The organism is Serratia sp. 506_PEND, assembly GCF_001076875.1.
In the GTDB taxonomy this organism is placed as follows: Bacteria; Pseudomonadota; Gammaproteobacteria; order Enterobacterales; family Enterobacteriaceae; genus Serratia; species Serratia marcescens.
The window spans coordinates 1-42425 of the sequence record NZ_JVEL01000616.1; the positions used below are offsets into that span (position 1 = coordinate 1).

Genomic DNA, 42425 nt, shown 5'->3' on the forward strand with positions numbered 1-42425 from the left:
CTGGATACCCTGTTCGATACCCTTCTCGATACCTTTTTGTTCTAGCTGTTGTGCGATGGTCATCAGTTCCTCCTCGTGTTGCGGAACCCGCAGGGCCAGTTCGCGAACAAATGCCTGCGCATTCGCCGATTCACCGGCCTGGATAATATAGTGTATCAGCGAAATCACCTGCGGCGAAGAGAGATAGCCGGTCAGCAGAATGGCGGACAGCCTGTCGGTCAGTTCGGCCAGGTCGCGCCGGCGAATATGTTTCTGCAGCAGGGTCAGTGCGGCCATGCTGCGGTGACCCATAATCTCTTCGTCGGGAATGACCGTCACATCAACCAGCGGAAAATCGCCGGTGTACAGTTTTTCCGCCAGTGTGGGGTCATCAAACTCCTGCAGCCAGTTGGTGGAGTAAGGGTACGGGCTGCGTTTGCCGGTATAGAACAGGACAGGGATGACCAGCGGCAGGGTTTTGTGCCCGGCGTCCAGGTGCCGCTGCATGGCGGCCACGGCGTATCGTAACATTCTGAAGGCCATGTTTTTTTCAGGGGAACTCTGGTGTTCTTATGAAAAGCGAATGATTATGTGAAGTTCACAACATCCCTCATATAAGTTAACGAAGTTTTTGGTTTCAAATACTCCGCATAAAAAAACATCGCAAAGTAGAGCAAGGGGTTTGGGGAGTAACAAAACCCAAATGAAGGTCAAGAGGCTAATATTTGCGCTCAACCAACCAAATGGTTATACTAAAATCTCCAAATGGAGGAGTTATGAAAACATTTAGCTTATCCACAACTCAGGTCAGACCACCCCGTTTATGGCAGGTGGCAGGGTTAAACAATTCAGATGGTGTGGCGCTGCTGGGGCAGATTAGCGAAGGTCTTGATGGCAAGGTTGCTAACCTGATCGTTGACTGGGCGAAGATAACACAAAACGATCTGCGCAAAATGTCCGGCATTCCGTCAACGACGTTTAGTCGCAGTGTGAAAGCGCGATTCAATTCCGAGCAAAGCGAACGACTGGTTCGCATTATCCGCGTTATTGATCGGGCGGTAGAGTTGTTTGAAGGTGATAAGGAAGAGGCTCAAAAATGGTTGAATGAGCCAAACAGGGCGCTAAGTTGGAAAGTCCCGGCAGAACTGATGGCATCAGAAACTGGGGCTTATGAGGTCATTAAATTGATCACACGTCTGGAGCATGGGGTGTACTCTTGATCCTCTATCGGCTGACAAAGACAAAATATCTTTCTACAGCCTGGACGGGATACGGAGCAAAGGAAGCTGGAGGTCGATGGAATAGTGTTGGCGTCCCGATGGTTTATGTATCAGAAACAGCATCGCTTACCATGCTGGAGACACTGGTTCATCTGCATGCGGCTCAGATTCTGGAGTATTTCACTTTATTGCGCATTAATGTGCCAGATGACCAGATTCAGAGCGCTGATAAGGATGAGCTGCCTGATAACTGGGCTGATGAAGACGCTCCGCCAGAACTGACCGTATACGGGGATGCTTGGTGCTTTTCCAAAGATTCGATAGCACTGCGTGTCCCTAGTGCTCTATCGCCAGTGGAATATAACTACCTGTTAAATCCTGAACACCCGGATTTTTACGGGGTCATTCAGAAGGCTGAGGCTATTCCGTTCCAGTTTGATAGTCGGCTAAAATCTGATCGTAAATAACGTATATGAATGGTTATGGGGTGTAGGCCAATGACACATACTGAGACCCGCGATCGCTATGATGGATGACGCCACTGCTCGGTCTTCTGGCCCACAGAGCTTGTTCTAGTGCATCCAGAACCAGCGAGGTTTCCATTGTTGATGACACCCGCCACCCTACAATAACGCCCGCGAACACATCAATAATGAACGCGACATAAGCGAAGCCCTGCCAGGTGCTGACATAAGTAAAATCGGCCACCCACAGCTGGTTTGGCCGCTCTGCAACGAACTGACGGTTTACCAGATCGTCTGTTGTGCACCGCACTTCGCCGCTACGGGCCGTTTTCACGCCTTTTCCACGAGTAACCCCTCTAAGCCCAACGTTTTCATGAGACGCTCTACGGTGCACCTTGCAACCTTGATACTATCTCGTGTTAACTGGCGCCAGACCTTCCGCACGCCGTAGACCTGCTTGTTCTCCACGTAAATACGCTGTATTTCTACACAGAGCTCATTGTCCCGTTTATCACGATCACATCGCGTTTCTGGACGCTGGAGCCGCTACCTGTGCCAGTAAAATGTTGATGTGGCAATAGCCAACTCCTGGCATACCGACTCGACCCCGTGCCGGTTACTCAGACTGTCTATAGCAGTCCTCGCTTATAAAGGTTGCGCCAGTTAAACAACAGGTTGTCGTTAATGCCGTGTTCCCGCGCCAGTTGTGCCACATTGGCGCCAGGTTGCAGTGATTTTTCGGCCAGAGTGATTTTAAACTCATGTGGAAAATTAGGGCGGCGCGGCCGCTTGCGCGCAACGGGCTCTTCCACCAAAGCTGGCTCTGGGATGTCAGTGATCTCGATTATGTCTGCCGTGATACGTGCAGGATAGAGCAGTGATTCAAGCTTATCGGAGGTCATGCGGTCAGGCAGCGGCCAGCTAACTCCCTGCTTGTTGAAGCGAACAAAGAGATCGCAGATGGTGCTTTTGGGGATCCCAAGCCGCCGACCGACGTCGAGTCTGGACAGGTGTTCATCAAAATGTAAGCGCAGTGCGTCGAAGAGCAGGGTCCGATATTTCATGGCGATAATGTCCATTATAAATGATGGACATTATTTTCCCTGAACCGGAGGAATAGCGACAGACGGTCTAAATGAGCCGCTTACACTCAGACTGTCTATTAACGGCATTATCTTTTCCAGTAGCGGTCGAACTCCGCCAGCGCAAAATAGGCTGACGCCTGACGCAGAATATCGTTGCTGCGTCGCAATTCCTTGTTCTCACGTTCCAACTCTTTCAATCGTTGGCGTTCAGGGGTTGTCAGGCTGTTCTCACTGACTTTGGAGCCAGAGTCACATTCAAGCTGGCGGACCCAGGCCTTTAGTGTGTCGGGGTTACACCCAATTTTAGGGGCGATGGAGTTGAAAGCTGCGTGTTCAGATTTATATTGGGCACGCTGCTCCAGAAGCATTCTTACTGCGCGCTCACGCAGTTCGGCTGGATAACGGTTTGCTGATTTTGATGTCATCTTGGATCTCCTTTCACTAAGAGTTTAGTCTCCAAGATTCCCGGTGCGGTTCATTTACCCAGCCGAGGGTTCTTGCTGGTACACCTCTGTGTGACTGTCTCGAAGGTTTATTTCCAAACCAATTTACCCTCGGACGTCAATACTGGCCGGTAGGTCGCGTACTCTCGCGGGCCATCAAACAGTTGGCGGGCTGCCGATCAAGAATCCCATTTCGCAGTTCAGGGGCGCCGAGCATGGAGCGAAATTGAACGAGCCGATAAACTACCCGTTTGTCGTCGATGGAGAAGGTTTTCGCATGCAGCGACGCGCCGGACAGCCCCAACAGCTTGAGCTCCGTCGGTTGTCCGGCGCGCAGCTTCAGCTCGAACAGTTCGACGCCTGCCTGCAGCAGCTCACGCTGGTATGTGAATAGTATTTAGAGATGCACCGGGCTGGCCATCCTGGCGATAACTCACCTCACCTTCAATCCTTACCGGTCTTTTCATCAATACCATCTGGGTCGTCCAGCATATGGATCATCATTGCTGGGTCGGGATACCGAGTTATCCCCAATTTCTGTGGATAACTCGGACAGATCTCCCTGCCCAGACAGCCCCGCTTTCCCCGTTCAATGCAGGAACCCGCGCGCTGCTGCATTATGAGCAAAACTGGCACCGGCATACCCTGTTCAATCTGCTGTGGAATACCCGGCACGTATCAATGTAGCCCCGGCGCTGCGGCGGCGCGATTTTCGTCTGCACGTCGCGGTGCCTTACATGGTATTGCGCGCAGCCAAACAGCGACGTGTGGGTACCGGTCGTCCAGATAACGTCCGCCCCTCTCCTCCCGGGACGGTCAGGTGATTACGGCGCACGCGTGACCGTCCAGTAGGGAGCTGTAGCGTCGGACCGGAGGCCGGCACGGCGGTGTCACCGACGTGATGACGCCCAGGCTTTGGGGTTACATACCTCAACATTCGGTAAACAACCCAAAATTAAATATGGCGGTTTAATTAAACCAATACTAAGATAACGGCCTCATTGACGAACAGATACAAACGCAGCGGCACAGTAATATTTATTCAGGCACACGGCTATTTTCACCCAACATGCGGGGCAGCTAATTGCCTCCACTTTCCGACTAAAAAAAATGAAAATAACATTATCTTTTACAAGGAACCGCTATGCCCAACAACTTTCATATACTGATCGACAGGCATGTGCTTGGAAACAAAGCATACAACCTCACTAAAATGAAAATTGCAGGCCTTCCGATCCCGGAGGGATTCGTCATTCTTTTCAATGAAACCCCGTCAATAAAAGAGATCATCAATTGGTACAATACATATATCGTTAAAGGCAGTGTTTCTGTCCGGTCAAGTTCAAACAAAGAGGATGGGGAAACAAAATCAGGGGCGGGGTTTTATAAGACCAAGTTGAACATCCCATTGCAAAGAATACAGATTGCAATAAAAATTGTCAGGCAACAGGCAGACAAAGAGGGGAAAATACCCGTAATCATACAGCAATACATTCACGCAATGTTATCTGGCGTAGCTTATTCAATCAATCCAAAAAACGGAATGGACGATATTTACATGGAGTATGGACATGGTCCTTGTGACGATGTTGTTGCTGGGCGTATAATACCAAAAAGTTTGGTTGTCAAGAAAAACGAAGTTTGTCACCATAAAGAAATCCCTCACAAACTCGTGGAATACATTATTCAGCTTGAACTTCTTTTTGGGATGCCTGTTGACGTTGAGTGGTGCATAGATCACTCTGGCAAGATTTGGATATTACAGTGCCGTCCCATTACCGTCATTCCCTCACAATGTTATCAATATGCCTAGTCGACACGCGAACCTCTTTGGGCAATGGCGTTGGCCTTTGGCGCTCGTTGCCACGATCAAAAGAACAAAAATGAAGGGATCTATACTCATCAGGAAATTATTTACTCTCGAGATAAAAAAGGCGTTTTTCACTGCTACATTGGTTTGAAAGATCATGTTTCCGCTTTAAAATATGTTTCTCAGAAAATCGGCACCCTACCCCAGCCTCAAGCTCTAGAAGATATTTCCCCTATGGATTCCCCCATATCTTCAAACGTTGATGCCATTGCGTATTTACGTTATCTGTCAGAACGATATTGTCATTTCATACACTGTTATATGCGTTCTGAACCCATCGTCACCGATATCATTGAAAGGCAACTGGCGTTGTTACTATCAACGGACAGGTTAAACACATTATTAAATTGTCATGATCTGATGCATCAGGAGCAAGATGATTTGATGAAGGTAAATCAGGACAATGAAGAACACATCATCAGGCACATAGAGAAATACCCTTATCTCGCCATAAACCATGTGACAAGAAAGGACTTATTAAGAAGCGTTAAAGTTATGCTTGCCAACCGAGTGAACACAAAGATAAAAAAAGTCAAGTCCAGTCCTGCGTCACTTCCCGAAGGACAAGCTGCTCCCCTCATTAATTACTTACTGACACTATCGACCGAACGAATGGAGGTTAAAAAAAGATGGGCAGGAACTTACTATTATATGATGGGTATTATGGAGTGGATTTCTGATGAGTTTGCAGAGAAACAGGAAGACTTATATAACTACTACTTACTAGAAGATATCATAGCATTAATAGAAAATGGGGTAACATTAACAAAAGAAGAGAAAACAAAGCGAAAGAATGGTGTCCTCATGAAACGAAAAAAAGATGTAAACTTAACACCAGAAATATCGTTTGGTCATTTTTTTACTGAGCACACACCTGAGCCGCTCTACCCAGATGAGGCAGTATTACGTGGTACAACAACAATACAACAAAAAGTCTGCGGTACAGTAAAAAAAATCGACTATACCGAACTAACTGATGTTTCTTGTTATCAAAATAAAATCATTGTCACTGAAATGACCCAACCCAACATGATCACATTGCTACGAAAAGGAAAGGGAATTATAACGAACGAAGGTGGAATATTATCACACGCCTGCATTATCGCCAGGGAATATGACATCCCCTGTATTGTTGGCACCAAAGTCGCTACGGACACGCTTCAAGACGGGGACCGCATCATTATGTGGCCCGATGGTCGAGTCAGTTATGACAAATCAACACCTGAGGGGTAACATGACACCATGGCAGTATAAATACACTGCATAAATAATTACAGACATATTCCATTGCGACCAGTCAGACACGATGGAGAGCATTACTTACCCATAATCAATACACTACTGCAGAGCACAAATAACACAATAAAAACCGGGTTGAAAACCACTAACACCGAGGTTTACCATGAGCGAAAACCCAAGCATTGACAACAATGCAAAAAAAGAAAACGAAACAAAAAACTCGGCAGAAGAAATGTATAAAAAATACTGCCCAACATTATTTAATGCTATTAAGGAAAACAAAAGCGACAACATTGGCAGTTACTCTCACCTCTTTTCCGAATTAGCAGAGAATGCACTCAGTGCCGAAGTGCTGGGTAAGCCGGGTGCGGAAATAAATTACATTACAACTGAAATAAACGAAACATTAACAACCGCTGACTCTATAAAAAGTCTAAAACGGGCCGAGTTACACTATCTTGAAACAAGAGAGACCATAAAAAAGTTTCAGAGCATAAAGTCCGTAGAGGAATTAACTGATAACAGTGAAATAATAAAGTCGATAAAGCTTGGCATTTCTCGATATAATATACTTTTTGTACTCTTGCTAATTGGTGGGTTGACATGGGGAGCTATTAACCTTCCGAAAGATGCACTGGCGTTGGTCTCTGCGGCCATTGGGGGCGCGATCACGCATTTGTTATCTGAGCGACAATCCGTACTTTCAATCAAAAGTGAAAAAAACGGGAATAATTGTGAGTGTGCATCAAGAGATGAGCACTAATCATTATAAAATCGCGCCACTGACGTGAAACCTGCGGACCGCTATCCCGGCCAATGCGATGTTCGCTTTGCCGCGCCTGCTGTTTCAGCAGGCGCGCGGAGGTCAGATCCGATAGCGAAAATGAATAAGCGCCGATCGGAGCGGGTTACCGTCCCTAACCTGGCTGCGCTGCACAATCCGGTGACACTACGGCCTTCCGTCTGGAGGGCCTGGCCTCTGCTCAGATCCAAACAAGGCAGGACGCATGGGGGATCTCCATTGATAGCCACGGTGTACGGGTAAATAAGATGCAAAACCCAAAATACGTAAACGGACAAATAAGCAAAATATCAAATTATTATTGTGACACCGTCAATTATTAAACCTGTTGTCGTGATGTCCTTGCCGATTGGGCTTTACCACCAGACTCCCCAACCGCTCTGTCCGGGCGGTGCTCGTCCGATTTACCCTGTGATAACAGAGGGTTGGTGCTTACCTTCGGTTTTTTTCCGCCGAGCCAGTGTAAACAGGCGTCGGTAGAGGATGCGTTTTTTACGCAGATTTCGTTTTTTCCCCAATTTTTATGCGATGCTGTCCTGACCGATCACCGATTTATTCGGCTTCACGGCGCCGGGGCTGACGCGGCACAATAGTGATCTGAGGGCCGAACCCTGGCCCGATTCGGGCAGAGGATGGCCTTTGAAGGCCGAAAAGTGCACAGCGTGCGGAGAATGAAAAATTGAGTATCATCCCCCTCGAGATGGAACAGATTTCACGTAGCGCGATCGGTTTGCCCGGCGGCTTCGCGCGCGCCGTCCGGCTGCGCGAAATGGCCCTTGCCGCTTCACTGGATGTGCCCCGCTACCTGCTGGCGCCCGAAATTGCGGTGCTGCTCGACTACCTGCCCGATCTGCGCCAGCGCATGCTGATCGAAACCCTGTGGAACACCGGCGCCCGCATCAATGAAGCCCTGGCGCTGACGCCGGGGGATGTGTTCTTCAACGGCGACCTGCCGTTTGTCCGGCTGCGCACCCTGAAGCAACGCGCCCCTCGCCCGCGCCGGCGGCCAACCAAGGAAGAGCAGCAGCGGTGGGAGGCCCCGTTTCGGGCGGTGCCGCTGCCGGATGCGGGGTATGTGCGCCGGCTGCAGGGTTATTTTGCGACGTTCAAACTGCTGACCCGCCGGGCGACACCGATGTGGGATGTGGCCAGCCCGGAAACCCCACGCAACTGGTTGCGGGCGGCGGTCGGCCGGGCCGCCCAGGACGGCGTGACTTTTTCGGTGCGGCCGATAACGCCACACACGTTTCGGCACAGCTACGCGGTACACCTGCTGATGAACGGTGTGCACATTAAGCAGGTGCAGGCGCTGATGGGCCACAAGCGGCTGGAAAATACCGAGGTATATACGAAGATCTTTGCACTGGACGTCACGCCGGATCTGGCGTTCTCCCTGCCGGTTGAGGAGGCACGACGGTTACTGTCGCGCCCCTCCATAATATAACCTTTTTGGTTTTACACTACATCTAAAATACGATTTTACGGAAAAGCGTATTTGATGATTTCAGTATTGACCGTATCCTTGCTTATGCATACACTGCATTTGGATCGTAGTTGTTAGTTTGCAGAAATGCGATTTTACTGAAAATCGTAACAACCTTTACCAGGAGAGCCTGATGATCATCTCTGTACTGAACCAGAAAGGGGGCGTCGGCAAAACCACGCTCAGCGTCAATATTGCCGCCCGCCTGGCCGCGGATGGCGCGCGCGTATTGCTGTTGGATGCAGATCCTCAGGGCAGCGCCCTGGACTGGGCGGCAGCACGGGAAGCGGCGTCCGCGTTCCCGGTGCTGGGATTGCCGCGCGCCACACTGCACAAAGAGATCGGCACGTTCATCCAGGATTATGACCACATCATCATCGATGGCCCGCCCCGCGTCACGGATCTGGCCCGTTCCGCCATTATGGCGGCAGACCTGGTCGTGATCCCCGTACAACCCAGTCCGTATGACGTCTGGGCGGCACAAGACGTGGTCACGCTGATCCAGGAAGCCAAAATTTATAAAGAAAACCTCAAATCTGTATTTGCGGTTAATCGTAAAATCGTAAATACTGCGATAGGCCGCGATGTCGGCGAGGCGCTGTCGACGTATGACACACCGGTGCTACGAGCCACGGTGTCACAGCGCGTGATATTCGCTGAAGCGGCGGCCGTTGGTAAAGCCGTGTTCGAGCTGGAGCCGGATTCGGCGGCGGCCAAAGAAATCGGCGCCCTGGTTAACGAGATGTTGGAGCTACGAGTATGAGTGGGAAAAAAGTGACTTTCGGGGCCAGGCCAACAAAACCTGCCCCCAGCGCGGATGCCTGGGTGGAAAGTCGCACAGTCGAAGACGCGCACCTGCAGCCGCGCGAGAAAATGAAGCGACTCACGATTGATATCCCGGAAAGTCTGCATAAAGCCATCAAGTCTGCCTGTGCCCTGAGAGGGAGCAAGATCGCCGATGAGGTGCGCGAGCTGTTGTATAACAAATACGGAAAAGAGTAATTCTGTATTTAATGTTTTACGATTATGCAACGCTGTCCCGCCTGGTCGAAGCCGGTGCCGTCCGGGGGGCACACATCGTCGGTCAGCCGGGCGGATGGGCCATCATGGTCCAGTACGGGATGCTGGAGCGTTCGCTGGCCGCACAGCGCAGTCGCAATGTGCGGCTCTTCCGCCGTTTTGAAACACGGGTGTCGTACCTGAAGGACATTGGCATTGCCCGTTCCGATGTGGATTCGTCGAACTATACCCCCGACGCCATCACTACCGCCCGGCGTCCCGATCGCGCCGAAGCCCTGAAACGAGCACATGAAGCCGCCGCCTATGATGCCTGGTTCCGTGAACAGATCCAGGCCAGCATCGATGATCCGCGCCCTGACATTCCCCATGAGGACGTGGAAGCCCGGGTTGCCGAAAAACGTGAAGCCTTGCGCAAATGCCTGGGAAGCAGATGAAAATTGTCTGGCGCCCGATGGCCGAAGCTGACCGGGAAAACATCGTTGAATACATTGCGCAGGCCCCCCGTGCGGCACTTAAGCTGGATGAGGATTTCAAAGCCAAGATTGAGATCGCAGCACGAAACCCGCAACGCTACAAAGCAGGCCGCGTGCGGGGCACCCGCGAAATCGTCGTACGTCCGAACTATGTGATGGTTTTTCACATTGACGATGAGAGCGATACATTGGTCGTACTGCGTGTACTTCATGCCGCTCAGCCATGGCCGCCAACCAAGTGACACCTTTCGGTTCCGGCGAGAGAACCCTCCACGCGTCATTTTCGAGGGTTCTTCACCTGGCCCTCTGAAAAGCTATCATTACGATTATCTGTATTTAATGAAAATCATATTTCATTAAATACAGCAGCAGAGTCCGTATAACCCGGGCGGCCCGCCAGGGGCTGCACATCGCCATGGACCGCCCTGAGGTGTGCCGCTTTGCGCCGGCGCTCAATGTTGAAAACCGCCTCACCCTTGCCGATGTTACGCCTAGCGTTCGCGGCAAGGAGCGTACAGGGATGCGGCTGGGGACAGGATCCGCCCGGGCCGTTAAATGGGGTTTTCCTCTGTTTGTCCCCCAGAATGGGTGGTTATCGACTTGCGGTTATCGCTGATGACGTGACATGCTGTCCGGTTATGAGTCAAGCGTCATTCCCCCCTCGTTAAGGAGGCTACCCATTGGCAACACCGGCCTATCAAAAACGCCCGACGGCGGAACTCGCTCATCTGGCATGGTGCCTGCTGGTCGCTTTACGTTTGGCGCAGCATGACGGGCGGGCCACGTCCGCGCTGCAACAACACCTGTTCATCATGCGTTGGCTGGCCACCGCCCAAAAGCGCAAACTGTTCCCACGCGCGGTGGCGCCGGACATGCTCTGGCTGCAGGCGCAGGGCAACCTTTACGGGATGCGTGCCAATCTGCGGGGCAAGGTTGACTATATCTACCGCTCCAGTGCAGGCACGCTGGCATCGCAGAGCGATCTGTTCCGCTTCACCTATGCGATTGAAACCCTGAAAAACGGGGGCTGGGAAGATAACCTGGTGTCTGAGCATGAATGGAACACGGCGCAGGCCGGGGGCGGACAGGTGGCGGCGGTGTATACCCGTAAACAGGCCCTGTCATCCTGTTTTGACGACAAGCAAACGCTGATCCGTCCGCTTTTCTTACGATTCACCGGCGATGTGAGCAGCGTGCCGGCATTGTTCGCTCAATGCGCATTACCGGTGGTACAACAAACGGGTGAGCGAGGGTTTTCTGTCTTTGCGGTGCCATGTCTGCGGCATGATCATGAGTGTCTTCAGGGGCGGGGGGAGATTGACGATGAACCGGGGGATGGGTAAAAAGGAGGAGGCACCCGCTGGCTGCTCCGCGTCACAGGCGAGGTTGCACGGCATGAAAAATGGCAAGAGGCCCCCGGGCGATATTCCCCTCCCCGTTCACTCTCATCAGGATAAGCTATGCGTATACCCGAAAACACGCTTTTTTCGGCCCTGCAAAACGGCGGGCGTATTAAAAGTTTTTACCGGCGTGCGGCGCGGAGCCTCCGTCAGGACACCTCCGTGCTGGCTGACGGCTATGTGCTGGAAACCCCGGGTGATACGGGGGAGACCATACTGAGTCACACCGATTTCTTGTCAGTCAGGGCGAAGCTGGTCGAAACAGAAACCTGGGAGCAGACGGTGGGAAGTGTACGTTTCGGCGGAAGCACCTGGGTATGGCGACCTGAGCCCGATGCCTGAGCAGTGCGCACAGCTCCCTGCCCGGCCTGAGGCGTTGGACGACTCCCTTTTTTAATTCCTTTCACCTTGCCTTCGCCGTTAACTTCAGTCTGCCCGGCCGGCTCCAGCACCTCGGCAGTGTTGTCTTTTACCATCGTGTTATCTCCTCGTGTTGCGGCAGCCCGGCGGCATACCACGCCGAATGCCACCCCGTCGGTAAAGCCGCCAAACAGCGGTACTGGGTTGTCGTCTCCTTTCTCGATAATTTTAATAGGGTAAGTTATTACAACCTTTGCACCGACCTGAACAGGGGGATGTTATCGAAAATGAACTCGCGGCGGCGGTGGCAAACCGCAGATATTGAGGAAGGGAGATGGGCCCAAAACCATGCCGGAGAACTCTGTGCGGCTCCGCAAGTCAGGTAATGCATTGTTTTTATAATTAATGTGTCACGCATCGGCTCGTGTGCAGTTTTATTAAAAGCTAACATTTCAGATGACGTATCCGATTCTACTGACCGCCGTTTGGTCTTCTATAGCCGAGAATTTCGTTTGAGCAATACCCAAAGTGATGCTTCTTTAGCGTTAAGCATGATGTCTGAAAGTGACATAAATTAATCTCTGGGAATATAACCACTCAAAAAAATCAATCACCTGGACATTCGCATAGGTTCCCTTTATTAATTTTCACGCTAATTACATTCGTGCTAATTAATAATAATTTCGTGGGGGTATTGCTAATTTTAAAGCAACAACTATTTTAAAATATCCAACCCGGCGAATGGACCCATTAATTTTAAATGGGTATTTAATTAAATGGTAAGCGTAGAAACGATTTTATTAATAAGGCAATCCTGGCGCATCGTTCTGCCATAAGCAATAGCCTAATGGAGGCTGTAATGACTTTCGAAAAAATACCGCAAAAAATCCTGTTGGAGTTCAAAGAGAGGAGAATAGGCACTCCTACTCTGGTGGATATCCTTGATGGCTTGGGTACAGGGAGTGTATTGACATCCAGAGTGCAAACAATTAACTGCACTGATCCCTACTTTGTCGCGCAAGCTTACACTGTGAGTTGGAAAAAAGTACGAAAAGGCAAGGACATTCAGCAATCCCAACCCTCAACCTGGGCTCAGGTTGGGGCATTCCTGGTGCCTGAACTGGAGAATGCAGATGGGCTGGTTTATGTGGCGGGAGGAGGGGAACTTATCACTGAAGCCGCGTTAGCGGGGGGGATGAGTTGTACCTATTTTGAGAAAATGGGGTTTGCAGGCGTCATTTTAGGCGGCGCGGTTCGTGATATGAGGGAGTTGAAAATGCTGAAAATGCCGGTATTGGCGACTAACCCGATACCGACAGATACTCAGGGCACTTACCTGGTGCAAGAAACCGGCACACAGTGCCTGATCGATCACGTTACCGTGTACACCGGAGATTTGATTGTCGCCGATAACAACGGGGTTGCGATCATTCCAGTTGCGGTCATCAGTCAGGTGATGCAACAAGCATTAGCCATTGACAACACGGAACATTGCATGCTTGAAAAAATAAAAGCTGGAGAGCGACTGCCGGCATTGATTGATGTTACCGGGCGTATCTAACGCGTATCTGTTATTGAGGTCAACAATGATCACTGTTCACACTCTGGGTCCTGCGGGAACAAACTGCGAAAAAGCCGCGCATTTCTGGCTGCATCAAAATCATCAGGAAGTGTAGCGCGGCGGAATTTTCTGCACTGTTTTACAGAGAATTCCGCACTGCGTAGAGACCCGAAAAACTGCGATTTTGCACTGTGCGAAATCAATCGCAAATGTTGCTAACGATCAATTCACTAGCCCGCTGTCGATTGTCACCGAGACTGTAAGTCACCCCCGCAGTGGTAATCTGCAACCCCTCAAACGCTTTACGCATCTCCGGGATGTCGTTTACTGAGATGATCATCTTGCCTTTTATGGACATGGCCAGTTCGGCCATCAGGCTGTATTGCTCCAGACCGAACTCGACACCATAGCCCTGCGTACCCCAATACGGCGGATCAAGGTAAAACAGCGTGTGTGGGCGATCGTACTTCCTGATACAGCTCATCCAGTCCAGATGTTCAATCAATGTGCCGGAGAGGCGCAGGTGAGCCGCTGATAAGGATTCCTCCAGGCGCAGCAGGTTGAGGCGCGGTGCGTTAGTCGTGGATGTGCCAAACGTCTGCCTATCGACTTTGGCACCAAAGGCCATGTTCTGCAGGTAATAGAAGCGTGCTGCGCGTTGAATATCGGTCAAGGTTTCCGACACGGTCATCTTTTCCCATTCAAATATCTGACGGCTGCTTAACGCCCATTTAAACTGCCGAACAAACTCCTCCAGGTGATGTTTAACAACGCGATACAGGTTAATCAGTTCGCCGTTGATGTCGTTAATCACCTCGACCTTTGATGGGTCCTTGCTGAAGAAAAGCGCCGCACCACCGCAAAATGGCTCAACGTAGCAGGTATGTTTGGGGAATAACGGAAGAATTTGACGGGCCAGCTTACGCTTGCCGCCCACCCATGGAACTAATGTGCCAGCCATAAAATCACCTCTGTTAACTTGAATAACAGTAGCCAATAATGCTCACAGGGCGGAACGCCGTGTTATCGTCTCAAGGGATAGTGTTAGTTAACATCGATTCTGATGCTATCCCCTAACTCATCACGACCATTTACCCCCAAAACAAACTCAACACTGAGTTTTGCCGGTTCGCTAGGTGTCGTCGATAACATTGCCGCAGTAGAGCCATCAAGTAATACGCCATCTACCGCTACACCAAGTCCAATGAAATGACCGTTATCGTAGACGCGCGCAATCTGAAATTGTTTTACCTGCATAATTTATTCTCCGAAATGTTCGTTATTGACAATGAAACCAGTAACGATCGTTTAAAACGATCAATAAGACATAATTGATCGTCACTAACAATTTGAAAGGCGACACCACCCTTCGGTACGGTCATGCAACATCAATAACCCCAAGGATAACCAGCGTGAATATGGTGTTTTGTAAAACATGCGGACTCTGGATTGATGATAAATCCGCATGGTCAAATGGCGAGCCTGGGTATTGTGATAAATGCAAACCTGCATCACCGTTGAAAAAAACAATAAGCAGTATTTTTAAATTCTCCCGCGCCATATTCATTGGACGGAAAAAGAAAGCATAAACGCTCACCAACACCAGGGAGCCTAAAATCACCCGCGAATAATCGCGGGTTTTTTATTATTCTGGAAAATCAGGCCAGTCAATGCTCGGTGCATCTCCCGTATTTATACGTTGCAACAGAACGCTATAGCGCTCCCAGGACTCAAGCTGGGCTTTCTCTTCGTCGGTGGCCATGTTGTACTTCACTGCACGCGTCAGGCGCATAATCACGTCGTCTGCCTCATCGAGCAGTTGAGACAGTTTTGCTTCAGCTGCCGCGACCTCTGCTGCGTGCTGGGCCTCTTTGTCCGTAACCCACTGTGTGCCGTCCCATTTGTCGTAGGGTGTCTGTGGGGCCAGCAGCGTCAACATCGGCGGTAGGTCGCCCATATCGATGACGGGCTGCGGCTGGCCGGTATCGGTGCTGTAGGCGGTCTTCCCGCGATAGTCAGGTACGATTTCCCACGCGCTACCCTCTTCGGTGCGACGCACTGCCTTGTTTTGATCTGTGGGTAATGTCGGCGCATCGGCATAAGCGCCTGCGGCCAGCCCCACACCAACCTGGAGATAATCTTCACGCGCCCCGACGTATTCTCGGGTTATCAGGTCGCTGTTGTACGTCGTTACCCAGCCTTCGGTCGTGGCAAAACCCGTTGCGCCAAGCGTGGCCACCGGGGTATCGAGTGAATATTTTGCTGTTGTCATTATGCGAGTCTCACGATGTAGTTAAATGCGATGTTTTTTACGGTGTTTTCGGGATTGCCAGAAGCATCGATGGTCATGCTATGACCGTGAGGGCCAATGTAGGTGGTGTGGTCATGTGGGCCAATGTTCGTCCAGTGCGCGTGACTTCCTGCCCCTTGCATAATGCCCGTGTTGGCGAACCCACGATTGTCATCAATACTGTGCCTGCTTGACGAGCCGCCATCCAGCGACGTATTGGAGTTGTAATCCTTCATCTGGTGTACGTGGTCACCAGAGTCATTGCTGGCTTTGCTGCCATAATCAAACGAACTGGTGGCTTTGGTGCCCAGATCGGTATTTGACACGGTACCGGTATGGTTATGACTTTTTACGCCATCGTTTTCTTGTGACAATACGGCGCGCCCCGTCGCTGGCTTACCTTTGATGGTCCAGCCGCGCATATCGGGTAGCGTGCCAGATGAATAAGCGATAGCCAACTTGGGATACTTACTCTTGTCAAAGGTCTGCCCCTGCATAAGGGCAAATCCGCTCGGTATGGTATCTGACGGCCAGGGGATAGGCGCACCAACGGGATATACCGCATCGTTATCAATCGGCTGTGGAAATTTGTCGGTGTAAATCCGTGTCCAGGTAATGCCGCCAGCTGCTGCCCCGGAGAAACCGACATACGCCGCGACACTGCCACCAACAACAGCAAAATAACCCGCTGACGGTGATGCATCCATTGGCAAACACACCACACCCGCGGAGACATTGCCTGTTGTTGCCGGGGGCTTATTGGCAGAGGAGCTATTGACCCGGTAAATCTGCCCGATATTGCTGTAGGCGTCGGTCTTTGCCACAGGTCCGCCCCCCACACCAAAGTCACCTTTAGACATCTTGCCGTTTGCCAGGTCATAGGCGGCCTTGAGAGCCTTAGAGGTAGCAGCCAGGGCTTCGCTGGTGCTGTTGGTCGCGCTGCTGAGCTGCACGATGCCTTTTACTGTGGTGGTCGCATCTTTAATATCGGTGCTAATACCACTACTGACAATTTTTTGAATGGCCAGCAGTAACTGATTATGTTTGGCTGGGTCGGGTGTAAATCCGGCATTTGCCAGGACGTTTTTCATTTCCTGCTGAATATCTTGCGTACAGCCTTGTTCATCATTAAGCCATAACGCGGAAACAATTGTCCCTTGCTCACCGGTTGCCGGATTGCCATCGTGAAATAGCCCGTCATCGGTAGTAATACTGGGCATAATATCTTTCATGATGCTGTGCTCTCCTGATAATTAAATACCACTTCGGTATGCGCCGGTTTTAAATCCCGGAATATATTTTCAATTAGATTCAAGCCGTAAGTCGTCAATCGCTCACCCGCCAGCGAATTGCCCGCCTGAAAACGATAAATCGGCACTTGGCCATCCTGAATATTCACAATCCACACCCAGATAATTTCAGGTATCCAGATATGATCACCGGCACGACCCACACCCGCCCGAAAGGGTTCGGGTTCATCGATGGTGATGTCGTAGCCCATTGACTTGGCCAGATTGATGAAATACGCCCGACTCAGGCCGCCGGTGGCGTTGAGCTTGGCCAGCACCTGCTGGCGGCGCGCCTGGTAGGTCATCGAGTCAGGGGCAGTCAGCGCCAGCACCCGCTCCCAGTCTGCCAGCAGCCCGGCAGCCCAGAACGGCGTGACACCGTTGAGCACATCACCCGCACGCACCTCCGCGCTGGCCAGGGTGTCGCCCTCAGCCTGCAATTCGGCATGCAGCAGCCGCCCGGTGGGTGCGTAACTTTTCGGGGGCAGCAGAATGCCGAGCAGTTCTGCATATTGCTGCTGATTCATGACAGGAGTCCCACGGTAATGACCCCTGGGCGAACCCATTGCACGGTATTCTGGTCAACGGTCGGGGTAATATTTTGTGTGGGCGTCACGATGACATAATCAATGACGCCTGAAATATCCGATACCAGGGCACCGATTTGTGTACGTACCGCAATTTCACCCGGTGCCAGGCGATTAAAATAATCGGTAATGGCGCCGATTATTTGTGCGCGGGCATCATCCAGGGATAATTCGCTTAAACTGACATGAATAGTCACGTCGGTTTCAATTTCCGTCGGCGCTAATATCAGCGTGTCTTTGGCTGTGACCGGGCGCTGGTCATCAATGTACGCCTGCACGGCCTGCAGCGTGGCTGCAGACGGCAGGTCATTGTTGGCAATAATGACCACATCCACCGTGCCATAACCCCGGCGCAGCGGGTACACATAGGCTTGCGTGACACCGCTCACCGACATCGCCCACATGTGGTAATCATATTTGTTGCCGCCTGCAGGGGGCCGACGGATGACTTCCAGCAGACGCGCCAGCAGGGAGGCGTCGGTCTCATCGTCGGTGCCACCGCTCATCTTGGTGATGGTCACGGTACCATCAACACCGCTCGGGGTGGTCATCAGCGTGGCGGAGGTGTTATCCGGCACATTACTGGCCGAGCCGGGCGTGGTTGAGGCGGCGGCAACGGTTACGCTGCCGCCTGGGCCGACCGTGGCCGCTACCGTGGTTTGATAGAGTTGGCTGCTGCCGGTGGGTCTGAACTGCAAGCCTTGCGGTAATGGCGTGCCTGCGGTGCCGGTGAATATCACACTGCCCCCGGCGGGTGTGGCCTGTTTAGGTGTAATATTACGTACCCGGCAGTGCATCACGAGGTAATCGTGGTCGGCGGTGTCGGGGAAAATCTGCCGGACTATCCACGACTGGTACTGATACAGCCCGGACACGGCGCTGGCGATGGAATTGGCGCGGATGGCGTAATCGCTGTCCGGGCCGGTATCGGCATCGGGCAACTGGTTGCGAATATCCCGCAACAAGGTGCTGGCAATGTCGCTTAATGACGGAATGCTGTACGGCATCGTAACCCCGTTTAAATGACCCTGACCGGGTGCGTAAATGTTACCGGTTCGCCACTGGCCTGATACACATCAATGGTGAGCAATAGCCAACCCGATTGCGGGTGGTTGACCGTGACCGCTATCTGCGTTGCCCGTCCGTCATCCAGCAACGGCTGGAGAGCCTGCTCGGTGTACTGTTGCGCCAGGCGGCGCGTCGTCGCCGAATCTTTGGCGCGGGCCAGTTCATGCAACCGGGAACCCAGCGTCGGAGCCGCCCAGTAGCTGCCCAGTGGTGTCTCCAGTCGCAGGTAAACGGCATTGTGCAGGTCAGTGCACCGTGTGCCGGTGTAGTCACCGGTCAGGCTATCAATCATCGCGTCCATAAGCAGAAGAGTACGGGCCGCGAGCGGGGGTTATCAGTGACGGGGGTGTAGTGGGTAACTGTGACGGAAGGCAGGAGGAACGGCGGCACGCTGGCCGCCGGGGTATCTTAGCCGTTGACAGGGCCGTCGGAAAGCCCGGACGGCGTATTGTGTTTGTGAGTACCTTGTTTGACCCCGCCTACCTCGATGTCGGGGCTGCTGAACGTGCCGCCGGTATGTTCAACGTTACCCTCGATGCTGGCGGCTTTACCGCCTTCACCGCCCTTGATGGCCATACCGCCGTTACCGGTGATTTGACCGTCACTGGTTAACTGCCCTGTAGCGTACAGATTGGGGGTGGTGAAGGTGGCCTTCTCCGTGGCGTTCACGTTGAAATTCTTGCAGTTCATGTTAAACGTCTCGCAGTTCGCTTCAAGGATTTTGCCGCGCCGGAGCACGACGCTGGTGCCTTCATCGCTGTAGAGCGCTACCTCACCGCTGGCCAGCCCCTGCAGACGGTAGGCGCTGTGCTCGGTGGTGATGATAATGCCGTGGGTGGTATCGCCGCCCAGTGGCAGCACGATCGCCATCGCCCCCTCGGGCGGCACGGAGGTCAGACCGTAATGCTGGAACATCTCCACCTCTTCCAGATTTTCCGCTTCCAGCCCCGCCAGTTGTGTCGTCTGAACGCCGCCTGTGGTGTTGATGCGGGTGATCTCGGCACGAAACGCCAGGCGAATGCCCCGCAGTGCCTTGGCGATACGCCGCTCTATCATCTGAATAAAATCAGCCATTATCGATTTGCTCCCAGCTGGTCCAGAGTCCCGTTTTGCCCTTGCCTTTGCGCTGACGCTTCGAGCGAGGAAAGGCGTCAGGCAGCCATACCCCATCTTCATGCAGCGTGAGCACCGTGGTCATCGGCATACCCCGTCCGCCGCGAAAGCGCCGGTGCATCAGGTAAAACACATCATCGATGCCGTGCACGTCGCTTTTGATGCTCACACGCTGGCCGGGTGCCCACAACACCCCGGCGGGGGTGCGAAACCCCTTCACCTCGGCGGTGATAGTCAGCCCACTCAGTCGCGCATCGGCCTGCAGCTTGCGCGCGCGGAACTGCACCTCGGCATCGCTGTCAACATCAGACACCACGACGACGCGCGGACGATAGAGCGTCATGGAGGTATCGCGCACGGTGCAGCGACGGTTGCGCTTGCCGTCCTGCGAATGGCTGCCGTGACTCTGCCCCAGCACCGTGGTCTGGGAATAGCGGCGGCTCATGTCCCGCGTGACCCTCAGGTCAAGCAGGTTATTGCCCTGGCCACTCTGCAGCAGGGTGAGCTGCGCCACCGGGGGCGCGCTGTAATCCGGGCCACCGATAATCAACGTGCCGTCAGCGGCCACCCACGGCCACAGACCGCAGACCTCAGCCGCTTTCTTGAGCGTATCCCAGGCACCTTCGCCCGGCTCGACGCTGAATTTCTTCGCGGCGGTGCTTTGCGCCGACTGAATACGGACGGCGAACGCGCCCAGCGGCCTGACCACCTGGGTGATCACTTCCTGCAGCGTCATGTTAGTGGCGGTGAATATCGGCGCGGAGCAATCCACCAGGATGGCGGCGTTATCGCGGCCATTGAGCACAATCGTGTGCTGATTACGGTTGACGGTATGCTGAATTTCATCGATGAAGCCCGTCATCAGCACATCATCCCCGGCGCGCAGCACGACGCGTGCTCCGGCCTGCACCTCGGCGGGTAGCTTCCCCGCCTGAATGCCGAGCGAGACCACCCAGGCACCGGCGGGTACCAGCAGGTCGGCATCGATGTCAAAATCCAGCCAGTCGCTGTGCGACACGCCACCGACGTGCAATGACAGCTTATTTGGATCACTGGGCGAAGGCATTGAGGATGTCTCCTTGCTGCAGGGCATTGGGGTGGCGTAAATCCGGGTTCAGGCGTACCAGCTCATCCGCCCTGGCGGCATCGCCGTACCAGTCGAACGCCAGCATATGGAGATTGCACGGGCGCGTCACCACGCGCTGGATCAAGGGCGGGCGGGCCAGGATCAGCGACCGGGCCTGCTTTTGCAGCGCATAGGCCAATGTCTGCAATTGGCCGACCAGGGTGGCCCCCGTGCGCAAGTCCGGCGTGGCGGTGTCGCTGTTGACGGCCTGCGTCTGGGCCGTGGCCATCACCGTGCGCTGTGCCTGGATAGCATCGCTAATCAGTGACCGGACATCATTGGTGATGCTTTCAATATCGCGTGCCGACAGGCTGGGCACGGCGCTTTCCATTGCCAGAATATCGGTGGCCACGTCACACCATTCCCCCACGGTCGTGAGCCGGATGGTCTGGTCGATGAGGTCGCGGTCATCCTGTGGCATGACGCTGGCACGATTGAGCGTTGAGGCAAACACCGCGCCGCTGGCCATTGTCTGCTGGGCGGTGAAGCGTTTGCCCGGAAAGCCCGCCAGGTCATTGCCGACTGAGCGTACAGCGTTCCAGTCAGACAACCGGGTGGAGACACCAAACGGCAGCGCGGCACTGAACGATGAGAGCATCGTGCTCATGTCGGAGACAAACGCCGTTGGGTAGTCCAGAAAGTCCAGCGCGCTGCCAATGGTGGTTTGCACCTCGGTGGCCAGCGACTGGACGACATACTCCGCCGAGGCCACAATGTTACTGACGCGGGCGATGTCATCTTGAACGGTCTTGAGCGCATTGACGGCATCACCAAAATATTTTTGCGCGGTGGCCACCAGGCCGGAGCTGTCAACGTCCTGAACCGCATCGGCAAAGAGCGCCTGCTCGGTGGTCGCCTCAATAAACACCAACTCGACGGTGACGGCATTAAGCGGCTCGACCTCATGCTCGACACCCGCCTCCAGAAACTGAACGCGGGGAATGGGGCCGTACACCGGGTGAACCAGTTCGCCCGGCCCGGCGGTTTTAAGCGCCTTTAAAAAGGCTTTAAGCTGGGTTTGATACCGGTTGCCGAAGAAGATCGCCGTCAGGCGAAAGTTCATTGCTTTCATGCCCTGGTCGTCCACCTCTGCACCATCGCGGTAAGGGTAGGCATAGACCACGGTGTCTTTGGCCAGGGTATCGCGCGTATAGATACAGTCAAACGTCACCCCGCGATAGGATGCGGGCATTAGGGTATCAATGCCCAGCACGCCCGCCACATCATGTACAACGTCGGTCATCACTGCCTCCTGCTGTCGCGCTCGATGCGCTGTTGAACGTTGGCGGTAAGCTGCTGCCCATCGAGAAAGACGGAAACATTGACATTCGGGGCTTTGACCTCAATCGGTGCCGGGGCCGTCGCCCCTTTACCCGGCGCACTGTCACCGCCGGAGAACCACTGTTTTATTTCGTCCAGCACATCCAGGGCACCGGCAGGTTTTGGCATAAGTTTCATCAGTTCCGGGTCGGACGGACCCGCTTTGGCTCGCGCCTCCGCTTCCTGGTCTTTACCACGCTGGATATGGAATAGCGGCATATCTTGCGCGCCCTGGTATGCAGCATACCCCTCAGCAAACAGGCCGCCACCCCGCAGGAATCTTCCTCCCCATTTAAGCGCGCCTTTTCCGGCATCACTGGCTAATTCGGCTCCCGCCGTTCCGACGCGACGTAAAATACCTCCCCGAGCAACAGCCCCCTTAACTTCTCCAGCCGCTCCACCTTTCAATCCACCCATGATCATGGACAATCCGCTAAAGCCGATTGCCGCCACCGCCATCGCTTTAATGGCTGTTGTTGCCCCCGATGCTGCAGCAGCTAAGTTCGGAAACTCCTGCGCCAGCTTCGCCCCCTCGCTGCTAATGTCACCCAGCACCTTGGCCACCGGTTGCATGGCATCATTCGACGCATAGAATGCTGAGTTTTTAGCCTGGTTGACCTTGAAGGCGTTTTCCTGCTGCTGGACACCGTAATCAAGATCCACAGAACGCTGGCCATCCGGCAGATTGAACTGTTGCAGCTGCTCGTCCTGCATCTTTTGGAATGTGCCCCAGTTGCGGCGCAGGTTTATGAAGGCGTTACGCGCCTGCTGGTTCGGGAACAGATGCGACACATAGGTGCCTTCAATCAAGCTGCGCTGCGAGTTGATACGGTCTCGGGTCGTCTGGTCTTTGGTGGTCGACAGTTGCTGCGTGAGGCGCTGGTACTTGGCGTCATGCTTGAGGGCGGTATCCACCAGGTGATTGACGGTATCAAGCGGCGTTAATCCCTTGCGGGCATCCGCCTCTTCGAGCGCCTGAATGTCGACACCTTTCCCCTGGATCACCATTTTTTTAGCGTTGTGTGCCAGGTTCTTGGAGGTCAGTTCCGCCAACAGATCGTTGGCGTTTGTCGCCGCCTCATTGGGTGAACCGGCACCGATGGCAGACGCTTCAAACAGGGCGGGCACCTGCGCAAATCCGCGCCGCCCGGTGAAACCCGCAGATTTTGCACTCTCCAGGCCACGAGGCATCTCTGCCGCCAGCACTTTAAAGTCGAGGCTACCATGCTGCGCCGCCGTCGTGATGGCGCTCATGGCCACCGGCGTATCTTTTTGGCTGAGACCAAAGTTGTAGGCGTTGCGCTCCAGCATGGCAACGTCGCTGGCGTTCGTCTCTGTCGCCGCACCAATTTTCATCACATCAGGCAGGGCTTTTTCTGCCTGCTGGCGGTTCATCGTCCCCGAACGCAGCATAATGTCGAGGGCGTTAATGGCCTCGTCAGGCGTGCCGCCTTTTTGGGTCGCGTTGCGGATGGCCGAATCCAGCTCTTTCTTGCCTGCGATCCTGGCCGCAACAGAGTTCTGATCACTGAATGCGAAGTTGGACAAGGTGGCCAGGTGCTGACTGTAGTCCATCTGCTGCTCAACCGGTTTGCGCAATACTGCAGCACCGGCCATCAGGCCACCGCCGATGGCGACAGCGCCGCGACCAAACCCCTTGGCCATGCTGGTGTAGGTACGCTCGGTTTTACCCAGCTCCTGGTTAAGTTTCGCCACCTTGCTCTGCATCTGATCAAAGGCACGGGCTTGCTCGGCGGCAGAGAGCTGGCCACTACGGGCCGCGCGGTTGTACGCGGCGATGGTCTGGCTGATTTCACGCTGAATGGTGCGCTCGGCACGAACACCCAGGATTTCACGTGCCTGGGTCATGCGTTTCATGTCTTCAGCGACAGAACGGATGCGCGTCGAGGCGTCATCCTTCACGCTGAATTTCATCTCGGTATCAAATTCACGTGCCATAGATCACGCCTGCGACGCTGTCGGGGTTGATGGTGACGATTGGCCTTTGCCGCGTCGCTTTTTGGGGCGACGACGGCGCAGGCTGATAAAGGTCTTGTCTGTCTGGCCTTTGGGGTTCTCCAGGCGGTTGATGGCCTTGAGCACCCCACCGAGCGCTACAGCGCTAAGCCTGCAGACGCGCTCTTCGCTGTAGCCGTATTGTCCGAGTCGGATAATGGCAAAGCGGTAGTCGCCGAGGCGCTCCTCAATGCGCTGAGCTTTTTTTTCACTTCGTCCCGCGCGGTGTTGATGGCGTTGTAGTCGTCGGCGATCAGGTTGTCGCACAACAACTCGTAGGTTATCTCGTCAGGCGGAATGTCGCCCAGCTTCACCAGCACGCGCGCCATCACGGCGGTGCTGACACCGGCATCAGAGACACCGTCTTCCATGACGGCGATTTCATCGCCGACAGTGGCCAGGCGGACGGTAAAGTCCTGCTGCAGCACACCGTTATACAGGATGCCAAACGGCAGCTTATCGCTATGGGTTAACTTGCTCATTGCTTACTCCTCCACTTTGTTCAGGCAGAACGCGGTAATGTCGACGCGCGCTTCATTATCGACGGTGTACTCTTCGCTGACCTCGGTCACAAACACATCCTGATAGGTGGTGCGCTTGCTGTTGTCATCCACCGGGTAGACCGTCAGCTTGGCCCCGGCAATGGTGTTCCAACGAATTTTGACGTCCTTGGGCACCACGGCGGTGAAGGCCAGGTCATATTTGACAATGCCCTGGGTATAGCCCTTGCGTCGCCCGGTGGAGTTCATGGTGTCGACCGGTTTTTTGCCGGTCGATTCACGCGGCTGGAAACGAACGATTTCAACCTCAACGCTGTCCAACTCCAGCACGACGGCACCGATATATTCTTCAGCCATCACGGCCTCCCTTACAGTAAGTAGATGGTGCCTGCGAACACATGCAGGCCGCGCACGATGGCCGCAGGGATATTCGCGTCCGCCCGGCTGTCGTCCTGCGCATTGCGCGTCACGGTCAGATACGCCTTGTTGGCGTCCACGTTCTCCACAATCTCCAGCCCCTCCAGCTTGTAGAGCACATCCAGCAGCTCGGAGCGCATCCGTGCAATGCGGGCGTCGGTCAGCTTGTCGCGCGGGAAACGCTGGCTGATACGGGTACGGCACGCCACTCGGACATAATCCAGCGAGCGAATGATGGTGATGTCCATCAGGGTGCGATCGACCACGCCCTCGGCGTTCTTCACGTAGGTGCTAATGGCACGCACGATCTGCACGGTACTGCCCAGGATTTCAAACGGCGCTAACCCGTTGGCCAGCGCATTCTCCTGCTCGGTACGTCCCGGCCATTTCGATTGCGGGGTGATGTCCAGCCCCGGCAGCGGTAAGGTCTGCAACGGGCGTGCCGGGTCGGGTTCGCTGGCGATCACCGCCGCATAGACTGCCGCCAGCTCACCGTTCGGCAACAGCGAACCGCTGTGCCAGCCGGTGGTAATGCGTGGGGCATTGGCCGTCGAGGTCAGCGTGGTGCCGGTAGACAGCGTGCCATTCCACCCGGTCACCCCCACCGCGCCGCGCTGCTCCATCGGGCCGGACACGTTATCCAGATGCGTCGCCAGTGGGATGAGCGCATCCTCGGTGCTGTAAGGGGAGATAATCAGCGTATGGCCCGCGCTGAAAATCGCCGCCAGGGCTGCCGCCAGCGACGGGTCGCCTTCACCGCCATGCATCGCGGTCAGGGTCACTGCCACGCCGGTCGCCGTGGCGCTGGCTACCAGGCCAACCTCGTTACCACACGCCCCCTTGTTGCGGGCGGTCAGCGTGACCGTGCCGGTTGCCGCACTGGCCGTCACCGGGAGGTCAAGATTGGCATTGACCGCTGCCGCCAGCGCAGTGGCAAGCCGATCAGCGGTATCACCATTCGCGACAGCAACTGCCACCCTCGTGTTACACACAGTGAGCCTGACCTGGCCAGTGCCGGTCGCTGGCCCGCTGATAGCCACTGTGCCACTTGCCGCCGTCGCCCCCGCGTCGTCATCAATACCCACCACGGTCAGCTGAATGTACGGATTGGCGTTAATGGCGGCGGTGGCCATACGGTGCGCCTGACTGCCACGACCAAAATACGTGGCCGCCTCATCGTCGCTAAAGACATTCACCAGCGTCAGCGCGGCCACGGTGCCCGCTGCCGTCCGCTGCGCCAAAATCACCAGTGTCTGGTCATTGGTCGCCAGCGAACGCGCGCCCAGGGTGGTGTTAAACTCAAAATAATCACCGGGCTTCAATACGTTTGGGATAGTCATTTTTTCCCCTTGCCTTTATCGGTGGATGCCGCAACCTCAACCGGTGCGACGTCAGCATCTGCCGGGGCAACGGGGTCGGCGGTCGGGGCCGCGATAACCAGGTCGCCTTCCTGCAGGCGGCGCAGGTAATAGGCGCTGGCCTCAACCTCGACCGCTGCCTCATGGGTAATGTACCGGTGTGGGTCATCCTCACGGGGGACGCGCACGCCGTCTTTTGCTTTTACAGTCAGCACGATGGCCTCCTCGGTTGGCACAATGTCCTCTGCCGCAGCGGCGGTGCCGCCGGGCAGGAAATAACGCATGTCGGTGCTGTCGTGGTACGGCACAGCGGGGTCAAGGCGTCCGTTGTACAGCTTGAAAACGTAGTCTGGGTGCGTCTCGCCGTCCGGTGCAGGCCAGTGATGCAGGTCGAGCGCCTCTTCAATCCAGCGGGTCTCAAACTCACAGCTGTAGGCGGAGATCGCCTTGTTATTGAGTACGGTGCTGAACAGATTACGCACGCGCCCCGGCATCAGCGGGCGGATACTCAGCCCAAAATCCTGCCGGGTCAGCAGGCGACGCACCGCGTTGATGATACGGTTGGTGCCCGGCTCATCAAGCACCGGCCCGGCCTTGCGGTGGCTCTCTTCGCTGCGCACGCTGTAATCGACGACGTAGACGTTGAAACGCGACACCACCCAGAACTTGTTACGGTGGGTATTAACCGGCTTGCTGCTTTGCACCCCAGCATACTCCACCCATACCGCCGGGAGCTGGCGCACAATCTGCCCCAGATCAGCGAGCTGGCCGCCGTAGCTGGCCACCTCGAACACCATCCGCTCCGGGCCGATGCCCAACCCCTCATGCAGGCGCACAATGATCGCGTTCTCGGTCTGTGTGATCATCAAAAACCGCCGCCACCGGTGTTACTCCGACGCCACAAGCGACGCCCGCCAGAGAAGCGAACGCCACCGGAGGCTGACGGGACGTTGGTGCCGGTATCCCGATACACGCCCAGCGTGACCCGACCACTAGCGACACCTTCCAGGTAACGGATGGCATCGCGGTAACGTTCGCGGATTTCGTCGTCACACTGCCGCTGGTTGCCCGTCATGCGATAACGGGCGATGTCGCAGGCATAGCCGGAGAGAACGGCAGGCACATGGGGCAGCGGCAGCGTATAGCGACCGGCGATGTACCCGTTGATCTCGTCGGTGGCGGTCGACAGCGCGTAATCCAGCACACGCGCATTGATGTCGCCGGTCCAGTCCACGTCCGTCAATTCAACCACTTCCTTGCGGCCAAAGCGGTTGATCATGTCCTCGCGGGTGGCGTACATGGTTATGCCTCTTCGCCCGTCGAACCCAGGGCCATCTGCCAGAAGCCGAACCCGGCAGCCCCGCGCGCCTCGGCACCAAACTTGAACTCGCCGCGATTGAACACATCGGGGTTGTTCATGTCGGTCTGGGACACAAACACCGGCGCCTCACGCTGCTGGAAAATCAGCGGCTTCAGCGGACGGGAGACGTCCATCAGGAACCACTGCGTGTCCGAGGCCAGCCACTGGACAACCACCACCGTCGCGGTGCCCCTGTAGATGTTGGCCTTGCCGTCGTCCAGGCGGTCAGCGGTCATCAGGGTATTGGCTTCATCTTCCAGCGCAGGCGGAACGACCAGCAAGGTTGGGCGCACGTTGAGCGGGCGACCGTCTTCATCCTTGATTTTGCTAAGCTGAATGCGCGCCGCGCCGTAAGACGCTTTGGCCTTGGCCAGGGAGGACGCATCCAGCGCCTTTTTGCTCACGTTGGAATACTGCGCCTTGCCAATCATGTGCTTGTCGCTGAAGAACGGCAGGCCGTCGTAGCATTTTTCCGTGAAGCCTTTATTCAGCAGTTCGAACACCATCTCATCCGGCCACTGCTTGGCGGAAAAGCCTGCATCCTGCGCCTGGGGTGCGTAGATCCCCAGTTGGTCGTCCTTGATGTGGTTACGTTTGACCGCCACCGTCGCTTCATAGTCATCATTGACCAGCGTGTATTTATGCCCGGCCAGCGACTTGATTTGCTTGTCGCCAAGCCATTTGCGCATACGCGGGAAATTCTGCAGCCAGGCATAGTCGTTCTCACTGCCGGTGGACGGCACCAGCGTGGCGACCTTTTCCCACTGCGAGGGGGCGGTTGAAAACGCGTTGTTAAAGATGGTTTTAAGGTTGATAAAAATCACCTTAAGCGTACCGGCATTAACCAGCATAATGTGTCTCCCTAGTAAACCCAGACGCCGTCGGCATCCAGTAAAATGACCGTGCCCGCTTTGGAGCGCGTTGCTGCAGCATCCTCGCTCACCGGCACGTCAGCCAGTTCGGCGGTTTTTGCCTTGCCGGTTTTCTTGTCTTGAGCCGTCTGCTGTTCGTTACCGTCGCCGGTATTGCCGTCCGTTTGCTCACCCCCTGCCTGGCCAGGTTCGGCCATCAGTACCGCCGGTGCGCCGCCGCCATCACTGGCCGACACCGTCTGGTTGTCCAGAATGAAAACGCGACGCCCGAGGCTGGCCTGAGTGACGGTGCCGTCGTTCTCCCACAGGAAGGCTTTTCTCATACGCACCAGGATGTACAAATCGCCGTCCTGGCCAGCGCTGTTGTCCACGGCATCTTCGGAGCGACCGGCATACAGCAGGTCGGGTGCCTCTTTACCGTTGACGGCGTAACCGTCGGTATTGATACAGACAATGACGCCTGCAGGAATGATTTCACCCGCCGCCAGCGGTACCGGCGTCAGCTCGCCGTCACGGTACGGGGTATTGCGATCAACCAGGGTTGCCGTCATGGTCACTGCTCCTCTTGTGCCAGCTGGCTGGCGATGTCTTTGGTGTCGGTGCCGAACATGCTGCAGATGGCCAGCGCGTTATCGTCCATCACCGCGCGGCCTTCCGCGTCCAGTGGGGGTTTGCCGCCAGTCTGCAGCCCCGACAGCGCGGCGATGGGACGTGCCTTATCGAGATAGCCTTTAAGGGCTGCCACATCTTTGTTGCCCAGGTCACGCGCCCAGTCGGCCATGTCGTTCAGCAGACGGCCATCGCTCAGCGCTGCCGTGACCAACCCCTCAACCTCGTCGCCGGTGATTTTGGCGCTGAGCGCAGCGACGGTTTGCTGCAGCGATTCCACCGTCGAAATCGGCACGAACTTCGCCGGGTCTGGGGCTTGCGTCGACAGAGCGGCGATTTTGTTGTCTTTCTGCGCCAGCAGGTCAGACAGGGAACTGCAGGCAGCAGGCTTGAGAGTCTTGTCCTGCAGTTCGGTCAGCTTGAACTTGAGATCACTTTCCGTTGCCGCACCAGGGAGACCAAACAGCGCGCACAGCGCCGCCAGGATTTCTTCGTCCATTGCGTTATCCTCAGAAGATAAAAGGAGAGAAGCCGCAGCCGTCAGTTCAGCCATGCCATCCAGCGCAGGCAGATTGGTGATCGCGGCGTTTAAGATGCGGCGGACATTGCCCGCTGCGTCGTACCGGAACATGGGGGAGACATAGCGATACTCTCTGGCCTCAATCATCGCTTTAGCCTTGTCGGTCCACTTGACATCAATGGCAAACAGCCCCTGGCCCTCAACCCACTCCAGTTTTTTAAACCACCCAGCTGCAGGGGCTGGCTGGCCGTTTTTAATGGCGTTGAGCGTCTGGTGCTCATAATCAAAGACGTAATCGTTGGTTCGGACGTTGGCCGCCGCTATCAGGCGCTGTGCCAGAGACGCATCCAGATACCAATACGGCACATCTGTCGCCCCCTCTGCCGCACGAAACCGACCGGCAGGAAACAACTGGACGCGCGGGGCGGCCTCGGTAATTTCCATGGTCAGCGCAGCAATGCGTGGCGAAGTTTGTTTCACGTTCGGTCAACCCCCATCAGTTCATGTCAGGGTTAATCTACGTAACGGTACGGTGGGTTATCAGTCACTGGGGCGTAGTGGGTAATTTAAGGCGGGGGCAGAGGGTAAATGCCGGTAACAGGAATACGCCACCGGCGTGAGGGATGCAACCCCATTTAAAACCCGTTTAAATCGCGTCAGATTCGTTTTAACGGGGTAACGGCGTACCACGATGGCAATAACCACCCAGAACGCCACACAGGCACGTTTTGGGGCTATTCCTCCAGCCCTTTATCCAGGTAGTCATGAATGTCTTCGCGGATACCGTCGTAATCGTCGTCGGTCATTGACAGGAACCGGCGCGCCGGGATGCGTGAGCCGGGGTGGTTGACCTGTTTGGCGAAGCGCCCATTGAAGTACAGCGCCCGCTTGTCTTTGGCGCGGATCACGTGCGGGCGGGTGGTGCCGCCTTCGTTGTGAATGCGGGCGTAAACTACATTGGTGCCGACCACCGCCTCGTCATTGTCATAGTCCGCGTCAATGGAATGATACAGATGGCTGCTGGCACGCAGGATCTCCCCGACGCGATGGATAGGCAACCAGCGTGGACGGCCTTCCTGCTCGAAGTTCTCCTGTACCGCAGCCAGCATGTCCTCGCTGATGGTTTTCATCAGCGGCAGACGGCGGTGTACGTGCTCGGCCAGATGCTCCAGCGCCCGACGCAGGTTGTCGGGGACGGTTATCACCAGTTCACTCATTCGCGCCAGCCTCCGGTCACAATGGGCAGGTGTTTCAGGTCGGCGTCATCGCCCGGCGTCAACGACCAGCTGCTTTGTAGCGTCGGCTGGCCACCGCTCAACGCAACGCGGGCGGCGCGCGGTGCACCACCCTGGTCAATGACGTAAACCAGGGAGCCGTCCGGCTCGCGCAGCACCACATCCGGTGAGGCCAGTAGCGTTGGCAGCTGCAACCAGTCCGGGGTTAACATCGCCGCATCCCGCACCGCACTGCCCGGCAGGGTCACCACCGCGTTAGGCAATTCCTCTGGCAGCGCATCCAACACCGCCGTGGACAGTGCACCGGCATAGCGCCAGTCACCGCGCAGCGCCGGGTCGCCGTGCACCTGCTGCATCCAGTTGGCCAGGTCGGCGGTGAACGCCGTCAGCATCAAAGGCTGACCCAGCGCCGCTTGCGCCGCCTGGCTGGCAATGCGTGGCGGGACCGTCGCTCCCTTGCGTAGCATCTGCTGCCCCAGGTTGCCCATGTAGCCTTTGCCCGCATTGAGGTGGAACCCGGCATCCGGGGTAAACAGCTGGCCGGTTTTCGGGTCTTTGTAGGCCGTGACCGGGCGCGTCTGGCCCTTCATGCCATAAGGCTGCCGGACAGTAACCAGACGGCCCTCGGAAGACTCCAACCCAATAGGGTGGCGGCTGAGGTCGCGTGCGTTCAGGGCGCGCACGCTGCAGCGGCAGTTATAACCGTTGGGCGGGAAGAAGGTATCCCAGATGGGATCATCGCAACGATACACCCGCCCGTTCATCGCCGCATGGGCCGGACGGGTGCGGTTGTCCATCACCGCATCATACTCCCAGTACGGGCGGCTTTGCGCATTGTCCATCATGCGCTGATAGCGCCCGGCCATGTAGGCTGATTGCATGTTGGTGCGGAAAATGGTGTCCAGGCGGTACGGCAGTAACTGCCTGCCTTCCAGCACGCCGTCCTCGTCAGCTTTGAGTCCGCCACCTATCCAGCCCTTGCGTGCCAGCACCGGCTGCAGGTTGTCTTTGAACTGTGCGAGCGTCTGGCCGTTTTTGAGCGCATCGCCAAGCGCACCGTTGATGTCGGCCAGCACATCCTGCTTGAGAATGCCGCTCACGGTAAAGCCCGTGGCGTGGGCCGCGTCCTCCATCGCCGTGGTGTCAAAGGCGATGTGATACCCCTTGGACTCGAAGTAGGCGATGGCCTTTTTCGGCGGCAGGGTCATGGCATAGCCCAGATTAATCCCCGGCATTGACGCGCCCCCACAGGTCAGAGACAAAGACGGCCTGTGCTATCAACTGGCGCAGCGCCGCATCATTGAGTTGCGGATAGGCCGAGGCAATGATGTCGCGCGCCTCATCCGGCGTCCGCCCCTGCTGCAGCGCCGCCAGCACCGGGGCCAGCAGGTCGGCCATCGCGGTATTCACCAACCCCGCAAAAGCCTCCGGTGCTGCGTCCAGGGTGTCCTGCGCGACCTGGTCGGGACTGGCCGCCGTCGGGGCACTCAGCGCCGCCAGCGTCGGGGGTGGCAACGTCGGCGCAGGTAACGCGGGCAGCACAACGGGCTGGATGCCCTGCAGGGCGCTGAGGGCCGAGACCGAGGCGTTGGGCGCAATCGGGGCCAGCACCGGCTCATCGCCGACCGGGGCCGGGACGCCGGTTTTCTCCTGCGCCCAGCGTTCCGGCACCTTCATGTTGGCCTTGACCAGCGCGAAGATCGCCTCGGCCATGTCCTTGGTGTCCTCCTGCTGGCGGGTATCGAACTCAAAGCGGCACATGCGACGCGGGGTAATGCCGCTGTAGCCGTTCAGCACCAGCAGCGGGTACAACAGTTCGCGGGTGAGCGTGCCAGCCAGCTGCACCGCATCGCTGGCGCGCAGGTCGTGGCGCACCTCGTTATGGATATTGCCCAGGGCATTAGTGCTGCTCTGGCCGTCAGCCTGGGATGTCAGGGTGCCGCCCAAAATCACTTTCGACTGGGTACGTTCGCACCACTCCATCATGAATTTAAACGGGTCAACCTGCCCCTGGGCAGCAGACTGGATCTCAATGGCCATGTCCGCCGGAATGATGCCGCCCGCGTTGTGGCCAAGGTCCGTTACCGCCTCCCACAGCGCGTCTTTTTGGTCCTCGGTGGTGCCTGCCGGGTATTTGCCGACACGCATCGGCAGGCCGTAAATTTCCAGGAACTCGGCCAGGTCGCGCACCGAGATATTCTTGAACAGGTAAGTCCAGGCGAGCACGCGGAACAGGCCGCTTTCGGCCAGCCAGCCGCTTTTGGCGCGGTGGCGGTGCAAAATCCAGCCGAACGGGCGTAGCGGCGCACCGTCGAGCGAGCCGTCAATCAACCGGATGTCGTCACCGTCGAACGGCGGCGTCTGGAACCAGCGTTGGGGGCGCTTGTGAAACGCCTTTGGCAGCCAGACACCCTCGGCGCGCTCCCACTCCAGTTCAATCGGTGAGAAGCCGTGGCCGATGGCATCCAGCATATCGAACATCAGCGCCTCGAACTCCGGCAGGTCTTGAAACCATTCGGTGGCTGCTGCGGCCATCGCCTTTTCCTGCGCAGTGGCGTTACGCGGCGGCTTGATGGTCCACGCCAGCGGCATCACTGCGCGGCGGCGCTTGCTCAACTCGGCAAACACATGGCCATCGCGCTCTTCCATGTCGAAGAAAAAATCGGCCTGGCGCGTGAGGTGACCTTGCTCGGCTTCGGCGAAGATGCGGTAAAGCCGGTTGATGTCCATCCCCAGTGCCGGGTGCTCGGCATACTGACGGCGGATGAATGCCGCTGTGTCGGACTGCTGCACCGTCAGGGTTTTTGATGACAGGGGATTGCCGTAAATATCGACTAACTGCTGGCCCATTACCAGCCTCCTTTGGAAAAGCCCAGGCGACCACGGCGTTGTGAGGAACGCTCTGGATCAGACAATGAGCGATGCTCGAAGACCGGCGAACTGGTGCGCGCCAGCGTCCAGAGCATGTGCAACGCATCCGGCCCGTCGTCGTGGTCGGCCTTGGGGAAATGGCGTAACTGCTGAATCAGGGTGCTCTGACTGTTGTGCAGGCGGATCAGACCGTTTTGCATATGCGGCTGCAGCGATTCGATGCGCAACAGCTTGTCGGTATGCGGAATGATGCCTCTGGCAGGTACCGGAAACCCCATCTCCGCCGAACGCCTGACCAGTTCGGTACGCAGAAACTCCTGGAACTGCACCGCTTCAATCCCCCACACCAGACACATATAGGTTTTTTGCAGTTCAATGATGTCACTGATAATTTTATCCGGTACGCGCTTGCGGATATCGGCGACCACCACATCAAGAATACCAGTCAGGCGATTAAAGCCACCGACCAGGATGGCGGAAGGGTCACGGCTGGCCCCGGCCTTGCCGAGGCTGGGGTCGCACACTCCGTAAAAGACCCACTCGCGCAGACGGTTAACCCAAAACTTGATGGTGTCACGGCCCTGATCATCTTTGCCCGCAAAGATGGCATCTTCGCCGCTGACCGGGTCATTTTGATACTCGGCATCAAAGGTCGAGTGGCCATCACGGGCGCGAATGGTCATCAGCGTCAACAGCGGGCGCGCCGACCAGGACACAATGGCCCCGGCCAGCATCTCGGCCTCGTGCATCTGATAAAACAGCGTGGCGGGTTTCTCACCATCGTTGCGCAAGATTTCTTCCCAGGCATCCCAAAGCGCCAGGTTGTCCGGCCAGCGACGAATGGCCTTGAAACGCACCGTGCGCCACAGCGGGTTGGCCAGCGTGCGGGACAGCACCGAGTCGTAATGCAAAATGGTGCCGATATACACCACGTCCATCTTGGCCCCGGCCCCGCCCAGCGGCATCACGGTCTTTTTCAGCCAGCTGTGCAGCTTGTCGCGCTGCTCCGGGCTGCGCACGTTCTCGTCGTTCTCGATGTCATCGAGCACCACCAGGTCAGGGCGGTACGGGCCGTGACGCAGGCCACGCAGCTTTTTACCGCTACCGGCCACCTGCACCTTGATGTCGTTGCGGGTGAGGATGGTGCCCACCTGCCAGACGCGACCAGGACCACAGGCCTCCGGGAAGTCAGACTGCAGGCGGGGATTGAACTCCAGCTCGGCTTTGATGGCCTCAAGCATCGGGACGGCTTGTTCTAAAGCGTCCATGACAATCAGCGCATAATGCTTGTGGCCGAGAATAATGCACCACAACACAAAGAGCTGGCTCACCAGCGTGGATTTGGCTTCACCGCGCGGCGCGGCAATGGCGTCGTTCTCGCTTTTGGGGCTGGCGACAATCTGCGGCAGGCGGGTGAACAGGTGAAGGTGCAGTTCGCTGGGTTCTGCGTGGCGCACGTAGTGCGGGAAATAGGTCTGCACGAAGAAACGGTAACCGTCCGTCGCGTTGGCCACCTGCAGGCGACGCTGCGCCACCGCTGCGGGGCTGACATCCAGCCCAGTGCATTCGGCTTCAATCTCCCGCCGCAGGTTGGTGGCCAGCGCCGCCATTGATTCGCGGAAGTCACGAATGGACATTTTTTGCGACATATAAGCACCTGAAAAAGAAGGTCTCCTGGTGTCATGATGTCGACGCTAACCAACAACCTGTCACAAGGAGACCGTAATGACGAAAGAAAACGCACTCACCCTCGACCAGAAGCTCAAAATCGCTCAGGTTGCGGTAGAAATCGTAAAGGCTGGAAGTGCCAACAGGAACGGTATCACCGGAAGTGTCGGCGGTTCTGGCCCCGACGCCCCTTATCTTGCTGCATTCAGGGCCGCTTACGACTTTGTGTCAGAGTAGGTGCTTAACCCTCAACCTGCGCCCAGCGAATAATTTGCGCGGCCTGCCACATGCTCTCGTCGAAACCACGACCGCGCATTTCAGCCTCGGTGAATTCGGCGCGGATAGCTGAAACCAGCCGGTTAAAGACGCTCAGTCGCTCTGTGACCGGTTCATACGGTTTTTTCTGTTGCTCTTTATTGCCACACTCGGCAGTGCCACTGGCCAGGCACGCCGCCCCGAGCGCATTCGTTGACCCTGCACCCTGATAACAGAGGTACGATTCCATATGGATGGCTTCATTGATGGCACTATCCCGCGCGAACGCCCAGCCCTTGGCGGCATTGAAGTCGACGGGGTTAAGGCAAAATGACGTACCGGTAACGGTAAAGCCGCTTTTCAGCACCAGAGCACAGAGGACGCAGGTGCTGTCCGGTACGTGGTAATAATGTTCGGTAGCGATCAGGCTTTCGACATACTGCTGTTTCTGGGCGTAGCTATCGGTCTTTTGCATGGTGTTAATCTCCGTTTAAATGCGGGTTAAAGCGGGTTTTTACGTTCAGCCAGCGCCGCCTCAATCTGCGCCTTGATGCGGCACGATGTCTGGTAGGGCGTTTCACCACACTGCTGTTCCACTGAATGGGTGGTGCCTTCGCGCAACTTGATGAGCACATCGCCATTGTTACTCACCCATACCTTGGTGATTTGATCTGCACGGACAGCCATGTCTGGTGCCAGGTCAATGATTTGATTAGCCATACTTTTTCTCCAGTACCTTGCCGAAGGCTTCGATCACCTCGGCGAACGCTGCCCGGTGTTTGGGGTAGCTCTCGTTAATGAAATTGGAAAACAACGTTACGGTGCTCATTGCTGTCGCCAGTTCGCTAGTCTCGGGCAGTACCTTTTTGCTGGCGGCAATGCACTTGCTGAACGAGTCGCCCAACCGGGCCAGCATATCGACCCGGTCTGCCGCCGAGATGCTGGGGTCATCGCGGATCTTGTCCATCGTGACATGCGTCTCGGTCAGGGTATTCAGCAGGATCATCCGGGTCACATCTTCGATACCGCCGCCTGCTATCAACACGGCGGCGCGATGCTTGTCCCAGTTGTCCAGTCGGTCTGCCGCCTCGCGTTTCCAGCGGGTGGCCGTAGAAACAGGAACCCCCGTCTGCGCCGCTGCCAGCTCCAGCGTTAAGCCGCCGTAGATGTACGCCTGTCGCAGCTTGTCCCGCGTATCCTGCGAGTACGCCATGCCTTACAACCCGTGCTTTGATTTAGCCAGGGCCACAAACAGCGACACGATGGCACCAACCAGCCCGCCAGCAACACCGCCCGCCGTTGCCCCCTGGCGCACTGCGCCCCGGTTCACCGTGTCGAGGTTGCTCTCCATCCGGGTTAGCTTGGTGTTCATTTCTTCCAGCAAACGTCGCTCCAGGGTTACTCTGCGCACGCGTGAGCGAATTTTTTTCTTCCTGTTCATACTGTTGCTCCTTACTTGTCCGCCTTGCGGTCCAGTTTTTCATCCAATCGCACCATGCGATCTCGCACGTCGATCACCAATTCTTTCAGCGTATCCATACGGTCGCTGGCATCATCCCGGCGCAGGTAATCGCGCTGGATACCCTCAATCAACTGTCCCTGCTTGTGCAGGGCGTACTTCAACTGCGCGATCCACAGGCCGCCAAAGGAGGCGACCAGCCACAGCGCGACATGCAGCACCATCTCCATGCTCATGACGGTGTAATTCCTCCATAAAACGTAACCAGCCCCAGACCGAGGCACCGCCAGCGGCAGGCAAGAGCATCAGTTCGGCATAGGGCGAATGGCAGAACCGGGACACCGGCCCCGCCAGTCGTGCAGGCAATGCCGCACAGCCCGCCAGCCCACAGGCCAGCACCGCGCCCAGAACCCTAGCCTGTCGCATCATCGGCCTTATCCATACGGTCACGCTGCAGCGACACCAGGCGAGTGGCCTGGCTGTGCAAGGCCCAGACAGCCAGATAGCCGACAAACTCGTACTCAGCCAGCGACTGAGTAAACGCCGCATTCAGTACCATGATGCTGCTGACTACGAACGCACCGACGGTCATCACTTCGGCGGTGGACAACTCGCCGGTCTTCGGGTCAATTACCAGCGCCTTTAGCGCAGAACCCCAGCTCACACGCCCTCCGGGAACACATGGCCCGGCAGCGGTATGCAATCGACAGCAACCCAGTCAGGCACATCAAAACCGGGGCATTCTTTGGCGGCATACTCGCGGTGGCCATGCAGGGAAGCATTACGATATTTATCCTGCAGGGTGGCGATCAGGTCATGCATCGCCAACCACTGGGCGACGGTAAACTGACGGGTGCCGACCATGCAGACACCAAGGGAGTTGGCGTTGTGGCCCTGCACATGCGCGCCGATCTCTTCTTCGCCGCGCCCGGTCAGCACCGTGCCATCGCAATCAATGACGTAGTGATAGCCAATGGCCGTCAACTGAGGATTAATGGAAGGGTGCGCACGGCAAAAACCGCGCTCCGCGTGCCAGCGGTCAATGACCTGGGCAGCAGTCTCATGCGCATTGCCCAGCGGCTTGCCATCCGGACTGGCAGCACAATGCAGGACAATCAAATCGATAAAGCGGGACATAAAAAAACCCTCGTAAGTTGACGAGGGTTATTGTGTCGGATAGTTGAGGCGCGAACCCGCTACGGGGGCGTAGTGGGTAACTGTCAGAAGAGGCTGTTTTGCTTAGGAAGTGGTGTGCTATCCCGCGATTTTAACAACTCCCAGGCGCGGGTGGAGGCAATGCCATATTTGGGGCAAATCAGCGTGAGGGCCATTGTCAACGATTCACCCTCTGCCTGCAACCGATCAATATCCGCAAAGAAACAGCGGTTGCGCCAGGCACGCCACGCCGCGTCACAGCGGGGGATATACAGCACATCCCCGCTGAAGTGCTGCACCAGCACCGCCACATGATCCGGCGATAATGTCTTCTGCAGCAGCGCAATACGCCGCTGCCCCGTACCACGCAGCCCTTTGCCGATGGGGAATGTCACGCCGCCAAACTGCCGGATCAGCGCTTCCGTTGCCGGAAAGCCAATCAGCGCCGCAATTTGCTGCACGGACTCAGGCAGCAGCGCCAGCACCTGCTCATAATCGGGCTGATTAGGGTTCACGGCAACCTCCCGTGGCGTTTCGCCTCAACAATCAGGATTTGCATCACCGTGCGCACCTGATCGTCATTGAGCCACTCCAGCGGCTTGCGTTCGCCGAGCATCCGCTCGACGATGGTCTCAACATACCCCCAGGGCCGTTTGGCCTCCGCCAGCATCGCCTCGATTTTACTGACCATACCCTTGCGGCCCATAGCCACATTGGGGCGACGACCATGCTGAGTCGACTTTTGCTCAAAGCCCTGGTCACGCATATAACCGACTACGCGCTCCAGCTCCGCTTCCGTGCACTCCTTCGCGCTACGCTTACCGGTGAGGCGTGCAAGCACACCACGATAGGTCTCATCATCCCAGGCTAATACCGATTTACCGGTGTGAATTATCCGAATGAGGTTCTTGCTCATCAGCAGACACCTCGCGATTGTGACTCGTAACCTGAGAACACCACTGCTTCTGATACCTTCCCGCACACGCCAATAACAGTCCCACAGCTAACCCTGCGGCACCTGCACCATTGGTATATAGCAAGGCAATAACGGTAAATACTGCAAGTAGCCTGCCAATATGAATCCAACGGATTGATTTCACATTTAAAAGCACAATTGAAATTAAAAATGGAGCGACTAAATAGGGCATGTTCAATAACCTTATATCCTGAATTAATAGTTTTGGACCGTATCAACGTCTGGCCCACAAGAGCAATATTCGTTAAACATTGAGCTATACGCATAATTACTCTCCTTGCAAATTAGCGTGACCGGTCACGGCGGTTAAATTGAGTGCGCGAAAAGCCAGAGTGAACCAGCACGCCCCCTCACCACGAAAATTACCACCGCACCCGACAGGTAAGGCATTACCACACCGCTGACATACACCCAGACCAGCCTCCTGACGGTCCAGTCGCTCATTATCACAGAGGATCAATAAGCCAATGTATTCAGTACGGCTATAGGGCCGATGCCCTGGATTGCGCCGCCTGCGATTCTTTTCTAGTGCCGCATCCTCTTTGTCGGTCAGCACCAGGTCATCACGCGAACCACCACGTTGCTTTACGCGTTGCCGCTGCGCAGCCTTACGCTCTGCCGCCGATTTAGCCATTGGAATTCCCCTTCATAAGCCACCCCAAATACACCCACAGCAGCACCACCATCAAGATTGGCCACAGCACGGCAACCTGAACAAAGGTAAAGCCTGGCGCCTGTACCGAACGAGCACCGCACCGCCAATAGGCAAGGCGCAACAGATACATCGTCAGTAGCAACACTACCGCCACAACCAGATAAGTGACTAACAACACAGTAATAATCACCATTACTACCACTCCCTCTCAAGGCGGATGCGGTCAGCCAGCATCATGACGCCCATCGGCCACAGCAGCATGATGACCAGGAACCCAACAAAGCGCGGCGAACGGCGAAGCAAGCCCAGCTCGCGCACGGTATCAGCATGGCAGTAACCCAGCTGCAGGTAGGATCCAGCAAGAACCAAAATCAAGGCCCAATTCATACCGCACCGCCGTAAGCCGCGACCGGCTCCAGATGCTCCACCGACACACCGCCAGTACGGTCATTAACGAGCACCACGACAGCACCATGCCCCAGCGCCCAGGCTTCTGAGCGGGTAACAACCTGACAGCACTCCGACTGACCCTGGATAGGGTAATAGCGGAACAGCGCCCCTACCGGGAAACGGGCATTGAACTGCTCAACAGAAATACCTTTAAGTAACTGTTTCATTTGGTCATCCTCTCAACTTTGGTATTGCAACCAATCATCTGGTGAAATACCCACGGTGCGAAACGCCCCAGACCAATACCACTCCACTCACTGAGTGCCCAGACGCGCCCCCATAACCAGCGCCACAGGTTGAAACGAGGTAATTTCATTGCAGTCACCTCATTTGGCAAACGGGACAGATTCACCCTGGCGATACATGATATTTCCGGCCTTCACAGACTTACCCGCCCGCAACCTGTTCCAACATAAAAGGAAGGTACACTTGAGGATGGCTTTATTAGCCTTTACCGTACCTGTTTTGTAATGGATCAGCCGATTGCGGAGCGCCCAAGACATACTGCCGTCGGCGAGGTTGATCCCTTTGAAAATCTCAGTAAAAAAAGCGTGCGCCAGTGTCGGGTCTTTTCGGGCACATATCGTTAACAATGCCAGCACATCAGAGGCAGGCATCAACCCACCTTTTGATGGCAGGTTTTCCTTTATCCACAAAAGATTGGCCTTAAGCTCATTCATGTGCCCCCGGTAGTAAATTGCAATTTTTTCATTGGTCTCCAGATACTTATATCCACCACCACTGACCGACCAGTTAACACCGGCCTCATAGCGAAGCAGCGTACAAACGGCCTGGGCAATACAGCCGCTCGCGGATTTCTCGGTAATACCGGAAATGGCCAAAACATCACCGCCGGTTCTGGCTTTTCCTGTATCCAGCGTATCAATAACGCCCACAGGTATGCCGCGTACAACCAGGCTTTGGATAGCAACACCGGCCATGACGACGGCATTGAGACGATGCTGACCGTCAATCAGCCGACCAGAAGCATCGAACTTGATTGACTCGGCATTTAGTCGCCACGTACCGGATTTCATTTCCCGTACATACCTGTCCACATACGTTTGATTGAGGTTCCTGTTGATTGTGTTCGCCCCTAAATAGGTGATGGCTATTTCTGGCGTAATGGTTTCCACGTCGGCTTTAAAGGTATTCATTATCATTTCCTTGATTTTGGCGTAAGAGCGCCCAGGACGAGTTACGCCATATTTAAATAGGGTTTATTACGGGATTAAATTATTCATCGTCAGCGGCATTGAAATATATGGGCAACTTCCCCAGATAAGCGAGAGCCAGTTGGACACCAATCCGAACCCCTCTATGCAGCTCGGTACCGGCCTCAATAGAGTTCTCACCTAAGTCAATGCTGGCATCCTTATGCTCCAGCACCAGCGAAAGACCCCTAACTTGACTTTCATGCCATGCAATCAGCTTGCGTAGCACATCGGCAAGCTCTGGATTGTCTATTTCAACCCTGCCCAGATTGCCGGATGATGGCCGGGCTTCATACCCATCAGGCGGATTTGCACCATCCCAATATTTATCTTTTTCCATTTTTTATTACCTCAAAGTCAGATTTTGGCGTAAGCGCGCCCCTGGCGGGTTTACGCCATAKTTAAATAAGKTTTAATTCGGTATTAAATTAATTAGTCGGTGTTAAATTTCGAATATTGGTAAACCAAGGTTCGAGATTAATTTCCACCACAGCACCACTACCTATATCGTCGGCTTTCGCCACCGTCCGCACCGGCTTGCCGTTACTGTCCTGTAACTTGGTGCTGAGCACAAAAACGCTACCCACCTTATATTCCCGATTAAACTGTGCAGCGGTCATTTTCAGCATGTCACACCCCGGCT

At 55.6% G+C, this 42425-nt stretch carries 55 protein-coding genes and 5 pseudogenes; 13 read left to right on the top strand and 47 right to left on the bottom strand.

Annotation, left to right across the window (positions count from 1 at the left end; genetic code table 11):
• A pseudogene (locus tag ADK28_RS27955) lies at nt 1–549 on the bottom strand (Rpn family recombination-promoting nuclease/putative transposase); the annotation flags it as partial.
• Nucleotides 550–755: 206 nt separating this feature from the next.
• Between ADK28_RS27955 and parS the strand changes: the two are divergent.
• Together parS and ADK28_RS27965 are read left to right on the top strand one after the other, a co-directional pair.
• Nucleotides 756–1199, top strand: coding sequence for a type II toxin-antitoxin system Xre/ParS family antitoxin (gene parS, locus ADK28_RS27960; RefSeq protein ID WP_048797266.1), 444 nt, complete (start codon nt 756–758; stop codon nt 1197–1199).
• Complete coding sequence (locus ADK28_RS27965; RefSeq protein ID WP_048797267.1) at nt 1196–1666, top strand: RES family NAD+ phosphorylase; 471 nt, start codon at nt 1196–1198, stop codon at nt 1664–1666. Before parS ends, ADK28_RS27965 begins: the two co-directional genes overlap by 4 nt.
• A gap of 19 nt (nt 1667–1685) precedes the next feature.
• Here ADK28_RS27965 and ADK28_RS29350 read toward each other — a convergent pair.
• From ADK28_RS29350 to ADK28_RS33215, 4 pseudogenes are all read right to left on the bottom strand, one after another.
• Nucleotides 1686–2296: pseudogene (locus tag ADK28_RS29350) on the bottom strand (IS3 family transposase); the annotation flags it as partial.
• Nucleotides 2297–2301: 5 nt separating this feature from the next.
• A pseudogene (gene tnpA, locus ADK28_RS27980) lies at nt 2302–2727 on the bottom strand (IS66-like element accessory protein TnpA); the annotation flags it as partial.
• Nucleotides 2728–2814: 87 nt separating this feature from the next.
• Nucleotides 2815–3173: pseudogene (locus ADK28_RS27985) on the bottom strand (transposase); the annotation flags it as partial.
• Between the two features lie 189 nt (nt 3174–3362).
• A pseudogene (locus ADK28_RS33215) lies at nt 3363–3576 on the bottom strand (phospholipase D-like domain-containing protein); the annotation flags it as partial.
• 759 nt (nt 3577–4335) lie between these two features.
• On the opposite strand from ADK28_RS33215, the gene ADK28_RS27995 reads away from it, so the two are divergent.
• The 9 genes from ADK28_RS27995 to ADK28_RS28035 all read left to right on the top strand — a co-directional run bounded on the left by ADK28_RS27995 (nt 4336) and on the right by ADK28_RS28035 (nt 11421).
• The gene (locus tag ADK28_RS27995) at nt 4336–5004 is read left to right on the top strand and encodes a PEP/pyruvate-binding domain-containing protein (RefSeq protein ID WP_048797271.1); all 669 of its coding nucleotides are present in this window, start codon (nt 4336–4338) and stop codon (nt 5002–5004) included.
• A 24-nt stretch (nt 5005–5028) separates the two neighbouring features.
• The gene (locus ADK28_RS28000; protein WP_082172358.1) at nt 5029–6294 is read left to right on the top strand and encodes a PEP-utilizing enzyme; all 1266 of its coding nucleotides are present in this window, start codon (nt 5029–5031) and stop codon (nt 6292–6294) included.
• A gap of 169 nt (nt 6295–6463) precedes the next feature.
• Nucleotides 6464–7063 carry a hypothetical protein gene (locus ADK28_RS28005; RefSeq protein ID WP_048797273.1) on the top strand — a complete coding sequence of 200 codons (600 nt, stop codon included), beginning with the start codon at nt 6464–6466 and terminating at the stop codon, nt 7061–7063.
• Between the two features lie 718 nt (nt 7064–7781).
• The gene (locus ADK28_RS28010) at nt 7782–8546 is read left to right on the top strand and encodes a tyrosine-type recombinase/integrase (RefSeq protein ID WP_239686287.1); all 765 of its coding nucleotides are present in this window, start codon (nt 7782–7784) and stop codon (nt 8544–8546) included.
• A gap of 172 nt (nt 8547–8718) precedes the next feature.
• Complete coding sequence (gene parA / locus ADK28_RS28015) at nt 8719–9348, top strand: ParA family partition ATPase (protein WP_048797275.1); 630 nt, start codon at nt 8719–8721, stop codon at nt 9346–9348.
• Nucleotides 9345–9587, top strand: a complete 243-nt coding sequence (locus ADK28_RS28020) for a plasmid partition protein ParG (protein ID WP_048797276.1) — start codon at nt 9345–9347, stop codon at nt 9585–9587. The genes parA and ADK28_RS28020 overlap by 4 nt, the downstream gene beginning before the upstream one ends.
• Nucleotides 9588–9598: 11 nt before the next feature.
• Nucleotides 9599–10039: a hypothetical protein gene (locus tag ADK28_RS28025; RefSeq protein WP_048797277.1), complete on the top strand. Its 441-nt coding sequence runs from the start codon at nt 9599–9601 to the stop codon at nt 10037–10039.
• Nucleotides 10036–10320: a type II toxin-antitoxin system mRNA interferase toxin, RelE/StbE family gene (locus ADK28_RS28030; RefSeq protein ID WP_048797278.1), complete on the top strand. Its 285-nt coding sequence runs from the start codon at nt 10036–10038 to the stop codon at nt 10318–10320. Before ADK28_RS28025 ends, ADK28_RS28030 begins: the two co-directional genes overlap by 4 nt.
• A 438-nt stretch (nt 10321–10758) precedes the next feature.
• The gene (locus ADK28_RS28035) at nt 10759–11421 is read left to right on the top strand and encodes a DUF2913 family protein (RefSeq protein ID WP_065426268.1); all 663 of its coding nucleotides are present in this window, start codon (nt 10759–10761) and stop codon (nt 11419–11421) included.
• Between the two features lie 278 nt (nt 11422–11699).
• Here ADK28_RS28035 and ADK28_RS32345 read toward each other — a convergent pair whose 3' ends face one another.
• Nucleotides 11700–11954 carry a hypothetical protein gene (locus ADK28_RS32345; RefSeq protein WP_161802738.1) on the bottom strand — a complete coding sequence of 85 codons (255 nt, stop codon included), beginning with the start codon at nt 11952–11954 and terminating at the stop codon, nt 11700–11702.
• A 743-nt stretch (nt 11955–12697) separates the two neighbouring features.
• Here ADK28_RS32345 and ADK28_RS28045 point away from each other — a divergent pair.
• Nucleotides 12698–13399 carry an RraA family protein gene (locus tag ADK28_RS28045; protein ID WP_048797318.1) on the top strand — a complete coding sequence of 234 codons (702 nt, stop codon included), beginning with the start codon at nt 12698–12700 and terminating at the stop codon, nt 13397–13399.
• 199 nt (nt 13400–13598) lie between these two features.
• Here the strand turns inward: ADK28_RS28045 and ADK28_RS28050 are convergent, their stop codons facing one another.
• The 24 genes from ADK28_RS28050 to terL all read right to left on the bottom strand — a co-directional run bounded on the left by ADK28_RS28050 (nt 13599) and on the right by terL (nt 35599).
• Nucleotides 13599–14360 carry a DNA adenine methylase gene (locus ADK28_RS28050; protein ID WP_048797280.1) on the bottom strand — a complete coding sequence of 254 codons (762 nt, stop codon included), beginning with the start codon at nt 14358–14360 and terminating at the stop codon, nt 13599–13601.
• An 83-nt stretch (nt 14361–14443) separates the two neighbouring features.
• Nucleotides 14444–14656 carry a hypothetical protein gene (locus tag ADK28_RS31930; protein ID WP_147882651.1) on the bottom strand — a complete coding sequence of 71 codons (213 nt, stop codon included), beginning with the start codon at nt 14654–14656 and terminating at the stop codon, nt 14444–14446.
• Between the two features lie 121 nt (nt 14657–14777).
• Nucleotides 14778–15002 (bottom strand): hypothetical protein, encoded by a 225-nt coding sequence (locus ADK28_RS31935; protein ID WP_147882652.1) that lies wholly within the window; start codon nt 15000–15002, stop codon nt 14778–14780.
• Between the two features lie 42 nt (nt 15003–15044).
• Complete coding sequence (locus tag ADK28_RS28055) at nt 15045–15671, bottom strand: tail fiber assembly protein (RefSeq protein WP_048797281.1); 627 nt, start codon at nt 15669–15671, stop codon at nt 15045–15047.
• The gene (locus tag ADK28_RS29355) at nt 15671–16921 is read right to left on the bottom strand and encodes a phage tail protein (RefSeq protein ID WP_053091655.1); all 1251 of its coding nucleotides are present in this window, start codon (nt 16919–16921) and stop codon (nt 15671–15673) included. The genes ADK28_RS28055 and ADK28_RS29355 overlap by 1 nt, the downstream gene beginning before the upstream one ends.
• The gene (locus ADK28_RS28065) at nt 16918–17505 is read right to left on the bottom strand and encodes a YmfQ family protein (RefSeq protein WP_048797282.1); all 588 of its coding nucleotides are present in this window, start codon (nt 17503–17505) and stop codon (nt 16918–16920) included. Before ADK28_RS28065 ends, ADK28_RS29355 begins: the two co-directional genes overlap by 4 nt.
• Complete coding sequence (locus ADK28_RS28070; protein ID WP_048797283.1) at nt 17502–18572, bottom strand: baseplate J/gp47 family protein; 1071 nt, start codon at nt 18570–18572, stop codon at nt 17502–17504. The genes ADK28_RS28065 and ADK28_RS28070 overlap by 4 nt, the downstream gene beginning before the upstream one ends.
• An 11-nt stretch (nt 18573–18583) precedes the next feature.
• On the bottom strand, nt 18584–18934 hold the full coding sequence (locus tag ADK28_RS28075) for a phage GP46 family protein (RefSeq protein WP_048797284.1): 351 nt from the start codon (nt 18932–18934) through the stop codon (nt 18584–18586).
• Between the two features lie 107 nt (nt 18935–19041).
• A complete protein-coding gene (locus ADK28_RS28080; protein WP_048797285.1) occupies nt 19042–19707 on the bottom strand; it encodes a phage baseplate assembly protein V in 666 nt (221 codons plus the stop codon).
• Nucleotides 19700–20812, bottom strand: a complete 1113-nt coding sequence (locus ADK28_RS28085; protein ID WP_048797286.1) for a phage baseplate assembly protein — start codon at nt 20810–20812, stop codon at nt 19700–19702. The genes ADK28_RS28080 and ADK28_RS28085 overlap by 8 nt, the downstream gene beginning before the upstream one ends.
• Nucleotides 20796–22115 (bottom strand): DNA circularization protein, encoded by a 1320-nt coding sequence (locus ADK28_RS28090; protein ID WP_048797287.1) that lies wholly within the window; start codon nt 22113–22115, stop codon nt 20796–20798. The genes ADK28_RS28085 and ADK28_RS28090 overlap by 17 nt, the downstream gene beginning before the upstream one ends.
• Nucleotides 22115–24151, bottom strand: coding sequence for a phage tail tape measure protein (locus tag ADK28_RS28095; protein WP_048797288.1), 2037 nt, complete (start codon nt 24149–24151; stop codon nt 22115–22117). Before ADK28_RS28095 ends, ADK28_RS28090 begins: the two co-directional genes overlap by 1 nt.
• A 155-nt stretch (nt 24152–24306) precedes the next feature.
• Nucleotides 24307–24690: a hypothetical protein gene (locus ADK28_RS28100; RefSeq protein ID WP_048797289.1), complete on the bottom strand. Its 384-nt coding sequence runs from the start codon at nt 24688–24690 to the stop codon at nt 24307–24309.
• Nucleotides 24691–24693: 3 nt separating this feature from the next.
• Nucleotides 24694–25065, bottom strand: a complete 372-nt coding sequence (locus ADK28_RS28105) for a hypothetical protein (protein ID WP_048797290.1) — start codon at nt 25063–25065, stop codon at nt 24694–24696.
• An 11-nt stretch (nt 25066–25076) separates the two neighbouring features.
• Complete coding sequence (locus tag ADK28_RS28110) at nt 25077–26465, bottom strand: phage tail sheath C-terminal domain-containing protein (protein ID WP_048797291.1); 1389 nt, start codon at nt 26463–26465, stop codon at nt 25077–25079.
• Nucleotides 26462–27349 carry a phage protein Gp37 gene (locus ADK28_RS28115; RefSeq protein ID WP_048797292.1) on the bottom strand — a complete coding sequence of 296 codons (888 nt, stop codon included), beginning with the start codon at nt 27347–27349 and terminating at the stop codon, nt 26462–26464. The genes ADK28_RS28110 and ADK28_RS28115 overlap by 4 nt, the downstream gene beginning before the upstream one ends.
• The gene (locus ADK28_RS28120) at nt 27349–27783 is read right to left on the bottom strand and encodes a gp436 family protein (RefSeq protein WP_048797293.1); all 435 of its coding nucleotides are present in this window, start codon (nt 27781–27783) and stop codon (nt 27349–27351) included. The genes ADK28_RS28115 and ADK28_RS28120 overlap by 1 nt, the downstream gene beginning before the upstream one ends.
• Before the next feature lie 2 nt (nt 27784–27785).
• Complete coding sequence (locus ADK28_RS28125) at nt 27786–28694, bottom strand: Mu-like prophage major head subunit gpT family protein (protein WP_048797294.1); 909 nt, start codon at nt 28692–28694, stop codon at nt 27786–27788.
• An 11-nt stretch (nt 28695–28705) separates the two neighbouring features.
• Nucleotides 28706–29266, bottom strand: coding sequence for a hypothetical protein (locus tag ADK28_RS32610; RefSeq protein WP_053091656.1), 561 nt, complete (start codon nt 29264–29266; stop codon nt 28706–28708).
• A 2-nt stretch (nt 29267–29268) separates the two neighbouring features.
• Complete coding sequence (locus tag ADK28_RS28135) at nt 29269–30324, bottom strand: phage protease (RefSeq protein WP_048797295.1); 1056 nt, start codon at nt 30322–30324, stop codon at nt 29269–29271.
• Nucleotides 30325–30578: 254 nt separating this feature from the next.
• Complete coding sequence (locus tag ADK28_RS28140; protein WP_048797296.1) at nt 30579–31061, bottom strand: phage virion morphogenesis protein; 483 nt, start codon at nt 31059–31061, stop codon at nt 30579–30581.
• Complete coding sequence (locus ADK28_RS28145; protein WP_048797297.1) at nt 31058–32314, bottom strand: phage minor head protein; 1257 nt, start codon at nt 32312–32314, stop codon at nt 31058–31060. The genes ADK28_RS28140 and ADK28_RS28145 overlap by 4 nt, the downstream gene beginning before the upstream one ends.
• Complete coding sequence (locus ADK28_RS28150; protein WP_048797298.1) at nt 32301–33929, bottom strand: DUF935 domain-containing protein; 1629 nt, start codon at nt 33927–33929, stop codon at nt 32301–32303. Before ADK28_RS28150 ends, ADK28_RS28145 begins: the two co-directional genes overlap by 14 nt.
• Nucleotides 33929–35599, bottom strand: coding sequence for a phage terminase large subunit (gene terL / locus ADK28_RS28155; protein ID WP_048797299.1), 1671 nt, complete (start codon nt 35597–35599; stop codon nt 33929–33931). Before terL ends, ADK28_RS28150 begins: the two co-directional genes overlap by 1 nt.
• Before the next feature lie 76 nt (nt 35600–35675).
• Here terL and ADK28_RS28160 point away from each other — a divergent pair, with 76 nt between their 5' ends.
• Nucleotides 35676–35855, top strand: a complete 180-nt coding sequence (locus ADK28_RS28160; protein WP_048797300.1) for a hypothetical protein — start codon at nt 35676–35678, stop codon at nt 35853–35855.
• Between the two features lie 4 nt (nt 35856–35859).
• Here ADK28_RS28160 and ADK28_RS28165 read toward each other — a convergent pair whose 3' ends face one another.
• The 17 genes from ADK28_RS28165 to ADK28_RS28235 all read right to left on the bottom strand — a co-directional run.
• Nucleotides 35860–36348, bottom strand: coding sequence for a Gp49 family protein (locus ADK28_RS28165; protein ID WP_048797301.1), 489 nt, complete (start codon nt 36346–36348; stop codon nt 35860–35862).
• 26 nt (nt 36349–36374) lie between these two features.
• Nucleotides 36375–36593 carry a hypothetical protein gene (locus tag ADK28_RS28170; RefSeq protein ID WP_048797302.1) on the bottom strand — a complete coding sequence of 73 codons (219 nt, stop codon included), beginning with the start codon at nt 36591–36593 and terminating at the stop codon, nt 36375–36377.
• Nucleotides 36586–37086 carry a DUF1804 family protein gene (locus tag ADK28_RS28175; protein ID WP_048797303.1) on the bottom strand — a complete coding sequence of 167 codons (501 nt, stop codon included), beginning with the start codon at nt 37084–37086 and terminating at the stop codon, nt 36586–36588. Before ADK28_RS28175 ends, ADK28_RS28170 begins: the two co-directional genes overlap by 8 nt.
• Nucleotides 37087–37089: 3 nt before the next feature.
• A complete protein-coding gene (locus ADK28_RS28180) occupies nt 37090–37314 on the bottom strand; it encodes a hypothetical protein (protein ID WP_048797304.1) in 225 nt (74 codons plus the stop codon).
• Nucleotides 37315–37325: 11 nt separating this feature from the next.
• The gene (locus tag ADK28_RS28185) at nt 37326–37568 is read right to left on the bottom strand and encodes a hypothetical protein (protein WP_048797305.1); all 243 of its coding nucleotides are present in this window, start codon (nt 37566–37568) and stop codon (nt 37326–37328) included.
• 176 nt (nt 37569–37744) lie between these two features.
• The gene (locus ADK28_RS28190; RefSeq protein WP_048797306.1) at nt 37745–37996 is read right to left on the bottom strand and encodes a hypothetical protein; all 252 of its coding nucleotides are present in this window, start codon (nt 37994–37996) and stop codon (nt 37745–37747) included.
• Nucleotides 37993–38469 carry an N-acetylmuramoyl-L-alanine amidase gene (locus ADK28_RS28195; protein ID WP_048797307.1) on the bottom strand — a complete coding sequence of 159 codons (477 nt, stop codon included), beginning with the start codon at nt 38467–38469 and terminating at the stop codon, nt 37993–37995. Before ADK28_RS28195 ends, ADK28_RS28190 begins: the two co-directional genes overlap by 4 nt.
• Before the next feature lie 83 nt (nt 38470–38552).
• On the bottom strand, nt 38553–39002 hold the full coding sequence (locus ADK28_RS28200; RefSeq protein WP_048797308.1) for a hypothetical protein: 450 nt from the start codon (nt 39000–39002) through the stop codon (nt 38553–38555).
• Complete coding sequence (locus ADK28_RS28205) at nt 38999–39403, bottom strand: gp16 family protein (RefSeq protein WP_048797309.1); 405 nt, start codon at nt 39401–39403, stop codon at nt 38999–39001. The genes ADK28_RS28200 and ADK28_RS28205 overlap by 4 nt, the downstream gene beginning before the upstream one ends.
• Nucleotides 39404–39731: 328 nt before the next feature.
• Nucleotides 39732–40097 (bottom strand): hypothetical protein, encoded by a 366-nt coding sequence (locus ADK28_RS30755; RefSeq protein ID WP_075202162.1) that lies wholly within the window; start codon nt 40095–40097, stop codon nt 39732–39734.
• Complete coding sequence (locus ADK28_RS28210) at nt 40090–40311, bottom strand: hypothetical protein (protein ID WP_048797310.1); 222 nt, start codon at nt 40309–40311, stop codon at nt 40090–40092. Before ADK28_RS28210 ends, ADK28_RS30755 begins: the two co-directional genes overlap by 8 nt.
• 2 nt (nt 40312–40313) lie before the next feature.
• Entirely contained in the window at nt 40314–40505 is a 192-nt protein-coding gene (locus ADK28_RS28215) for a hypothetical protein (protein WP_048797311.1), read from the bottom strand.
• Nucleotides 40502–40735, bottom strand: a complete 234-nt coding sequence (locus ADK28_RS28220) for a hypothetical protein (RefSeq protein WP_048797312.1) — start codon at nt 40733–40735, stop codon at nt 40502–40504. The genes ADK28_RS28215 and ADK28_RS28220 overlap by 4 nt, the downstream gene beginning before the upstream one ends.
• Nucleotides 40732–40884: a hypothetical protein gene (locus ADK28_RS32350; protein ID WP_161802739.1), complete on the bottom strand. Its 153-nt coding sequence runs from the start codon at nt 40882–40884 to the stop codon at nt 40732–40734. Before ADK28_RS32350 ends, ADK28_RS28220 begins: the two co-directional genes overlap by 4 nt.
• A 10-nt stretch (nt 40885–40894) precedes the next feature.
• A complete protein-coding gene (locus tag ADK28_RS28225; protein WP_048797313.1) occupies nt 40895–41725 on the bottom strand; it encodes a hypothetical protein in 831 nt (276 codons plus the stop codon).
• A gap of 79 nt (nt 41726–41804) precedes the next feature.
• The gene (locus ADK28_RS31090; RefSeq protein WP_048797314.1) at nt 41805–42122 is read right to left on the bottom strand and encodes a hypothetical protein; all 318 of its coding nucleotides are present in this window, start codon (nt 42120–42122) and stop codon (nt 41805–41807) included.
• A gap of 88 nt (nt 42123–42210) precedes the next feature.
• A partial coding sequence (locus ADK28_RS28235) for a hypothetical protein (protein WP_204375387.1) occupies nt 42211–42425 on the bottom strand: 215 nt, incomplete at its 5' end.

Coding starts and splice junctions, on each gene's coding strand:
- ADK28_RS28180 (WP_048797304.1), bottom strand. CDS start 37,314: ATGAACAGGAAGAAAAAAATTCGCTCACGCGTGCGCAGAGTAACCCTG.
- ADK28_RS28090 (WP_048797287.1), bottom strand. CDS start 22,115: ATGACCGACGTTGTACATGATGTGGCGGGCGTGCTGGGCATTGATACC.
- ADK28_RS28030 (WP_048797278.1), top strand. CDS start 10,036: ATGAAAATTGTCTGGCGCCCGATGGCCGAAGCTGACCGGGAAAACATC.
- ADK28_RS28000 (WP_082172358.1), top strand. CDS start 5,029: ATGGCGTTGGCCTTTGGCGCTCGTTGCCACGATCAAAAGAACAAAAAT.
- ADK28_RS28025 (WP_048797277.1), top strand. CDS start 9,599: ATGTTTTACGATTATGCAACGCTGTCCCGCCTGGTCGAAGCCGGTGCC.
- ADK28_RS32345 (WP_161802738.1), bottom strand. CDS start 11,954: ATGGTAAAAGACAACACTGCCGAGGTGCTGGAGCCGGCCGGGCAGACT.
- ADK28_RS28150 (WP_048797298.1), bottom strand. CDS start 33,929: ATGGGCCAGCAGTTAGTCGATATTTACGGCAATCCCCTGTCATCAAAA.
- ADK28_RS28095 (WP_048797288.1), bottom strand. CDS start 24,151: ATGGCACGTGAATTTGATACCGAGATGAAATTCAGCGTGAAGGATGAC.
- ADK28_RS28220 (WP_048797312.1), bottom strand. CDS start 40,735: ATGAAACAGTTACTTAAAGGTATTTCTGTTGAGCAGTTCAATGCCCGT.
- ADK28_RS28075 (WP_048797284.1), bottom strand. CDS start 18,934: ATGGACGCGATGATTGATAGCCTGACCGGTGACTACACCGGCACACGG.
- ADK28_RS29355 (WP_053091655.1), bottom strand. CDS start 16,921: ATGAAAGATATTATGCCCAGTATTACTACCGATGACGGGCTATTTCAC.
- ADK28_RS28085 (WP_048797286.1), bottom strand. CDS start 20,812: ATGCCTTCGCCCAGTGATCCAAATAAGCTGTCATTGCACGTCGGTGGC.
- ADK28_RS28080 (WP_048797285.1), bottom strand. CDS start 19,707: ATGGCTGATTTTATTCAGATGATAGAGCGGCGTATCGCCAAGGCACTG.
- ADK28_RS28205 (WP_048797309.1), bottom strand. CDS start 39,403: ATGAGCAAGAACCTCATTCGGATAATTCACACCGGTAAATCGGTATTA.
- ADK28_RS28195 (WP_048797307.1), bottom strand. CDS start 38,469: ATGTCCCGCTTTATCGATTTGATTGTCCTGCATTGTGCTGCCAGTCCG.
- ADK28_RS32610 (WP_053091656.1), bottom strand. CDS start 29,266: ATGACGGCAACCCTGGTTGATCGCAATACCCCGTACCGTGACGGCGAG.
- parA (WP_048797275.1), top strand. CDS start 8,719: ATGATCATCTCTGTACTGAACCAGAAAGGGGGCGTCGGCAAAACCACG.
- ADK28_RS28175 (WP_048797303.1), bottom strand. CDS start 37,086: ATGGCGTACTCGCAGGATACGCGGGACAAGCTGCGACAGGCGTACATC.
- ADK28_RS28070 (WP_048797283.1), bottom strand. CDS start 18,572: ATGCCGTACAGCATTCCGTCATTAAGCGACATTGCCAGCACCTTGTTG.
- ADK28_RS31930 (WP_147882651.1), bottom strand. CDS start 14,656: ATGCAGGTAAAACAATTTCAGATTGCGCGCGTCTACGATAACGGTCAT.
- ADK28_RS28120 (WP_048797293.1), bottom strand. CDS start 27,783: ATGTACGCCACCCGCGAGGACATGATCAACCGCTTTGGCCGCAAGGAA.
- ADK28_RS28065 (WP_048797282.1), bottom strand. CDS start 17,505: ATGAATCAGCAGCAATATGCAGAACTGCTCGGCATTCTGCTGCCCCCG.
- parS (WP_048797266.1), top strand. CDS start 756: ATGAAAACATTTAGCTTATCCACAACTCAGGTCAGACCACCCCGTTTA.
- ADK28_RS32350 (WP_161802739.1), bottom strand. CDS start 40,884: ATGAAATTACCTCGTTTCAACCTGTGGCGCTGGTTATGGGGGCGCGTC.
- ADK28_RS28215 (WP_048797311.1), bottom strand. CDS start 40,505: ATGAATTGGGCCTTGATTTTGGTTCTTGCTGGATCCTACCTGCAGCTG.
- ADK28_RS30755 (WP_075202162.1), bottom strand. CDS start 40,097: ATGGCTAAATCGGCGGCAGAGCGTAAGGCTGCGCAGCGGCAACGCGTA.
- ADK28_RS28145 (WP_048797297.1), bottom strand. CDS start 32,314: ATGCCGGGGATTAATCTGGGCTATGCCATGACCCTGCCGCCGAAAAAG.
- ADK28_RS28105 (WP_048797290.1), bottom strand. CDS start 25,065: ATGGCTGAAGAATATATCGGTGCCGTCGTGCTGGAGTTGGACAGCGTT.
- ADK28_RS28125 (WP_048797294.1), bottom strand. CDS start 28,694: ATGCTGGTTAATGCCGGTACGCTTAAGGTGATTTTTATCAACCTTAAA.
- ADK28_RS28160 (WP_048797300.1), top strand. CDS start 35,676: ATGACGAAAGAAAACGCACTCACCCTCGACCAGAAGCTCAAAATCGCT.
- ADK28_RS28210 (WP_048797310.1), bottom strand. CDS start 40,311: ATGGTGATTATTACTGTGTTGTTAGTCACTTATCTGGTTGTGGCGGTA.
- ADK28_RS28140 (WP_048797296.1), bottom strand. CDS start 31,061: ATGAGTGAACTGGTGATAACCGTCCCCGACAACCTGCGTCGGGCGCTG.
- ADK28_RS28020 (WP_048797276.1), top strand. CDS start 9,345: ATGAGTGGGAAAAAAGTGACTTTCGGGGCCAGGCCAACAAAACCTGCC.
- ADK28_RS28055 (WP_048797281.1), bottom strand. CDS start 15,671: ATGACAACAGCAAAATATTCACTCGATACCCCGGTGGCCACGCTTGGC.
- ADK28_RS27995 (WP_048797271.1), top strand. CDS start 4,336: ATGCCCAACAACTTTCATATACTGATCGACAGGCATGTGCTTGGAAAC.
- ADK28_RS28050 (WP_048797280.1), bottom strand. CDS start 14,360: ATGGCTGGCACATTAGTTCCATGGGTGGGCGGCAAGCGTAAGCTGGCC.
- ADK28_RS28165 (WP_048797301.1), bottom strand. CDS start 36,348: ATGCAAAAGACCGATAGCTACGCCCAGAAACAGCAGTATGTCGAAAGC.
- ADK28_RS31090 (WP_048797314.1), bottom strand. CDS start 42,122: ATGGAAAAAGATAAATATTGGGATGGTGCAAATCCGCCTGATGGGTAT.
- ADK28_RS28045 (WP_048797318.1), top strand. CDS start 12,698: ATGACTTTCGAAAAAATACCGCAAAAAATCCTGTTGGAGTTCAAAGAG.
- ADK28_RS28225 (WP_048797313.1), bottom strand. CDS start 41,725: ATGAATACCTTTAAAGCCGACGTGGAAACCATTACGCCAGAAATAGCC.
- ADK28_RS28100 (WP_048797289.1), bottom strand. CDS start 24,690: ATGAGCAAGTTAACCCATAGCGATAAGCTGCCGTTTGGCATCCTGTAT.
- ADK28_RS28115 (WP_048797292.1), bottom strand. CDS start 27,349: ATGATCACACAGACCGAGAACGCGATCATTGTGCGCCTGCATGAGGGG.
- ADK28_RS28185 (WP_048797305.1), bottom strand. CDS start 37,568: ATGAGCATGGAGATGGTGCTGCATGTCGCGCTGTGGCTGGTCGCCTCC.
- terL (WP_048797299.1), bottom strand. CDS start 35,599: ATGTCGCAAAAAATGTCCATTCGTGACTTCCGCGAATCAATGGCGGCG.
- ADK28_RS28005 (WP_048797273.1), top strand. CDS start 6,464: ATGAGCGAAAACCCAAGCATTGACAACAATGCAAAAAAAGAAAACGAA.
- ADK28_RS28170 (WP_048797302.1), bottom strand. CDS start 36,593: ATGGCTAATCAAATCATTGACCTGGCACCAGACATGGCTGTCCGTGCA.
- ADK28_RS28110 (WP_048797291.1), bottom strand. CDS start 26,465: ATGACTATCCCAAACGTATTGAAGCCCGGTGATTATTTTGAGTTTAAC.